This is a genomic window from Saccharothrix sp. CB00851 (genome assembly GCF_001905065.1).
Lineage (GTDB): Bacteria > Actinomycetota > Actinomycetes > Mycobacteriales > Pseudonocardiaceae > Actinosynnema.
This window is the reverse complement of sequence record NZ_LWLC01000008.1, coordinates 56346-112301: the sequence shown is the minus strand read 5'-3', so window position 1 is coordinate 112301 and position 55956 is coordinate 56346. Positions and strand designations below refer to the sequence as shown.

At 71.6% G+C, this 55956-nt stretch carries 61 protein-coding genes (2 of these 61 running past the window's edge); 30 read left to right on the top strand and 31 right to left on the bottom strand.

Going from position 1 to position 55956, the window contains the following annotated elements:
• Both A6A25_RS10055 and A6A25_RS10050 read right to left on the bottom strand, forming a co-directional pair.
• Positions 1–1010, bottom strand: partial view of an amidohydrolase gene (locus A6A25_RS10055; protein ID WP_073887948.1) — the 5' portion only. Its footprint begins 187 nt before the window's first position; 1010 of the gene's 1197 nt are visible here — the first part of the coding sequence; the start codon lies at positions 1008–1010; its stop codon lies off the left edge, out of view.
• 19 nt (positions 1011–1029) lie between these two features.
• Complete coding sequence (locus tag A6A25_RS10050) at positions 1030–1902, bottom strand: aldose 1-epimerase family protein (protein ID WP_073887945.1); 873 nt, start codon at positions 1900–1902, stop codon at positions 1030–1032.
• A 68-nt stretch (positions 1903–1970) separates the two neighbouring features.
• Between A6A25_RS10050 and A6A25_RS10045 the strand changes: the two genes are divergently transcribed.
• From A6A25_RS10045 to A6A25_RS10035, 3 genes are read left to right on the top strand one after another with little or no spacing between them, the layout of a single operon-like run.
• The gene (locus A6A25_RS10045) at positions 1971–2567 is read left to right on the top strand and encodes a TetR/AcrR family transcriptional regulator (RefSeq protein ID WP_073887943.1); all 597 of its coding nucleotides are present in this window, start codon (positions 1971–1973) and stop codon (positions 2565–2567) included.
• The gene (locus A6A25_RS10040) at positions 2564–2803 is read left to right on the top strand and encodes a YiaA/YiaB family inner membrane protein (protein ID WP_073887940.1); all 240 of its coding nucleotides are present in this window, start codon (positions 2564–2566) and stop codon (positions 2801–2803) included. Before A6A25_RS10045 ends, A6A25_RS10040 begins: the two co-directional genes overlap by 4 nt.
• A 41-nt stretch (positions 2804–2844) precedes the next feature.
• Positions 2845–5049, top strand: coding sequence for a hypothetical protein (locus A6A25_RS10035; protein ID WP_073887938.1), 2205 nt, complete (start codon positions 2845–2847; stop codon positions 5047–5049).
• 52 nt (positions 5050–5101) lie between these two features.
• Here the strand turns inward: A6A25_RS10035 and A6A25_RS10030 are convergent, their stop codons facing one another.
• Both A6A25_RS10030 and A6A25_RS10025 read right to left on the bottom strand, forming a co-directional pair.
• A complete protein-coding gene (locus A6A25_RS10030) occupies positions 5102–6484 on the bottom strand; it encodes an APC family permease (RefSeq protein WP_073887936.1) in 1383 nt (460 codons plus the stop codon).
• Positions 6485–6555: 71 nt separating this feature from the next.
• Positions 6556–6789 carry a hypothetical protein gene (locus A6A25_RS10025; RefSeq protein WP_073887934.1) on the bottom strand — a complete coding sequence of 78 codons (234 nt, stop codon included), beginning with the start codon at positions 6787–6789 and terminating at the stop codon, positions 6556–6558.
• Between the two features lie 94 nt (positions 6790–6883).
• Between A6A25_RS10025 and A6A25_RS10020 the strand changes: the two genes are divergently transcribed.
• The 3 genes from A6A25_RS10020 (at position 6884) to A6A25_RS10010 (ending at position 9364) form a co-directional block, all read left to right on the top strand.
• Complete coding sequence (locus tag A6A25_RS10020) at positions 6884–7723, top strand: helix-turn-helix domain-containing protein (RefSeq protein WP_073887932.1); 840 nt, start codon at positions 6884–6886, stop codon at positions 7721–7723.
• A 12-nt stretch (positions 7724–7735) separates the two neighbouring features.
• A complete protein-coding gene (locus A6A25_RS10015) occupies positions 7736–7945 on the top strand; it encodes a DUF397 domain-containing protein (protein WP_073887928.1) in 210 nt (69 codons plus the stop codon).
• Between the two features lie 117 nt (positions 7946–8062).
• Positions 8063–9364 carry a cation:proton antiporter gene (locus tag A6A25_RS10010; RefSeq protein WP_241828574.1) on the top strand — a complete coding sequence of 434 codons (1302 nt, stop codon included), beginning with the start codon at positions 8063–8065 and terminating at the stop codon, positions 9362–9364.
• Between the two features lie 12 nt (positions 9365–9376).
• On the opposite strand, the gene A6A25_RS10005 is transcribed toward A6A25_RS10010, so the two are convergent.
• The gene (locus A6A25_RS10005) at positions 9377–10651 is read right to left on the bottom strand and encodes an MFS transporter (RefSeq protein ID WP_073887926.1); all 1275 of its coding nucleotides are present in this window, start codon (positions 10649–10651) and stop codon (positions 9377–9379) included.
• 80 nt (positions 10652–10731) lie between these two features.
• Here A6A25_RS10005 and A6A25_RS10000 point away from each other — a divergent pair, with 80 nt between their 5' ends.
• Genes A6A25_RS10000 through A6A25_RS46250 form a run of 4 tightly spaced genes read left to right on the top strand, consistent with a single transcriptional unit; the run spans position 10732 to position 13217 of the window.
• Complete coding sequence (locus A6A25_RS10000; RefSeq protein WP_073887925.1) at positions 10732–11391, top strand: response regulator transcription factor; 660 nt, start codon at positions 10732–10734, stop codon at positions 11389–11391.
• The gene (locus tag A6A25_RS09995; protein WP_073887924.1) at positions 11384–11890 is read left to right on the top strand and encodes a sensor histidine kinase; all 507 of its coding nucleotides are present in this window, start codon (positions 11384–11386) and stop codon (positions 11888–11890) included. The genes A6A25_RS10000 and A6A25_RS09995 overlap by 8 nt, the downstream gene beginning before the upstream one ends.
• A 56-nt stretch (positions 11891–11946) precedes the next feature.
• Positions 11947–12858 (top strand): DUF2079 domain-containing protein, encoded by a 912-nt coding sequence (locus A6A25_RS46255; protein WP_198932632.1) that lies wholly within the window; start codon positions 11947–11949, stop codon positions 12856–12858.
• Positions 12744–13217 carry a DUF2079 domain-containing protein gene (locus A6A25_RS46250; protein ID WP_274534300.1) on the top strand — a complete coding sequence of 158 codons (474 nt, stop codon included), beginning with the start codon at positions 12744–12746 and terminating at the stop codon, positions 13215–13217. Before A6A25_RS46255 ends, A6A25_RS46250 begins: the two co-directional genes overlap by 115 nt.
• Here A6A25_RS46250 and pdxH read toward each other — a convergent pair.
• Positions 13214–13870, bottom strand: coding sequence for a pyridoxamine 5'-phosphate oxidase (gene pdxH / locus A6A25_RS09985; RefSeq protein ID WP_073887923.1), 657 nt, complete (start codon positions 13868–13870; stop codon positions 13214–13216). The two genes, A6A25_RS46250 and pdxH, sit on opposite strands and share 4 nt — an antisense overlap.
• A 48-nt stretch (positions 13871–13918) precedes the next feature.
• A complete protein-coding gene (locus A6A25_RS09980; protein WP_143193055.1) occupies positions 13919–14707 on the bottom strand; it encodes an urease accessory protein UreD in 789 nt (262 codons plus the stop codon).
• A gap of 149 nt (positions 14708–14856) precedes the next feature.
• Here A6A25_RS09980 and A6A25_RS09975 point away from each other — a divergent pair, with 149 nt between their 5' ends.
• A complete protein-coding gene (locus A6A25_RS09975) occupies positions 14857–15360 on the top strand; it encodes a DUF4232 domain-containing protein (protein ID WP_083668211.1) in 504 nt (167 codons plus the stop codon).
• On the opposite strand, the gene ureG is transcribed toward A6A25_RS09975, so the two are convergent.
• Genes ureG through A6A25_RS09950 form a run of 5 tightly spaced genes read right to left on the bottom strand, consistent with a single transcriptional unit; the run spans position 15330 to position 19003 of the window.
• The gene (gene ureG, locus A6A25_RS09970; protein ID WP_073887920.1) at positions 15330–16013 is read right to left on the bottom strand and encodes an urease accessory protein UreG; all 684 of its coding nucleotides are present in this window, start codon (positions 16011–16013) and stop codon (positions 15330–15332) included. The two genes, A6A25_RS09975 and ureG, sit on opposite strands and share 31 nt — an antisense overlap.
• Positions 16014–16017: 4 nt before the next feature.
• The gene (locus tag A6A25_RS09965) at positions 16018–16668 is read right to left on the bottom strand and encodes an urease accessory protein UreF (protein ID WP_073887919.1); all 651 of its coding nucleotides are present in this window, start codon (positions 16666–16668) and stop codon (positions 16018–16020) included.
• A complete protein-coding gene (locus A6A25_RS09960; RefSeq protein ID WP_073887918.1) occupies positions 16668–18383 on the bottom strand; it encodes an urease subunit alpha in 1716 nt (571 codons plus the stop codon). Before A6A25_RS09960 ends, A6A25_RS09965 begins: the two co-directional genes overlap by 1 nt.
• Positions 18380–18691, bottom strand: coding sequence for an urease subunit beta (locus A6A25_RS09955; protein WP_073887917.1), 312 nt, complete (start codon positions 18689–18691; stop codon positions 18380–18382). The genes A6A25_RS09960 and A6A25_RS09955 overlap by 4 nt, the downstream gene beginning before the upstream one ends.
• A 9-nt stretch (positions 18692–18700) precedes the next feature.
• Complete coding sequence (locus tag A6A25_RS09950) at positions 18701–19003, bottom strand: urease subunit gamma (protein WP_073887916.1); 303 nt, start codon at positions 19001–19003, stop codon at positions 18701–18703.
• Between the two features lie 187 nt (positions 19004–19190).
• On the opposite strand from A6A25_RS09950, the gene A6A25_RS09945 reads away from it, so the two are divergent.
• From A6A25_RS09945 to A6A25_RS09925, 5 genes are all read left to right on the top strand, one after another.
• Entirely contained in the window at positions 19191–20303 is a 1113-nt protein-coding gene (locus A6A25_RS09945; RefSeq protein ID WP_073887915.1) for a citrate synthase 2, read from the top strand.
• Between the two features lie 137 nt (positions 20304–20440).
• On the top strand, positions 20441–21574 hold the full coding sequence (serC, locus tag A6A25_RS09940) for a phosphoserine transaminase (protein WP_073887914.1): 1134 nt from the start codon (positions 20441–20443) through the stop codon (positions 21572–21574).
• Between the two features lie 241 nt (positions 21575–21815).
• The gene (gene sepH, locus A6A25_RS09935) at positions 21816–22727 is read left to right on the top strand and encodes a septation protein SepH (RefSeq protein ID WP_073888028.1); all 912 of its coding nucleotides are present in this window, start codon (positions 21816–21818) and stop codon (positions 22725–22727) included.
• A gap of 235 nt (positions 22728–22962) precedes the next feature.
• Entirely contained in the window at positions 22963–23337 is a 375-nt protein-coding gene (locus A6A25_RS09930; protein WP_073887913.1) for a hypothetical protein, read from the top strand.
• The gene (locus A6A25_RS09925) at positions 23330–23767 is read left to right on the top strand and encodes a hypothetical protein (RefSeq protein WP_073887912.1); all 438 of its coding nucleotides are present in this window, start codon (positions 23330–23332) and stop codon (positions 23765–23767) included. Before A6A25_RS09930 ends, A6A25_RS09925 begins: the two co-directional genes overlap by 8 nt.
• Here the strand turns inward: A6A25_RS09925 and A6A25_RS09920 are convergent.
• Positions 23764–23988, bottom strand: a complete 225-nt coding sequence (locus A6A25_RS09920; RefSeq protein ID WP_073888026.1) for a hypothetical protein — start codon at positions 23986–23988, stop codon at positions 23764–23766. The genes A6A25_RS09925 and A6A25_RS09920 overlap by 4 nt on opposite strands.
• Positions 23989–24091: 103 nt before the next feature.
• Here A6A25_RS09920 and A6A25_RS09915 point away from each other — a divergent pair, with 103 nt between their 5' ends.
• Together A6A25_RS09915 and A6A25_RS09910 are read left to right on the top strand one after the other, a co-directional pair.
• Positions 24092–25855 (top strand): ABC transporter ATP-binding protein, encoded by a 1764-nt coding sequence (locus A6A25_RS09915; RefSeq protein ID WP_073887911.1) that lies wholly within the window; start codon positions 24092–24094, stop codon positions 25853–25855.
• A complete protein-coding gene (locus A6A25_RS09910; RefSeq protein ID WP_073887910.1) occupies positions 25852–27717 on the top strand; it encodes an ABC transporter ATP-binding protein in 1866 nt (621 codons plus the stop codon). The genes A6A25_RS09915 and A6A25_RS09910 overlap by 4 nt, the downstream gene beginning before the upstream one ends.
• A gap of 8 nt (positions 27718–27725) precedes the next feature.
• Here the strand turns inward: A6A25_RS09910 and A6A25_RS09905 are convergent, their stop codons facing one another.
• The gene (locus tag A6A25_RS09905; protein WP_073887909.1) at positions 27726–28364 is read right to left on the bottom strand and encodes a DUF2537 domain-containing protein; all 639 of its coding nucleotides are present in this window, start codon (positions 28362–28364) and stop codon (positions 27726–27728) included.
• A 63-nt stretch (positions 28365–28427) separates the two neighbouring features.
• Positions 28428–29261 carry a TrmH family RNA methyltransferase gene (locus tag A6A25_RS09900; protein WP_073887908.1) on the bottom strand — a complete coding sequence of 278 codons (834 nt, stop codon included), beginning with the start codon at positions 29259–29261 and terminating at the stop codon, positions 28428–28430.
• 148 nt (positions 29262–29409) lie between these two features.
• Between A6A25_RS09900 and A6A25_RS09895 the strand changes: the two genes are divergently transcribed.
• Complete coding sequence (locus A6A25_RS09895; protein WP_073887907.1) at positions 29410–30909, top strand: glutamate-cysteine ligase family protein; 1500 nt, start codon at positions 29410–29412, stop codon at positions 30907–30909.
• A gap of 54 nt (positions 30910–30963) precedes the next feature.
• Here the strand turns inward: A6A25_RS09895 and A6A25_RS09890 are convergent, their stop codons facing one another.
• The 7 genes from A6A25_RS09890 to A6A25_RS09860 all read right to left on the bottom strand — a co-directional run bounded on the left by A6A25_RS09890 (position 30964) and on the right by A6A25_RS09860 (position 38488).
• Complete coding sequence (locus tag A6A25_RS09890) at positions 30964–31383, bottom strand: YciI family protein (RefSeq protein WP_073887906.1); 420 nt, start codon at positions 31381–31383, stop codon at positions 30964–30966.
• Between the two features lie 827 nt (positions 31384–32210).
• On the bottom strand, positions 32211–32621 hold the full coding sequence (locus tag A6A25_RS09885) for a hypothetical protein (RefSeq protein WP_073887904.1): 411 nt from the start codon (positions 32619–32621) through the stop codon (positions 32211–32213).
• Between the two features lie 4 nt (positions 32622–32625).
• Positions 32626–34236: an ABC-F family ATP-binding cassette domain-containing protein gene (locus tag A6A25_RS09880; RefSeq protein ID WP_073887902.1), complete on the bottom strand. Its 1611-nt coding sequence runs from the start codon at positions 34234–34236 to the stop codon at positions 32626–32628.
• A 151-nt stretch (positions 34237–34387) separates the two neighbouring features.
• Positions 34388–35152, bottom strand: coding sequence for an ABC transporter permease (locus A6A25_RS09875; protein WP_073887900.1), 765 nt, complete (start codon positions 35150–35152; stop codon positions 34388–34390).
• 10 nt (positions 35153–35162) lie between these two features.
• Positions 35163–36410 carry an MFS transporter gene (locus A6A25_RS09870; protein WP_380735791.1) on the bottom strand — a complete coding sequence of 416 codons (1248 nt, stop codon included), beginning with the start codon at positions 36408–36410 and terminating at the stop codon, positions 35163–35165.
• 85 nt (positions 36411–36495) lie between these two features.
• On the bottom strand, positions 36496–36960 hold the full coding sequence (locus tag A6A25_RS09865; protein WP_073887896.1) for a MarR family winged helix-turn-helix transcriptional regulator: 465 nt from the start codon (positions 36958–36960) through the stop codon (positions 36496–36498).
• 28 nt (positions 36961–36988) lie between these two features.
• Complete coding sequence (locus A6A25_RS09860; protein ID WP_083668209.1) at positions 36989–38488, bottom strand: NCS2 family permease; 1500 nt, start codon at positions 38486–38488, stop codon at positions 36989–36991.
• 76 nt (positions 38489–38564) lie between these two features.
• Here A6A25_RS09860 and A6A25_RS09855 point away from each other — a divergent pair, with 76 nt between their 5' ends.
• Positions 38565–38834 (top strand): DUF2530 domain-containing protein, encoded by a 270-nt coding sequence (locus A6A25_RS09855; protein ID WP_073887892.1) that lies wholly within the window; start codon positions 38565–38567, stop codon positions 38832–38834.
• A gap of 592 nt (positions 38835–39426) precedes the next feature.
• Here the strand turns inward: A6A25_RS09855 and A6A25_RS09850 are convergent.
• Positions 39427–42255, bottom strand: a complete 2829-nt coding sequence (locus tag A6A25_RS09850; protein WP_073887889.1) for a sacsin N-terminal ATP-binding-like domain-containing protein — start codon at positions 42253–42255, stop codon at positions 39427–39429.
• Positions 42252–43022, bottom strand: a complete 771-nt coding sequence (locus A6A25_RS09845; protein WP_073887887.1) for a DUF3027 domain-containing protein — start codon at positions 43020–43022, stop codon at positions 42252–42254. Before A6A25_RS09845 ends, A6A25_RS09850 begins: the two co-directional genes overlap by 4 nt.
• A gap of 72 nt (positions 43023–43094) precedes the next feature.
• Between A6A25_RS09845 and A6A25_RS09840 the strand changes: the two genes are divergently transcribed.
• The 4 genes from A6A25_RS09840 to A6A25_RS09825 are packed head-to-tail and all read left to right on the top strand — an operon-like array spanning position 43095 to position 46832.
• Complete coding sequence (locus A6A25_RS09840) at positions 43095–43841, top strand: glutaminyl-peptide cyclotransferase (RefSeq protein WP_073888024.1); 747 nt, start codon at positions 43095–43097, stop codon at positions 43839–43841.
• Between the two features lie 15 nt (positions 43842–43856).
• Positions 43857–44759, top strand: coding sequence for a threonine ammonia-lyase (locus A6A25_RS09835; protein ID WP_073887884.1), 903 nt, complete (start codon positions 43857–43859; stop codon positions 44757–44759).
• Positions 44760–44793: 34 nt separating this feature from the next.
• On the top strand, positions 44794–46341 hold the full coding sequence (locus tag A6A25_RS09830) for an MFS transporter (RefSeq protein ID WP_073887882.1): 1548 nt from the start codon (positions 44794–44796) through the stop codon (positions 46339–46341).
• A gap of 11 nt (positions 46342–46352) precedes the next feature.
• Positions 46353–46832 carry a DUF2771 family protein gene (locus tag A6A25_RS09825; protein WP_073887880.1) on the top strand — a complete coding sequence of 160 codons (480 nt, stop codon included), beginning with the start codon at positions 46353–46355 and terminating at the stop codon, positions 46830–46832.
• Between the two features lie 517 nt (positions 46833–47349).
• Here A6A25_RS09825 and A6A25_RS09820 read toward each other — a convergent pair.
• A complete protein-coding gene (locus tag A6A25_RS09820; protein WP_073887878.1) occupies positions 47350–47736 on the bottom strand; it encodes a cold-shock protein in 387 nt (128 codons plus the stop codon).
• A gap of 220 nt (positions 47737–47956) precedes the next feature.
• Here A6A25_RS09820 and A6A25_RS09815 point away from each other — a divergent pair, with 220 nt between their 5' ends.
• Positions 47957–48148, top strand: coding sequence for a hypothetical protein (locus A6A25_RS09815; RefSeq protein WP_073887876.1), 192 nt, complete (start codon positions 47957–47959; stop codon positions 48146–48148).
• Here the strand turns inward: A6A25_RS09815 and A6A25_RS09810 are convergent.
• Complete coding sequence (locus A6A25_RS09810; RefSeq protein ID WP_073887874.1) at positions 48114–48758, bottom strand: HAD family hydrolase; 645 nt, start codon at positions 48756–48758, stop codon at positions 48114–48116. The two genes, A6A25_RS09815 and A6A25_RS09810, sit on opposite strands and share 35 nt — an antisense overlap.
• A 36-nt stretch (positions 48759–48794) precedes the next feature.
• Between A6A25_RS09810 and A6A25_RS09805 the strand changes: the two genes are divergently transcribed.
• Positions 48795–49340, top strand: a complete 546-nt coding sequence (locus A6A25_RS09805; RefSeq protein WP_158073707.1) for a TetR family transcriptional regulator — start codon at positions 48795–48797, stop codon at positions 49338–49340.
• A 332-nt stretch (positions 49341–49672) separates the two neighbouring features.
• Here A6A25_RS09805 and A6A25_RS09800 read toward each other — a convergent pair whose 3' ends face one another.
• Complete coding sequence (locus A6A25_RS09800; protein ID WP_073887870.1) at positions 49673–50647, bottom strand: Gfo/Idh/MocA family protein; 975 nt, start codon at positions 50645–50647, stop codon at positions 49673–49675.
• Positions 50648–50688: 41 nt separating this feature from the next.
• Between A6A25_RS09800 and A6A25_RS09795 the strand changes: the two genes are divergently transcribed.
• A complete protein-coding gene (locus A6A25_RS09795; RefSeq protein WP_073887868.1) occupies positions 50689–51063 on the top strand; it encodes a YccF domain-containing protein in 375 nt (124 codons plus the stop codon).
• Between the two features lie 49 nt (positions 51064–51112).
• Here A6A25_RS09795 and A6A25_RS09790 read toward each other — a convergent pair whose 3' ends face one another.
• A complete protein-coding gene (locus A6A25_RS09790; protein WP_073887865.1) occupies positions 51113–51898 on the bottom strand; it encodes a metallophosphoesterase in 786 nt (261 codons plus the stop codon).
• Between the two features lie 143 nt (positions 51899–52041).
• On the opposite strand from A6A25_RS09790, the gene A6A25_RS09785 reads away from it, so the two are divergent.
• Positions 52042–52347, top strand: coding sequence for a hypothetical protein (locus A6A25_RS09785; protein ID WP_073887863.1), 306 nt, complete (start codon positions 52042–52044; stop codon positions 52345–52347).
• A gap of 114 nt (positions 52348–52461) precedes the next feature.
• Here the strand turns inward: A6A25_RS09785 and A6A25_RS09780 are convergent, their stop codons facing one another.
• From A6A25_RS09780 to A6A25_RS09770, 3 genes are read right to left on the bottom strand one after another with little or no spacing between them, the layout of a single operon-like run.
• A complete protein-coding gene (locus A6A25_RS09780) occupies positions 52462–53199 on the bottom strand; it encodes a maleylpyruvate isomerase family mycothiol-dependent enzyme (protein WP_073887861.1) in 738 nt (245 codons plus the stop codon).
• A 48-nt stretch (positions 53200–53247) separates the two neighbouring features.
• Positions 53248–54054 carry an HAD-IIA family hydrolase gene (locus A6A25_RS09775; protein ID WP_073887859.1) on the bottom strand — a complete coding sequence of 269 codons (807 nt, stop codon included), beginning with the start codon at positions 54052–54054 and terminating at the stop codon, positions 53248–53250.
• Between the two features lie 18 nt (positions 54055–54072).
• The gene (locus A6A25_RS09770) at positions 54073–54537 is read right to left on the bottom strand and encodes a MarR family winged helix-turn-helix transcriptional regulator (RefSeq protein WP_073887857.1); all 465 of its coding nucleotides are present in this window, start codon (positions 54535–54537) and stop codon (positions 54073–54075) included.
• 115 nt (positions 54538–54652) lie between these two features.
• On the opposite strand from A6A25_RS09770, the gene moaA reads away from it, so the two are divergent.
• Entirely contained in the window at positions 54653–55711 is a 1059-nt protein-coding gene (gene moaA, locus A6A25_RS09765) for a GTP 3',8-cyclase MoaA (RefSeq protein ID WP_073887855.1), read from the top strand.
• Position 55712: 1 nt separating this feature from the next.
• Positions 55713–55956, top strand: the 5' portion of a protein-coding gene (locus tag A6A25_RS09760) for a MoaD/ThiS family protein (RefSeq protein ID WP_073887853.1). Its footprint extends 11 nt past the window's final position; the window shows 244 of its 255 coding nt (coding positions 1–244); it begins with the start codon at positions 55713–55715; the stop codon falls past the right edge of the window.

Sequence of the window (55956 nt, the reverse complement as noted above, 5' to 3'; positions counted from 1 at the left end):
CGGGCCGGGTTGACGGTGATCGACTCCAGCCCCACCCGCGGGTCCAGGCCTTCCTTCACGGCCAGCGTCACCTGGTGCACGAGGAAGTGGATGGGGACGACCGGGTGGTCCGTGGTGATCGCGATCCGCACACCCGCACGGGCCAGGATGCCGGGGTTGCGCAGCGAGCGGTTGCGGACCTCGACCTTCGAGCGGGACGTGAACAGCGGGCCGATGATCACCGGGACGTCACGCTCCGCCAGCAGGTCCGCGATCAGGTGGCCCTCGGTCCCGTGGTTGACGATGAGCCGGTAGCCGAACTCCTCCGCCAGCCGCAACGCCGTCGCGATGTCGTCGGCACGGTGGCAGTGCTGGCACCACGGCAGCTCACCCGACAGCACCCGCGCCAGCACCTCGGACGTGGTGTTCCGCTCGAACGCGCCGTCCTCGGCGGAGTCGCGCTTCGCCACGTAGTCCTGCGCCTTGACGAACGCGTCACGGATCACCGCCGCCACGCCCTGCCGCGTGGACGGCAACTTCTTCTGCTCCCCGTACACCCGCTTCGGGTTCTCGCCCAACGCGCTCTTCACGCTCACGGGGTTGCGCACGAGCATCTCGTCGGCCGTCCGGCCCCAGCACTTCACCGCCACGGTCTGCCCGCCGATGACGTTGCCCGACCCGGGCTTGACCACCGCGGTCGTGACGCCGCCGGCCAGGGCGTCGGCGAAGCCCTGGTCGGCGGCGTTGATCGCGTCCAACGCGCGCAGCCGGGCGCCGTTGGGGTCGGTCATCTCGTTGGTGTCCTGCCCGGCCCAGCCCTCGCCCTCCTCGTGCACGCCGAGGTGGCCGTGCGCCTCCACGAACCCGGGCAGCACCCAGCCGCCCGCCGCGTCCACGACCGGCACGCCGTCCGGCACCTCGACGTCGGCGCCGACCGCGACGATCTTCCCGTCCCGGATCAGGACCGTGCCGCCCTCGATCGGCTCTCCGACGACCGGGACGACGTACCCACCCGTGATAGCGACGTTCATAGTTAGCGACGCTAACGGTCTACGTCAGCGGGCGCAAACCCCACCGTCCGGCCCACGACTCGCCCGGCTCCAGCCACAGCAGGTCGACCCCGCTGTTCAACGCGTCCGGCGGGCACGTCATCGGCTCGATCGCCACCGCGCGACCGCGTCCGGGGAAGTTGTCCGGCGTGTAGACCTGCACCCACTTGAAGTCCGGGTCCGCCCACAACTCGACACCGCCGCCCGGCCCCTTCAGCACGTGCCGCACCAGCCCGTCCACCGGCTCGCACCCGCCGAACGCGGTGTCCAGCTTCACGCCTTCCAGCAGCCGCGCCACCCGGAAGTCGTAGTCGCCCGACACGGGCTCGGCCGGCCCGTTCGGGATCATGGTCTGCGGGTCGACCGGCAGCACGGTCGTGGCGGCCAGCGACAGCGACGTCTCGTCGGTCAACGACGCGCCTGCCCGCGGGTACGGGTGCGTGCCCACCCCGAACGGGGTCCGCTTGTCACCCACGTTGGTGACGCCGTGGGACACGGTCAGGCCGTTGTCGTCAAGCGCGTACGTGATGGTGGTGCGCAGCTCGACCGGCCAGCCGAGGCCCGCCACCGGCGTCTCCAGCGAGATCAGCGACCCGGTGTGCTCCACGGTGCCCCAGATCGCGCGGCGCACCAGGCCGTGGATGGCGTTGCCCCGCGCGGGCTCGCCGATCTCCAGCTGCTGCTCCTCGCCGTCGAGCACCCATCTGCCGCCCGCCGTGCGGTTGGGCCACGGCACCAGCACCGCGCCGCTGCCCATGGGCGGTTCGTCGTCGTACGTCTCCACGTACGGCACACCGCCGACCTCGTAGGACTTCAGTCCCGCACCCTCGGGTGCGATGACGGCGCGCGCCGCGCCGTGGGCGATCTCCAGCATGGGTCAGGAGCGTATCCGAGGGGCTCGCCCCTTGACGTAGTTACTAGACCGGTCTCTATAGTAAAACCATGCCAAGACGGACCGACACCCGTGAACGCATGGTGCGCACGGCGGCCGAGCTCTTCCGGGCGCAGGGTTACCACGCGACGGGCTTGAACCAGGTGCTCGCCGAGGGCGGCGCGCCCAAGGGCTCGCTCTACTTCCACTTCCCGGGCGGCAAGGAGCAGTTGGCGGCGGAGGCGGTGACGTTGGCGGGCAACGAACTGTGCGACGCGCTCGCCGCCGTCCTCGACTCCGAGCCCGACTCCTCGAAAGCGCTTGCCCAAGCACTGGAACTCCTCGGCCGCGACCTGCTGGCTTCGGACTTCCGCAGCGGGTGCCCCATCGCCACCGTCGCGCTCGACGCCGCATCGGACAGCGAACCGATCCGCGTCGCCTGCGAGGACGTCTACGCCCGGTGGCAGCGCCTCATCGCCGCCCGAACCGGTGACGACGACCTGGCGACGGTCGTGCTGGCCGCCATCGAGGGCGCCCTCCTGCTCGCCCGCACCCGCCGTTCGCTCGAACCCCTCCACGCCGTCGGCGCCCGCCTGGGCGCTTTCCTGGGAAGGCCGAGGCCAAACCGCATTCGCCCACCACCACCGCTTTCTACGCGCAGGCGGTGATCTCGTTCGCCGTCTCGCTCGTCGCCGTCGGGCTCGGTGTCGCCTACCTGCCGGTCGACGGCTGGGTCCGCGCGTTCCTGGCCCTCGGCCTGCTGTTCACCGTCACGTCGGCGTTCACGCTGGCCAAGTGCATCCGCGACCGGCAGGAGGAGACCTACGTGGTGAGCCGGGTCGACCAGGCCCGGCTGGAGAAGCTGCTCGCCGAGCACGACCCGTACCGGGTGGAAACGGCCTGAGCACTAGGGCGATCTCCCACCACGCGGGAGGAGCACCCGACATGACGGCCGACGCTCTCGACGGCATCGACGACGTCGACTGGGCCTCACTGGGCCACGCGTACGGCTCGGCGGAGGACGTGCCGGGAGTTTTGCGCGACGCGGTCGGGGCGGACGAGGAACTCGCCCGCGACGCGATCGAGCACCTGTACGGCAGCGTCTACCACCAGGGCACGCTGTACTCGGCGACGCCGTGGGCGGTGCCGTTCGTGGCCCGGCTCGCCGCCGATCCCGGCACGCCCCGACGCGCCCACCTGGTCAACCTGCTCGGGGCGATCGCCAAGTCCGAAGACGCCAGGCCCGAGGTGCTCGCGGACGTGCGCACGGCGCTCGCCCGCGAGACCTCGCGGCTGCTGCCGTTGCTGGACGACCCGGACGACGACGTCCGGCACCTCGCCACCCACCTGCTCGGCCACCTCCCGCGGTCGACCGCCGCCGAGGTCGTGCCCGCGCTGCGCGCGCGACAAGAGCGCGAGACGTCACCGCTCGTGCTGGCCGGGCTGCTCGCCGCGGCCGTGCGCCTGTCCCCTGCCGACAGCGCCGAGTGGCCGGCGGGTGAACTGGCGCCGAACCGACCGGCCGCCGCCAGTGCCGGCGCGTTGTGGGCGATCGCCGACGCCGGGCTGCCGTGGCCGGACGCCGCCACCGACGCGGTGATCCGCCTCTGGCTCGACGGCGAGCCGCTGAAGGGCTGGATCTGGTCGCACGACCCGTTCTCCCACATCGTCGCGCGGCTCGACCGCGCGTCCTTCACCCGGATCTGCCGGGCGCTGTTCGAGCGGGGCGGTGCCGACGCCGCGCGCACCGCGATCCGCACGGCGTACCAGCGGTGCGTGCGATCACGTTCCGCGCGCGAGGAATTCGCGCCGCTGCTGGCGGCCGGGATCGACCACCCCGACGTCCAGGTCCGCGTCGCCGCCGCCACCGCCGTGCGGGACGTGACCGCCGCCGCTGCCCTGGCCGCCGACTCCCTCGCCGCTCTCGTCGCCGACCCGAGGGCGGCGGACGACGGCTCGCCCGAGGCCCGGCTGGTCGAGTTGGCGTTCGAAACCCTGATCGGACTGGGCGATCCGCGCTGGCACGCGCCGTTGGCCACCGCGCTCACCGCGGGCCGCGTGACCTCCGACGGGCTCCACCTGCTGATCGACATCGGCGTGCCGTGCGACCCGGCCCTGCTGGCCGCGGTGCGCGACCGGCTGGCCGCGCTGCCTGCCCAGTGGTCGTCGGAGCGCGGCGGGTACGACGGGCTGCAGAGCCGGATGCAGTGGCACAACGAGGTCAACGCCCTGACCCGGCTGCCGCACCACTGGGGCCCGGACGCGGCGGACGCCGTCCCCGAACTCGTCCGCTTCGTCCCGCACGACGAGTGGTGGGCGGTGCGGGCGATCGGCGCCATCGGACCGGCGGCGTCGGCCGCGGTGCCCGCGCTGGCGCAGGTCCAGGACGACCCGACGGCGAAGTGGGAGCGTCGGCTGGACTACGCGCAGGCCCTGAGCGCCGTCACCGGGGACGTCAGCCGGTTGAGCGGCCTCGTCGCCGAGGCCGTCGCCGCCGGCGAAACCGTGGCCGCCGCACGGGTGGCGCTGAACCGCGGACTTCCCCTCGACGGCATCATCCCCGCGCTGCGGGACATCGCCGGCACGCCCACCAGTGACGAACACGCCATCATGGACCGGATCGAGGCCGCCAAGCTGCTGCTGGACGCCGACGCCGCCGGACCCCAGGACGCCGCAGTGCTCAGCGCCGCCGCGGACGCCCTCGACGCGGGCAAGTTCGCGGCCGAGGTGGCCGACCTCACCGGCCGGCTGGGACCGGCCGCCGCCGACCTCGTCCCCGGCCTGCGGGCGGCGCTGCTGCCCGACGACCGTCTCGCCTCCCACCCCGCCGCACTGCCACTGCGCATGCTGACCGGCAACCATCGCACCTTCCACCCCGTCGCGCTGGCACTGCGCCGCCTGACCGGCGACACCGAGCCGCTCGTGGAGGCGGTGCGACTGAAGTTCCCCTACTGGGGTGTCGGGCCGTGGCTCGTGGAGTCGCTGCGGGAACTGGGCGCCGACGCCGCCCCGCTCCTGCCGATGCTCCGCGAACTGGCGCACGGCGACGACGCGATCTCCCTCTTCAGCGGCGTCGAGGGCCAACAGGTCCGGCGGGACGAGGAGCAGCGCGGCCAACTCCTCGCCGTGCTGGCCGAACTCGGGCACTGAACGTCCGAAGAGGACCGTGGTGGGGACGCGAATCCCCACCACGGTCAACAGGTCACTTGGACAACTTCTCCGGGTTGAACGTGACCTTGCCGTGCACCACCCGGTTGATGAGCCAGAGGACCACACCGGCGGCGAGCAGGTACAGCGCGATCTCGTAGTCCGCCGACGCGCGGCCCGACAGCGGGCTCGCCAGGTACGCGCACGTGATGGCACCCAGCACCGGCACCCACGTCGGCGCGCGGAAGTGCTGGTGGTCGACCTTCTCCTTGCGCAGCACCAGGACCGCGATGTTGACGATGGTGAAGACCACCAGCAGCAGCAACGCCGTCGTGCCGCCGAGCTTGGCGATGTCGGCGGTCGACACCAGGATGATCGCGACGCCCGAGGTGAAGACGATCGAGATCCACGGCGTGCGGCGGAACGGGTGGACCGTGCCGAACACCTTCGGGATGATCCGCTCGTTCGCCATGCCGTAGACCAGCCGGCTGGCCATCAGCATGTTGATCAGCGCCGAGTTGATCACCGCGAACAGGCCGATCAGCGAGAAGATCCACAGCGGGAAGCCGGGCGCGCCGACCGTGACGACCCTCAGCAGCGCCGACGACCCGGCCTCGGACAGCTCGTCGGCCGGGATGAGCAGCGACGACGTGATCGCGACCAGCACGTAGATGATCGCCGCGATCACCATGCCCCACAGCATCGCGCGCGGGAAGATGCGGGCCGGTTCACGGCACTCCTCGGCCATGTTCACCGAGTCCTCGAACCCGACCATCGCGAAGAACGCCAACGCGGTGGCGGACGTGATCGCGACGAGCGCGCTCTGGCCCGGCGCCGGATCGACCTGGGTCAGCCGGCCCGGGTCGCCGTCACCCGCGAGCACCGCGTAGATGCCGATCGCGATGATGATGACCAGGCCGGACAGCTCGATGCACGTCAGCACGACGTTCGCCTTGACCGACTCCGAGACGCCCCGGAAGTTGATCAGCGCCAGGCCGACGATGAACAGGATCGCGACCAGCGTCGCGGACACCGTGAACGTGTCGGAGAAGAACTCCTTGATGACGGACTGCAGGTAGGTGCGCCCGAACGCGAGCGCGGCGGACGACGCCGAGGTGATGCCCGAGCTCATCACCGCGAACGCCACCATGAAGGTGAGGAACTGGATCTTGAAGGCACGGTTGGTGTACAGCGCCGCACCGGCCGCCCTGGGGTACTTGCCGACCAGTTCGAGGTAGCTGAACGCGGTCAGGAAGGCCACCACGAACGCGACCAGGAAGGGCAGCCACAGCGCGCCGCCGATCTTGCCCGCGACGTTGCCCGTGAGGGCGTAGATGCCGGTGCCGAGGATGTCACCGACCACGAAGAACAGCAGCAACTTCGGGCCGATGGCCCGTTTCAGTTCCGGTTGCGCCGGTGCGCTCGTCGCTTCCGCCATGCCGACTGAGTGTGCCGGATCACACTGGACCCGGATAGTCGGATCCGCGCACCTTGGGCAAGTCTTGATGTTCAGTCGCGCGCGGCGGCCCGCAGGTCGGCTTCGGCCTGCGCGATGGCCTCGTCCAGCGCTTCCCGGAACGCCGCGATCTGGTCGACCTCCAGCCGGACGCCGTCCACGCCCGAGGGCAGGAACACGTCGATCGCGCCGTCCTGCACTTCCAGGCTCAGCACGTCCTCCTTGTCCGAGTAGCACCGCAACAACCACTCACGCTTCGGCGAAGTCACCTTGATGATCGGCTCCATACCGAAAGATTTGCAGCCTTGCCACAATTCCGGCAATAACTCGTTCGAGTGACTGTCCTTGCAGTGCAATTTGCAAGCACCCTAGCTTGATCGCATGGCACGCCGCGCTGGACCATCCGCCCGTTCCCGCCGACTCGCACACGTCCTCCGAAAACTGCGCACCGCCGCCGGCCTCAGCATGGACGCCGTCGCCGAGTCCGTGGGCATGTCCGGGAGCAAGATCAGCCGCATCGAGTCGTCCGAGATCGGCGTCTACCTCGACGACTTGGAGAAGCTGCTCGACTGCTACAAGGTTGCGCGTAAACAACGCGTCGAACTCCTGGACCTCGCCCGGCACGCCGAGCAACGCGGCTTGTTGCGGATGACCAACCAAAACCTTCCCGAGGACTGGCAGACCTGGGCCGATTTCGAGGTTGAGGCCAGCTCACTGCTCAATTACGAACCCCTGATGATTCCCGGTCTTCTCCAGACCCCGGATTATGCCCGGTCGATCATCAAGGCCACGGGCCACACCCTCACGGATGCCCAAGTGGATGCTCTGGTTGCGAGCCGGATGGCCCGCCAAGGGTTGCTCAGCCGCAACACGCCGCTCAAGCTGAGCGTCATCATTGAGCAGAGCGTCTTGGAGCGCCCGTTCCACGACCAAGCGGCGCAGCGCCGCCAGATCCGGCACCTCATCGACGCGGGGGAACGCCCCAACATCACGGTGAGGGTTGTGCCGACCGACGCAGAACTGCACGGCGGTCTCAACGGGCCGTTCGTGATCCTGGAGTACGACGACGACCCGAGCCTGGTGCTGTTGGAGAACAAGGTCGCGAGCCTGTTCATCGACGAGGACGACCAGATCGAGGTGTTCGAGGCGACTTGGGCCGCGCTCCGGCGTTTGGCCTACACCGAGCAGGAGACGCTGGATTACCTGAAGGGCCTCGCGTGACACGATGGAGACATGACCCTGTGGCGTAAGAGTTCCCGCAGCAACAGCAGTGCGAACTGCGTGGAGGTGCTGTGGCGCAAGAGTTCCCGGAGCGCCAGCAGCGCCAACTGCGTCGAGGTGGCGCGTCTCCGGACCCGGGTGGCGGCGCGGGATTCCAAGAACCCGGCGCCGACGCTCAGCTTCCCCGCCGCCTCGTGGGAGCGGTTCCTGCGGGCCCAGTAGCCCGCCCGCGGCGACCTCGCCGGAGGGGTTGACGCCACCGCTCAGGGGTACCTCACCCGGTACCCCCGCGGCCGGGCGCGTGCCCGGCCGCGGGGCCTACCGAGAGGAGGCCCGCTGGTGGGTTCGACCGCCGTGGCCTACGCCGGCGTCGGTGTCGCGACCCTCTTGGCCGCGGTGCTGCCCCGGGTCGTCGGCCGGGCGCCCATCTCGATGCCGATGATCTTCCTGGGCGCCGGCGCGGTCGCGTTCACCGTCGTGGAGGGACTGCCCGACCCCGATCCGACCGAGCACGGCACGCTCACCCTGCACCTCACCGAGCTGTGCGTGATCATCTCGCTGATGGGCGCGGGACTCGCGCTCAACCGGCCGATCGGGCTGCGCCGCTGGTCGAGCACCTGGCGGCTGCTCGGCCTCACGATGCCCGTGACGATGTTGGCCGTGGGCCTGCTGGGGTGGGGCGCGCTGGGGCTGGGCCTGGCCTCGTCACTGCTGCTCGCGGCGGTCCTGGCGCCCACCGACCCGGTGCTCGCCGGCGAGGTGCAGGTGGCCGAACCCGCGGAGAACCCCGACCGGCCCGGTGAAGGTGAGGACGAGGCCCGGTTCGCGCTGACCTCCGAGGCCGGGCTCAACGACGGGCTGGCGTTCCCGTTCACCTACGCCGCCGTGGCGATCAGCGTCGTCGGCGCGGCGCCGGACGCCTGGCTGCCGCGCTGGCTCCTGGTGGACGTGCTGTGGCGGTTGGCGTGCGGGGTGCTCGTCGGCCTGCTCATCGGGTGGGCGTTGCGCAAGCTGTTCTTCGCCGCGCCGTCGGAGGACTTCCGACTGGCCGAGCACGCCGAGGGCTTCGTCGCGCTCGCCTGCACCTTCCTGGCCTACGGCCTGACCGAACTGGCCGAGGGGTACGGCTTCATCGCGGTCTTCGTGTGCGCCTGCACGATCCGGGCGGGCGAGCGCTCCCACGGCTACCACCGGGTGCTGCACCAGTACGTCGAGCAGGTCGAGCGGATGCTCACCGTGTTGATCATCTTCCTGCTCGGCGGCGCGGCGGTCACCGGCCTGCTGGCGGGCACCGGGTGGCGGGAGGTGCTGGTGGCGCTGGCCGTCCTGCTCGTGGTGCGGCCGGTGGCGGGCCTGGTCGCGCTGGCGCGCGGCAAGACGGGGCCTCGTGAGCGGGCCGTCATCTCGTTCTTCGGGGTGCGGGGCGTCGGCTCCCTCTTCTACGTCGCCTACGCGCTGCAGGCCGGGGACTTCGCCGACCAGGACGCGATCTGGCGGGTGGTCGGCCTGGTCGTGATCGGCTCCATCGTCCTGCACGGCATCACCGCGACCCCGTCCATCAGGTTCCTCGACCGCTTGCGGCTGCGCGCGGCGCGGAAGCGGCACGGTGACCCGGACGAGGCTCCTCGGACCGCGGTCTGACCACCGACGCCCTCAGTCGCGGACGTCCACCGGGCCGACGCCCTCGGGCGTGAAGCGGTAGCGCCGGATCGCCGGGATCGCCAGCACGGCCACGGCGGTCGCCACGACCACCAGCACACCACCCACCGCCGTCGCGTTGCCGGGGCCGATCATCGCGCCCGTGGTGCCGTGGAGCAGGTCCGCCAGCCGAGGGCCGCCGGCGACCACCACGACGAACACGCCCTGCATCCGGCCGCGCATCTCGTCCGTCGCGGCCGACTGGAGGATCGCACTGCGGAACACCATGCTGATCATGTCCGCCGCACCGCCGATGGCCAGGAACACCACGGCGAGCCACAGGGCGTGCGACAGGCCGAAGCCGACCATCGCCACGCCCCACGCCACCACCGCGAGCACGACACCCATGCCGTGCCGGGTCACCCGGGACGTCCAGCCGGACGTGAGGCCGCACAGCATCGCGCCCAACGGGATCGCCGCGAACAGCAGGCCCAGCGCCAACCCGCCGCCGGGCGGGTCGCCGAACGTCTGCTCCGCCATCTCCGGGAACAACGCCCGGGGCATGCCGAACACCATCGCGATGATGTCCAGCAGGAAGCTGGCCAGCAGGATCTTCTGCACGGCCAGGTACCGGAACCCGTCGACCACGTCCCGCAGCCCGGCCCGCCGCGAGGTCCCGTTCAGCGGCGGCAGCGGTGGCAGCTTCCAGACCGCCCAGATGGTCAGCGTCAGCGCGATGGAGTCGACCAGGTACAGCGTCGACAGGCCGATGACCGGCATCAGCGCGCCCGCCAGCATCGGCCCGAACACGCCGCCGAACATCATCACCGTCGAGCCGAGCGCCGTCGCGGCCGGGATCTGGTCGGCGGGCACCAGCCGGGCGATCGACGCGGTGCGGGCGGGCGCGTTGGCGGCGAAGAACACCTGTTGCAGGCCGAGCAGGGCGATCACCAGCCACACCGAGTCGACGTGCAGCGCGGCCTGCGCCCACAGCAGCACGGACGTCACCGCGATACCGGTGTTGGTCACGACCAGCAGCTTGCGCCGGTCCACCACGTCCGCGATGGCGCCGCCGTACAGGCCGAAGACCAGCAATGGCACCAGCGCCACCCCGGCCGCCACACCGACCCAGCCGGACGACCCGGTGAGGTCGTACACCTGCTTCGGCACGGCGACCGCGGTCAACTGGCTGCCGACGGCCGTGACGACGGTCGAGAGCCACAGCCGCCGGAACGCCACGACCTTCAGAGGCCGCGTGTCGATGGCGATCTTCCCCAGCACTCTCCGCACAGTCGTTAGCGTACGGCAACTAACGAAATCTCCACCGAGATGTCGGCCACCACGCGCGGTCCGGACCTAAGGTGCAGGGTGTGCGACTGCTCGTGGTCGAGGACGAAGTCCGGTTGGCCGAATCGCTGAAAGCCGGGCTGGAGGCCGAGGGGTACGCCGTCGACCTCGCGTTCACCGGGCCCGACGGGTTGTGGATGGCCTCCGAGCACACCTACGCGGCGATCGTCCTCGACATCCTGCTGCCCGGCCTGAACGGCTACCGCGTGTGCGCCCGATTACGCGCGGCCGGGAACGCCACGCCCATCCTGATGCTCACGGCCAAGGACGGCGAGCTGGACGAAGCCGAGGCGCTGGACACCGGCGCCGACGACTTCCTCTCCAAGCCGTTCTCCTACGTCGTGTTCCTGGCCCGGTTGCGGGCGCTGATCCGGCGGGGCGGGTCGACGCGGCCGAGCGTGCTGCGGGTCGGGGACGTCGAGCTGGACCTCGGCAGGCGGGAGTGCCGGTCGGGCGGTGTGCCGGTGCCGTTGTCGGTCAAGGAGTTCAGCGTCCTGTCGTTCCTGCTGTCGCGGCCGGGCGAGGTGGTGAGCAAGGCGGAGGTGCTGGACGGGCTGTGGGACTTCGCGTCCACACCGGACCCGAACCTGGTCGAGGTCTACGTCAGCTCGCTGCGCCGCAAGCTCGGCCGTGACGTCATCCGCACGGTCCGCGGCGCCGGGTACGTGGTGGGCCGTGGATAGGGTCCGGATCGCGGTCGCCGCCGCCGTGGTCGCCGGGGCGCTGCTGGCCTCGGGCGCGGCCTGGGTGGTCGGGCAGATGGAGCTGCAGCTCGCGCACAACGCGTTCGCCAACGCCGACCGACGCGCGCACGACGGCGCCGCACGGCTCGCCGGGCTGATCCCGACCTCGGGCGACCGCGCGCACCTCCGGCGGGTGCTGCGCAACCTGCTCGACAACGCCGAGCGGCACGCGTCGTCCCGGGTCGAGGTCACCGTGGCGGTCGAGGGCGGCACGGCGGTGCTGCGCGTGTCCGACGACGGACCGGGCATCCCGGAAGCGGACCGGGAACGCGTCTTCGAGCCGTTCGTGCGGCTGGACGAGGGCCGTGCGCGCGACGAGGGCGGGGCCGGGCTCGGGCTGGCGATCGTGCGCGAGGGCGTGCACGCCCACGGCGGCACGGTCGCGATCGAGGACACCGATCGGGGCACCACCGTCGCCATCCGGCTGCCGCTGGCCTGAAGACCCCTTCAGCCGCCTTCAGGTCCGGTTCAGCGTGCTCGCCCGACGCTGCGGCCGTGCTCGACACCCGAACGCGGACCACCGTCCGACCGGCGCACGCCGTCGCGCTCGGCCTGGCCGTCCTCTACACCTCCTACGCGCTGCTGCGGCACCACGCGTTCCGGACCACCGGGTACGACCTGGGCATCTTCGAGCAGGCGGTGCGCTCCTACGCGGCCGGGCGGTGGCCGACGTCCGACCTGAAAGGTCCCGGCTTCCCGCTGCTGGGTGACCACTTCCACCCGATCCTCGCCGTGCTCGCCCCGCTCTACGCCATCGCGCCGCGCGCGGAGACGCTGCTGGCCGCGCAAGCCGTCCTGGTGGCCGTCTCGGCGATCCCGGTCACGAGGTACGCGGTCGACCGGCTCGGCACCTCGCGCGGCGTCGTCCTCGGCGTCGCCTACGGCCTGTCGTGGGGCTTGTACAACACCATCGCGTTCGACTTCCACGAGGTGGCCTTCGCCGTGCCGCTGCTGGCGTTCTCGCTGGAGGCCCTGGCCCGCGAGCGGTGGAACCGGGCGATCGCCTGGGCGCTGCCGCTCGTCCTGGTGAAGGAGGACCTCGGCCTGACCGTCGCCGCCATCGGCGGGTACCTGGTGTGGCGCGGTGCCCGGCGCGGCTGGGCGGTCGCGGTGTTCGGCGTGACGGCGTTCACCGTGACCGTCACCGTGGTGCTGCCGGCGCTCAACCCGGCCGGGGACTACGCGTACTGGGGACAGCTGACGACCACGAGCGGCCTCGGCTGGCTGCGCCTGCTCACCGTCGCCGCCTGCTCGCGCCGACCGGTTTCCGGGCGCTGCGATCCCCGCTGGTCCTGCTCGCCGCACCCACCCTGGCCTGGCGCTTCGCCTCCGGCAACCCCGCGCACTGGGGCATCGAGCACCACTACAGCGCCGTGCTCATGCCGATCGCCTTCCTCGCGTTCCTGAGCACGGCACCACGCCGGGTCCGGCTCTGCGCGACCGTCTCGGCGGCCATCACGCTGGTCCTGCTCCTCCGCCCGTCACCCCTGCCCACCTGGGACGACGCCCAACGCGCCACCGCCGCCGAGATCCTGGCGACGATCCCCGACCACGCCCACGTGGCCGCCTCGAACCGCCTCGCACCCCACCTGACCCACCGGTGCCGCGTGTCCCTGTTCCCCGCGGACGCCGAGTGGCTCCTCATCGCCCGCCCGTCGGGCTGGCCGGTCGAGCGCGGCGAGGAAGCCCACCTCGTGAGAACGGCCTCCGCCACCCATCGAGTGGTGGCGGAGGCCGATCACGTCATCCTGTTGCGCCGGCGCTAGGGCGCGATGCGCTGCACTTCCCAGCCGTCACGCCCGAGGCGGAAGCGGAGGCGGTCGTGCATGCGGTCGCGGCGACCCTGCCAGAACTCGACCTCGTCCGGGCGGATGCGCCAGCCGCCCCAGTGGGGCGGCACGGGTACCCGGTCGGCCTCGGCGAACTGCCGTTCGACCTTGTTCAGCGCGCTCTCCAAAGTGGAGCGTCCGCTGACCACGCGGGACTGCGGCGACGCCCAAGCGCCCAGCTGCGAGCCGCGCGGGCGGCTCGCCCAGTAGGACGCGGTCTCCTCCGGGCCGACCTTCTCGACCGTGCCGCGCACGTGGGCCTGCCGCTGCATCGCGAACCACGGGAACGTGGCCGACGCGTACCGGGTGGCCATCAGGTCGTGGCTCTTCGTCGACGTGTAGTTGGTGAAGAACACCAGGCCGCGCTCGTCCAGGCCCTTCGCCAGCACGGTCCGCGAGGACGGCCGGCCCTGGGGGTCGGCGGTCGCGAGGACCATCGCGTTCGGCTCCGGCAGGCCCGCGCCCGTCGCCTGGTCCAGCCACAGCTGCAGCTGCTCGTGCCAAGTGGCCGCGAGGTCGCTCTCCGTGAGCGAGCCCTGTTCGTAGGACACGCGCATAGACGGCAACGCGATGTTCGTCGTCTCCGACATCCCGACCTCCCGGAGCGTAATTCGGCCTGGCCAAGGCACTTGTGGCACCTAGCGATCCAGCGACCGTACGGGTTCGGCGCCCGAGGCGAAACCGCCCGCACGGTGATGACCGCCACCCGATCCGTGACTTTCGGTGTGACCATCGCCTCGGAATCGAGTCCGAGATCGAGTCAGAAAGCGGCTGGATCCGGGGTGCCGGGCCCGCGCCTCGTCGAGCGCGCGTTCGACGGTCACCGCGTCGTCGGCCAAGGCGGTGCTCAGGCTTCCGCCGCGGGCCAGCGGGACGAGCGACCACCAGTCCTCTGAAACCGCTCCCGGGAGGTCGTCGTCCCAGCACAACAGCTCGGTGCCGAACACCCGGCGACCCACCAGGCCCGCCGGGCTGGTGTCCACTTCGGGCGTTCCCAGCCGGGATGTCTGTCTTATTACGGGCCCATTCCGGCGAACGTCGAGCGTGGTGGTGAGCGAACCGGACTTCTCATTCGTCCGACCCAGCACGACGATTTCCCGCGCACGCAGCCGAGCGCCTTCCCCCATTCGCGCGCGGAACACCGATTCGTGGCACGCACGCGCGGTGACCACGGTCGGTTCCGGCAGGTAGGCCAACGACGCGCCGTCGGCCAGTTCCACGTCGACCAGGGCACGGCTGCCGCCGGGGTGCCGGCCGGGCAGCGCGAGCGTCGCCGCCACCCCGCGCAGCTCCAGCGACGCCCCCGCCTCCACCGTGACGCGCAACTCCAGGTCGTCACCTCCCAACGGCGCCGTGACCGCGCTGACCAGGTGCACCAGCGCGACCTCCTGGGGCCCCGGGCGGGGCACCAGGCGCAGCGGGGCCATCGACCGCACCTCGCGCACGACGGTTCGCCCGTTCGGGTCGGGCGCCACGACCAAGTGAGCCCGCGCCCTCACCGGCGCAACCCCTGTGACCCCCGACACGTCCTTGGGTCGGGTGGAACTCCCACCCGCGAATCTCGGGGGAGATCGTGATGAGGAGATTTGTCGCAGCCGCCGCGGTCCTCGCGGCGATGTTCGCCGTCGGGGGAGCCGCTCTCGCGGTCCCGGAGGCCGGCACCTGTCGTTCCGCCGACCTGACCATCGGCTTCGGCCGCGAGGGAGGCGCGGCGGGCACGATGTACCGGGAGGTCGTGTTCACCAACCGGGGCCTGCACGCGTGCGTTCTGCGCGGCTTCCCGGGCGTGTCCTATGTGGATGCCAACGGCAACCAGGTCGGCGCCGCCGCCGTGCGCGTCGGCGAACGAGGGCCGTCGCTCACCCTGCCGCACGGCACGGCGGTCCGCTCGGACGTCGGCTTCGCCCAGGTCGACAACTTCGACCCGGACGTGTGCCGCAAGACGCCCGTGTGGGGCATCCGCGTGTTCCCGCCGGACGAGACCGTGCCGCTGTACCTGCCGATGACCGAGCAGCACGGCTGCGCGGGTGACGTCAGCCCGTTCGGCAATCAACTGACCGCCGCGAGCGTGCGGAGCTGAACGCGCACCCACTCGGCCACCGCGGGAGCGTCCGGTGTGTCCACAAGGGACTGACTGATCACCGGCAGCTCACCGCGCATCCGGTGGGCGTCGGCCGTCATGACACCGAGGTCGGCGCCCACCATCGGCGCGAGGTCGGTCTTGTTGATCACCAGCAGGTCCGCGGTGGTCACACCGGGGCCGCCCTTGCGCGGCACCTTGTCGCCGCCCGCCACGTCGACCACGAACACCTGCCGGTCCACCAAACCGCGGCTGAACACCGCGGTGAGGTTGTCACCGCCGCTCTCGATGATCACCAGCTCCAGGCCGGGGATCCGGTGCTCCAGCAGCTCCACCGCGTCCAGGTTGGCGGTGATGTCGTCACGGATCGCGGTGTGCGGGCACGCGCCGGTCTGCACGGCCTCGATCCGCTCGACGTCCAGCACCCCAGCGGCGCGCAGGAAGTCCGCGTCCTCGGTCGTGTAGATGTCGTTGGTCACCACGGCGAGGTTCACGCTGCCGCCCAACGCCCGGCACAGCGCCGCCGTCAACGCGGTCTTGCCGCTGCCGACCGGCCCGCCGATGCCGATCCGCACCGCCCGGTGCTCGTGCGGTCCGTGGTGGTCGTGGGGGTCGTGGCCCGCGTCGGTGGGGTCGAAGTTCACCGGGTGCACGTGGTCAGCTGACAAAGAGACGCACCTCTTCCGAGTGGTGGCGGTCGTGGGCTTCGGCCAGCAGGTCCAGGCCGGGGGCGCTGGGCGCGGGCAGGTCTTCGGGCGGGGTGTCGGCGTGCCCGGCGGCCATCGCGGCGACCGCGTCGATCTCCGGCGCGAGCCGCGCCAGCACCGCGTTCACCCCGAACGGGTCCAGCCCCAGCAACCGGATCGCACCCGTCGCCGGACCCGTCACGGCGTGGTAGGCCACGGTCTGCGCGGCCTCGAACGGCTCACCCACCAGCACGCCGACGATCACCGGGTGGTGCGGCCTCGGCGTGACTCGCAACAGCTCCGCCAGCGCGGGCGACGGCCACGACTTCCGCGCCGCCCGCGCGATACCGCGCCCCTGCACGCGTGACGCGCGGCGCTGGGCGGGCGACGGCGTGCGGGCGTCGAGCTCGGCATCCAGTTCCGCGTACCGCCCGCGGCAGGCCGCCGACGCGAAGATCGCGCCCAACGCGCCCGCCGTGCGCAGCCGACCGACCAGGAAAGACCGCAACGACACCTCGTCGTGCACCAGCCGCCGGGCGACGGCTTCCTCCAGCCCGCCCGAGTGCACGTGGCCGCCGCCCGGGAACCGGGAGTCCGCGATCATCAGCGCCGCGAGGTTCATCAGAACAGGAAGTAGCGCTGGGCCATGGGCAGCTCCGCCACCGGCGCGGGTTCGACCAGCTCGCCGTCGATGCGCACGGCGAAGCTGTCCGGGTCCACCTTCACGTCCGGCAGGGCGTCGTTGAGCACCATGTCCGCCTTGGTCACCCCCCGCGTGTCCCGCACCGGCACCAACGGCCGCGCGAGCCGCAGCACGTCCGCCAGGTCGGCGTCCACGGCCTGCCGCGACACGAAGTGCACGCTGCTGCGCGCCGCCGAGAGCGCGCCGAACATGGGCCGGGCGAAGATCGGCTGCGGGGTCGGGATGGACGCGTTCGCGTCACCCATCGCCGCGTGCGCGATGAACCCGCCCTTGAGCACCACCGACGGCCGCACGCCGAAGAACTTGGGCTCCCACAGCACCAGGTCGGCCAGCTTGCCGACCTCCACCGACCCGACCTCGTGGTCGATGCCGTGCGCGATCGCCGGGTTGATCGTGTACTTGGCCACGTACCGGCGGGCACGCAGGTTGCCTGCCGTGCCACCACTGGCCAGGTCACCGCGCCGCCGCTGCATCACGTGCGCGGTCTGCCACGTCCGGATGATGACCTCGCCGACCCGGCCCATCGCCTGCGAGTCCGAGCTGATCATCGAGATGGCGCCGAGGTCGTGCAGGACGTCCTCGGCCGCGATCGTGGTGGGCCGGATGCGGCTCTCCGCGAACGCCAGGTCCTCGGGCACGGACGGGTTGAGGTGGTGGCACACCATCAGCATGTCCAGGTGCTCTTCCAGCGTGTTCACCGTGTGCGGGCGCGTCGGGTTGGTCGAGGACGGCAGCACGTTCGGCTCGGACACCACCTGGATGATGTCCGGCGCGTGCCCGCCGCCCGCGCCCTCGGAGTGGTAGGCGTTGATCGACCGGCCCGCGATGGCGGCCAGCGTCGACTCCAGGAACCCGGCCTCGTTGAGCGTGTCCGTGTGGATCGCGACCTGCACCCCGGACTCGTCGGCGATCCTCAGGCAGGCGTCGATCGCGGCCGGCGTGGTGCCCCAGTCCTCGTGCAGCTTGAACCCGCCCGCACCACCCGCCAACTGCTCCCGCAGGGCGTCCTCCCGGGTCGTGTTGCCCTTGCCGAGCAGCAGGATGTTCACCGGCAGGTGGTCCAGCGAGGCCAGCATCCGCCCCAGGTTCCACGCGCCGGGCGTCACGGTCGTCGCCTTCGTGCCCTCCGCGGGACCCGTGCCGCCGCCGATCAACGTGGTCAGCCCCGAGGCGACCGCCACGTCCACGATCCCCGGCGTGATGAAGTGGACGTGGCAGTCGATGCCACCGGCCGTGAGTACCTTCCCGTTGCCCGAGAGCACCTCGGTCGACGGCCCGATCACCAGCGCCGGGTCGACGCCGTCCATGGTGTCGGGGTTGCCCGCCTTGCCGATGCCGACGATCCGCCCGTCCCTGACCCCGACGTCGGCCTTCACCACGCCCCAGTGGTCGAGCACGACCGCGCCCGTGATGACCAGGTCCGGCGCGCCCTCCGCGCGGGTGGCCACGCCCTGGCCCATCGACTCGCGGACCACCTTCCCGCCGCCGAAGATCACCTCGTCGCCCGAGCCCTGAGGGCCCATCGACCGGTCCTCGGTCACCTCGATCAGGATGTCGGTGTCGGCGAGCCTGATCCGGTCGCCGACCGTGGGGCCGAGCAGTTCCGCGTAGCGGCGGCGGCTGATCTCGTTCACCGGTCCAGCTCCCCGGCCCACTCCGGCCGCAGCCCGGGCACCCGCCGCAGACCCGCGATCGGCACGAGCGTCACCTCCCGCTCGACGCCCGGCTCGAACCGCACCGCCGTGCCCGCCGGGACGTCCAGCCGCTTGCCCCACGCGGCCTCCCGGTCGAACTCCAGCCCGGGGTTGACCGCGGCGAAGTGGTAGTGCGACCCGACCTGCACCGGGCGGTCCGCCGCGTTGACCACGACGAGCGTGGTGCGCGGCCGGCCGGGGTTCAGCTCGACCGGCTCGTCACCGGTGATGATCTCGCCAGGGACCACAGCTGCTCCTCACACGATCGGGTCATGCACGGTCACGAGCTTGGTGCCGTCCGGGAAGGTCGCCTCGACCTGCACGGACTCGATCATCTCGGGCACGCCGTCGAGCACCTGGTCGCGGCGCAGCACGTGCCGCCCGCTCTGCATCAGCTCGCTGACCGTGCGGCCGTCCCGGGCGCCTTCGAGGACGTGGTCGGTGATGAGCGCGACCGCTTCCGGGTAGTTCAGGACGACGCCCCGGTCGAGCCGCCTGCGCGCGACGTCGGCCGCCACGTGGACCAGCAGCTTGTCCCGCTCGTGCGGTGTCAGGTGCATGGTGGTCGGTCTACCACGGGAAACACGCGCGAGCCGGGAACCGAAACAAGGGCTTAACGATCTACCGGCCTTCTGAATCGGTTCCTTGATCGTGACCGACGACACGCGCACCCCCGATTGCCTGCGGTGGAGAAGGGGAGCAAGGTTTGCCCAACTCTTCACTCCCGCCAGAGAAGGAGCGCACAGCGTGGTGCAGACCGAGGACGACGGTTTCCGGCCGGGCCTGGAGGGCGTGGTCGCCTTCCGCACCGAGATCGCCGAGCCGGATCGCGACGGTGGCGCGCTGCGCTACCGCGGTGTGGACATCGAGGACCTGGCCGGCCACGTGACGTTCGGCAACGTGTGGGCCCTGCTGGTCGACGGCCGCTTCGGACCCGGTCTGCCGCCCGCCGAGCCGTTCCCGATCCCGGTGCACACCGGTGACGTGCGGGTGGACGTGCAGGCGGCGCTGGCCATGGTCGCCCCGATCTGGGGCTACCAGCCGCTGCTGGACATCACCGACGAGCAGGCCCGCGAGCAGCTGGCCCGCGCCTCCGTCATGGCCCTGTCGTACGCGGCGCAGTCCGCGCGGGGCATCGGCCGGCCCGCCGTGCCGCAGCACCGCATCGACGAGTGCACCACCATCACCGAGCGCTTCCTCACCCGCTGGCGCGGCGAGCCCGACCCGGCGCACGTCAAAGCCCTGGACGCCTACTGGGTGTCGGCCGCCGAGCACGGCCTGAACGCCTCCACGTTCACCGCCCGCGTCATCGCCTCCACCGGAGCGGACGTCGCGGCGTCCATGTCCGGCGCGATCGGCGCCATGTCCGGCCCGCTGCACGGCGGCGCGCCCGCCCGCGTGCTGCCGATGATCGAGGAGGTCGAGCGCACCGGCGACGCGAAGGCGTTCGTCAAGGGCATCCTCGACCGCGGCGAGCGACTGATGGGCTTCGGCCACCGCGTGTACCGGGCGGAGGACCCCCGCGCCCGCGTGCTGCGGCGGACGTGCCAGGAACTCGGCGCGACCCGCTACGAGGCCGCCAACGCCCTGGAGCAGGCCGCCCTGGCCGAGCTGCGCGAACGCCGCCCGGACCGCGCGATCGAGACCAACGTCGAGTTCTGGGCCGCGGTGATCCTCGACTTCGCCCAGGTGCCGCCGCACATGATGCCCGCCATGTTCACCTGCGCCCGGACCGCGGGCTGGTCGGCGCACATCCTGGAGCAGAAGCGCACCGGCCGCCTCGTCCGCCCGTCCGCCAAGTACGTCGGCCCCGGCCCGCGCAAGCCGTCCGAGGTCGAGGGCTGGGACGAGATCGCCTGAGAACTGCGCGTTTCCACCCCGCTTGGAGTGACGGGGGACACCCGCCTGTCACCACCCGGCCACGTGGCTGCAACACTTAGGGACCCGGCAACGGCGCCGGTCGTGCCGACCCCCTCCCCGTAACCGGAGGCTTCGCGATGACCCAGACCGCCGACCCGACCACGTTGGTCCTGCCCTCCGACCTGCTGCCGTCCGACGGCCGGTTCGGGTGCGGGCCCTCCAAGGTCCGTCCCGAGGCCCTCGCGGCGCTCGCGGCCGAGGGCGCCGCGCTGATGGGCACCTCCCACCGGCAGAAGCCGGTGAAGTCCCTGGTCGGCTCGGTGCGCGCCGGTCTGCGGGAGCTGTTCTCGCTGCCCGAGGGCTACGAGGTCGTCCTGGGCAACGGCGGCACCACCGCGTTCTGGGACGCCGCCGCGTTCGGCCTGGTGCGCGAGCGCGCCCAGCACTTCACCTACGGCGAGTTCTCCTCGAAGTTCGCCAAGGTCACCAACGACGCGCCGTTCCTGGGCGAGTCGATCGTGGTCAAGGCCGACCCGGGCAGCGCGCCCGAGATCACCTACGCCGAGGGCGCCGACCTCGTCGGCTGGGCGCACAACGAGACCTCGACCGGCGTCGCCGTCCCCGTCTCCCGCCCGGCGGGCAGCGACGGCGCCCTGGTCGCCATCGACGCCACCTCGGGCGCGGGCGGCCTGCCGGTCGACGCCGCCGACTTCGACGTCTACTACTTCGCGCCGCAGAAGTGCTTCGCCTCCGACGGCGGCCTGTGGATCGCCCTGATGTCGCCGGCGGCCCTGGAGCGCGTCGCCGAGATCGGCCAGTCGGGCCGCTGGGTGCCGGAGTTCCTGTCGCTCACCACGGCGCTGGACAACTCCACCAAGGACCAGACCTACAACACGCCGTCCCTGGCCACCCTGTTCCTGCTGAACAACCAGATCGAGTGGATCCTGGGCAACGGCGGCCTCGACTGGGCCGTCCAGCGCACCGCCGACTCGTCCTCGCGCCTGTACAGCTGGGCCGAGTCGACCTCCTACACGACCCCGTACGTGGCCGACCCCGCGCACCGCTCGCAGGTCGTCGGCACCGTCGACTTCGACGACTCGGTCGACGCCTCCGTCGTGGCCAAGGTGCTCCGCGCCAACGGCGTCGTGGACGTCGAGCCCTACCGCAAGCTGGGCCGCAACCAGCTCCGCGTGGCCATGTTCCCGGCCGTCGAGCCGACCGACGTGAGCACGCTGACCAAGGCCGTCGACTGGGTCGTCTCCCAGCTCTGACCTGCCGACAGCACCCGTGGGGCCGTCCCTTGCGAGGGGCGGCCCCACTGCTGTGACCGGCCACTTCGGGATCCCGCACCCGTCTCACCCGGGTAAACCTTGGGGTAACGGACGTGCGCACGGCGCCGACATACGGCAAGATCACACGAAGATATCGGCGAACACGGCGAGTCTCCCCCGTCAAGGCGGCGCGCCGCATTAACGTGAGTACTCGGCGAGGTGAGCCATCCGGGAGGCCATGATGCGAGCGTTGCGAGTCATCGGGCTCGAAGACGACGGCAAGTCCGTCATCCTCGAGGACCCGGATCGCGGCGAGCGCTTCGTGCTCCCCGCCGACGAACGGCTGCGCGCGGCGGCACGCGGCGACCTCACCCGACTCGGCCAGATCGAGATCGAGGTCGAGAGCCAGATGCGGCCGCGCGAGATCCAGGCACGCATCCGCGCAGGTGAGTCCGTCGCCCAGGTGGCCGCCGCGGCGGGCCTGCCCACCCACCGGGTGGAGCGCTACGCCTACCCGGTGCTCCTGGAACGCTCCCGCACCGCCGAACTGGCCCAACGCGCCCACCCGGTCCGCGAGGACGGCCCGGACGTGCAGACGCTCGGCGAGGTCGTCGCGCACTCCTTCGGTCTGCGCGGCCAGGAGTACGCCGACGTCAGCTGGGACTCGTGGCGCGGCGAGGACGGCCGCTGGGTCGTGCAACTGCACTGGACCGCAGGCAGGTCGGACAACCTGGCCCACTGGGCGTTCCACCCGGGCGCCCAGGGCGGCACGGTCACCGCACTGGACGACGGTGCCATGGAACTGATGGACCCGAACCCCAACCGGACCCTGCGCACCGTCCGCCCGGTCACCCAACTGGCCCGCCAAGCCCTCGAACTGGAGAAGCCAACGGAACCGGAAATCCTCGCCCGCGAGGAACCACCGGCTCCGCCCCCACCTCCGGTCCAAGAGCCCCAACCGACTCCCGAGCCGACCCCGGTCGTGGCCGAGGAACCAACACCGACGCCACCACCTGCACCACAACAACCGGCCGCGGGAACCAAGCAACAACCGCCCCGCAAGGACCCACCACCGAAGCGCGGCAAGAAGAACCACCCGATCGTCCCGTCGTGGGAAGACGTCCTCCTGGGCGTCCGCTCCACCCGCGGCTGACACACCCCCCGGTCCGCAATCCCAACCTGCCCACAACGGACCCGGAATCCGCCCTCCGAGGCTCGATTTGACATGGGTTCGGGTGCTTTAGGCTGGTCGAAGCCGGGCAGGCCTGGCGGACGCTTTTCCCGCCAGGCCTGCCCGGCTTTGGCCTGCCTCCAGTACCCGTAAGGGCCCCATGTCAAATCGAGCCGGACCGGGGTTGTCGCAGTCTCGACTCGGGTAACCCCCAGCCATGCTGGGACGACTGGTCGTCGGAGCCGCCCTCGGCGCCGCCCTGGGCGCGGCCTGGTGGGGCCTGCGCGAGTTCATCGCCTCCGGAACCGTCTGCTCGACCGACGACTGGGACTGCCTGGCCATGGGCCTGTTCGCCATGCCGATCAGCCTCATCCTCGGCGTCCTCACCGCCTGGGCCGTCCTCAAAGCCGCCCACCAGGACCGCCCCCTCGGCTACGCCGCCGTCGGCGTCACGTTCACCGCCATCCTCACCCTGCTCACCGTGTGGGTGTCGATCCCGGCCGGTTCGGTCGCCGCGGGCGTGATCGGCTTCGTGCTGGCCGCCCCGGTGACAGCACGGCACCCGGTCAGCCACACTTCTGCCCGTGACTGACACGCCGCACACCTCACGCCTCACCGCGGGGGGCTTCGCGTTCAAGGTGCTCCTGCGCGTCGTGGTGTCGGCTGCCGTCGGTTCCGCGCTGCTCGTCGCCTGGATCTGGGCCTATCGGACCGGCGTGCTCGACCGGGTGGTCAACGAGACCACCCTCGGCGAGTTCATCCTGCTTGTCGTCGTCGGCCTCCCCGTCGCGCTGCTGTTCAGCGCCCTCTTGGCGGGCCCCGTCCTCTGGCTGCTGAAGGTGCGCCCGGTGTGGCCGATCATCCTGATCGGCCCGGTCCTCCTCGGCCTCGCGCACTACTTCAAGCTCCCCGACGACCTCTCCTCACTCGGCGACCGCTGGACCGTCCTCGTCCTCCTCGCGGGCGCCAGCTACGGCCTCGCGGGCCTGCTCACCGCCCCAGCCATCCTCCGAAAGCGTTAACCCCCCGGCACCTCATCGAGCACTTCCTCCCCGATCCCCTCGAACCGGCACCACTCCGCCGCCTCCTCCCGACCGATCGGCCGAGCCCCCTCGGGCCGCCGCCCGCCGACCACGTCCCACCCGTCCGGCGCGAGCACGTACAACCTCCCCCCGCGCACCGCCATCAACCGGCCACGCGGGAACGCCATCGCGACCTCACCACGCAGGTACGTCACATCCACCTTGACCTCCACCTAACTCCAGATCGCAGGGTCAAAGACACGAAAACCGGATGCCGATCGTCGGTCCACCTTCGTACCGTCTGAGTGGACCGGAGGGGGACTCGTGTCGGAAGACCGTACTTCCACAGCCGCGACACTGCGCAGGCTGTGGCCGTACCTCAAGCCCGTTCGCACACCCGTCGTGCTGGCGATGGCCGCCACCATGCTGGCGATGATGTGCGGCCTGGGCATCCCGCTGATCACCCAGCGCATCGTGGACGGCCCGATCGCCGGCCGCGACCTGGGAGCGTTGCCGCTGCTCATCGGCATTGTGGTGGCGCTCGGCGTCGCCGAGGCCGGCCTGTTCTACGCCCGGCGGAAGCTGATCGCCGGACCGGCGTCGGAAGTCGAGGCGCGGATGCGGGTCGAGCTGTACCACCACCTGCAGGACCTGCAGGTGGCCTTCCACGACCGCTACCAGTCGGGGCAGCTGCTGTCCCGCGCCACGACCGACCTGACCCAGGTGCGGCGGTTCGTGGGCTTCGCCATCATCTTCCTGGTCGTCAACAGCCTGATCGTGCTCACCGGGCTGGGCGTGCTGTTCTGGCTGTCACCCACGCTCGGCCTGATCGTGCTGGCCACCACGCTACCGCTGGTCGCACTGTCCTACCTGTTCGAGACGAAGTTCAAGGTCGTCGCCCGCCGCGCGCAGGACCAGTCCGGCGACCTCACGACCGTGGTCGAGGAGTCGGTCCTCGGCATCCGCGTGCTGAAGGCGTTCGGCCGCGGACCGCACCTGACCAAGCGGTTCATCCGCCAGGCCCGCGAGCTGCGCGACACCGAGATCGCCAAGGTGCGCATCTTCGCCGCGCTGTGGGCCGTGCTGATCGTCCTGCCCGAGCTGGGCATCGCCGGTCAGCTTGCGTTCGGCTCGATGGGCATCGCCGACGGCACCGTCACGGTCGGCACGCTCGTCGCCGCCGTCACGGTGAGCGCCTACCTGCGCTGGCCGGTTGACTCGATCGGGTGGTTGTTGGCGGAGACGAACTCCACCGCCTCCGCGCTCGAACGGTACTTCGAGGTGACCGACACCGAGATCACCGTCACCACCCCGCCCGACCCGAAACCGCTGGCCACGCCGGTCCGCGGGCACATCCGCTTCGAGGGCGTCCGCTACCACCACCCGGGTTCGGACAACGAGGTGCTGCGCGGCGTCGACCTGGACATCCGGCCGGGCGAGACCGTCGCGCTCGTCGGCGCCACCGGCTCCGGCAAGACGACCGTCACCGCCCTGGTGCCCCGCCTGGCCGACGTCACCGCCGGCCGCGTCACGCTCGACGGCGTCGACGTCCGCGACCTGGACCTGGCCGAGCTCCGCCGCGTCGTCGGCACCGCGTTCGAGGAGCCGATCCTGTTCTCCGCGAGCGTCACCGAGAACGTGGCTCTCGGCTCGAAGGACATCGGTGAGGAACGCGTCCGCGAGGCGCTCAAGGTCGCGCGTGCCGAGGAGTTCGTCGACGCCCTGCCGTGGGGGCTCGACACCCGCATCGGCGAGCAGGGCCTGTCCCTGTCCGGCGGTCAGCGGCAGCGCCTCGCCCTGGCTCGCGCGGTCGCGGGGCACCCGGCCGTGCTGGTGCTGGACGACCCGCTGTCCGCGCTGGACGTGCACACCGAGGCCGAGGTGGAGGCCGCGTTGCGCCGCGTGCTCAGGGGCGTGACCGCGCTGGTCGTCGCCCACCGCCCGAGCACCGTGCAGCTGGCCGACCGGGTGGCGATGCTGGCCGACGGGCGCATCGCGGCCACCGGCACGCACGCGCAACTGTTGGCGGACAACGAGGACTACCGCAACCTGTTGTCCACTATGGAGGACGAGGAGGTGGCGGCGTGACCGGCACCGCGACCAACCACCAACCCACCACCCCGGCGCCCGACACCGACGAGGAGGCCTGGCGCGGCGTCGCCGCCGAGGACGTCGAGGACGTCGACTACGCCACGGGCGTCAAGCTCCAGGCCCGCTCCCGCCGCCTCCTCGGCGAACTCCTCCGCCCCCACACCCGCGCCGCGATCCTGGCGCTGGTGATCGTGGTCGCGGAGAACGTGGTCAACCTCGCCGGGCCGCTCCTCATCGCCGCGGCCATCGACACCGGCATCCCCGCCGCGCTCGACGGCCGCCCCGAGGCGCTCACCTGGTGCGTCGGCGGTTACGTCACCGCCGCGATCTCCGCCACGCTGCTGCGCTGGTCGTTCGTCCGGCTGACCGGTCGGATCGGCCAGGACGTGCTCCTCGTCCTGCGCGAACGCGTCTTCCGGCACGCCCAGCGGCTGTCCGTCTCGTTCCACGAGAAGTACACCTCGGGCAAGGTCATCTCGCGCCTGACCAGCGACGTCGACTCGCTGCAGGACCTGATCGAGGAGGGCCTGGACGGCTTCTTCACCTCGATGCTGTCGCTGCTGGGCATCTCGGTCGTGCTGCTCTACCTGGACGTCCCGCTCGCGCTCGTCGTGCTGTCCGGCTTCCTGCCGCTGATCCTGCTGACCCGCTGGTTCCGCCGCCGTTCCGGGCGGGCCTACCGGCACACGCGTGGCGCGATCGCGAAGGTCATCGTGCAGTTCGTGGAGACCATGAACGGCATCCGCGCGGTGCAGGCGTTCCGGCGCGAGCGGCGCAACGAGAAGATCATGGGCGAGCTGAACGGCCGGTACCGCGACGCCAACACCGACGCGATGGCCGTGATGGCGGCGTTCACGTCACTCGTCCGGGTGATCGGCAACCTGTCCCTGGCGGTGATCCTCGCCTGGGGCGCGTTCCGGGTGGCGAACGGGCAGCTCGAACTCGGTGTGCTGGCCGCGTTCACGCTGTACGTGCGGCGGTTCTACGACCCGTTCGACCAGCTCGCCATGTTCGCCAACGCCTACGCGTCGGCCACCGCCGCGCTGGAGAAGATCTCCGGCCTTCTCGAAGAGGAACCACAGGTCCGCGAGCCGGAGGAACCGACGCCCCTCGGCGACGTGCAGGGCGCGGTCCGGTTCGACGGGGTCGAGTTCCGCTACTCCGACGCCACGCCCGTCGTGCTGCCGTCGTTCGACCTGACCGTGCCCGCCGGGCAGACCGTGGCGCTGGTCGGCGCGACCGGTGCGGGCAAGTCCACGCTGGCCAAGCTGGTGGCCCGGTTCTACGACCCGTCCGCGGGCTCGGTCCGGCTGGACGGGGTCGACCTGCGGTCGGTGGCCGACACCGACCTGCGGCGCGCGGTCGTCATGGTGACGCAGGAGAACTTCCTGTTCGACGGCACCGTGCTGGACAACATCGCGCTCGGCAGGCCGTCCGCGACCCGCGAGGAGGTCGAGGCGGCGGCCCGGGCGGTCGGCGCGGAGGAGTTCATCCGGGCGCTGCCCGAGGGCTACGACACCGACGTGCGCAAGCGCGGCGGGCGGCTCTCGGCCGGGCAGCGGCAGGTGGTGGCGTTCGCGCGGGCGTTCCTGGCCGATCCGGCGGTGCTGGTGCTGGACGAGGCGACGTCCAGCCTCGACGTGCCGACCGAACGGGCGGTGCAGCGCGCGCTGGAGACCGTGCTGGCGGAGCGGACGGCGTTCATCATCGCCCACCGCCTGTCCACCGTGCTGATCGCCGACCGGGTCCTGGTGCTCGACGGCGGCCGGGTGGTGGAGGACGGCACGCCGGAGGAGCTGATCACCGGCCGCGGCCGGTTCGCCGCGCTGCACACCGCTTGGCGGGACTCCCTGGCTTAAGAGCGCGCCTACACCGGTGCCAGCACGCTGGACAGCAGCAACGACAACCAGGCCGCCAGCACACCCGCCACCACGCCGTAGGCCACCCACCGCCACACCGGCACCTTCCGCGCCAGCCACACCGATGGGGTGATGCCGCCGACCACCAGGACGTTCGCCAGCACGGCGAGCCACTGGCTGGTCTCGCCCAACCCGACCGACAGCGTGTAGACGGTGAACGTCACCACGGCGGCGACGATGAAGCTGACCGTGAGCCCGGTGCCCCAGGGGGTCTCCTCCTGGGGTTCCGGCTGCTCGGCCCCACCTTCGCCGTCCTCTTCCGGCTCAGTGTCCGAGTCCGGGTCGTCGTCGACCGGGGCCTCCACGACCACCAGCTCACCGGTCACCGGGTCCGTGTACTCCACGGGCGTTCCCATATCGGCCGCCAACCTCCCCGCCAACTGACGTCCACGCCTGGTCACGAGCGCGCTCGCCGCGCCGTCGGAGGGCGTCTCGGCCCGCGTCACCGCGTCGGCCACCTTCGCCCACTCGTGCAACGCGTCGGCGAGCCCGGCGCCGAGCGGGAGCGTGTGGGGGTCGACTTCCCGCTCGCCCGCGTCGTCGCGGCCCGCGAGCACGGCCCGGCCGTCCTGGACCCGCAGTTCCACCTACGTCCTCCTCTGGTCGGGCACGGGTCGTGCTCGGGCGTGCCAAGGGAGAACGTAGCGCGTTCAGGCGATCGCGTAGAAGGCGATCGCGGCGGCGGTTGCCACGTTCAGCGAGTCGACACCCTCCGCCATCGGGATCCGGACCGCCAGGTCGGCCGCCGCGATGGCCTCCTCGGTCAGCCCCGGGCCCTCCGATCCGAGCAGCACCGCGGCCTTCCGGCCGCGCAGCCCGGCGTCGGCCAGGTTCTGCGAGTCCGCCCTCGGTGTGAGCGCGGCGACCGTGAAACCGTTGTGCCGCAGGAGGTCGAAGCCTTCGGTCAGGTTCGGCATCGACGCGAACGGCACGCGCAGCACGTGCCCCATGGAGACGCGGACGCTGCGCCGGTACAGCGGGTCGCTGCACCCCGGGCCGAGCAGCACGCCGTCGATGCCCAGCGCCGCCGCGTTGCGGAACAGCGAGCCCAGGTTCTCGTGGTCGCCGACGCCTTCCAGCACCGCCAGCCGCCTTGACGAGGCGACGAGTTCGGCCACGTCCGGCTGGGGTGCCCGGTCGGCGGCGGCCAGCACGCCCCGGTTGAGGTGGAACCCGACCACCTCGGCCATGACCTCGGCGGACGTCACGTACGCGGGTGCCGGCAGGTCACCGAGGGCTTCCACCCGCCGTCGCACGCCGAGCAGCCCGCGCACGGGGTAGGGCGACCGCAGGAGCCGTTCGACGACCACCACGCCCTCGGCGATCACCAGGCCGCGCCCGCCGGGTCGGTCCGGTCGCCGGTCGGCCGTCGACAGGTCCCGGAAGTCGTCCAGCCGGGGGTCGGCCGGGTCGTCGATCTCGATCACGCGAGCAGTGTCGCACTTGCCGGGAGGTGAACACCGCTCGTAGCGCGTATGTCGCATACGCACCCCTCTAACCAGCACCTTCTCGCTGATTGTTACCGCCGTGTGACAGAGAGCACCGATTTGGGCGCTGGCGGGCGAGAACTTGCTGTGTCACGGTTGGCCTCCGCTAAGCCCGCCGGAGCAGCCCTACCGATTGGGAGGCGGCATGGGTACGGATGTGTCCAGTCGGACGTTCACCAGAGAGGACCGCCAGCGCTACCGCGAGCGCATGCAGCGGTGCATGGACGCGCTGGGAACCATGCTGGTGGAGGAGAGCTTTTCCTTCCCGAGGCAGCAGATGGGGCTGGAGATCGAGCTGAACCTGGTCGACGGCGCGGGTCGGCCCGCGATGGCCAACTCCGAGGTGCTGGAGAAGATCGACGACCCGTCGTTCACGTTGGAACTGGGCCAGCACAACCTGGAGGTCAACGTCCCGCCGCGCGAGCTGGCCGGTGACGAGACGCTCGACCTGGAGAAGGAACTGGTTTCCACGCTGGCGTCGGCGGACGTGAAGGCGCACGACGCGGGGACGTCGATCGTGATGATCGGGGTGCTGCCGACGTTGCGGCACGAGCACTTCGACCGGCGGTGGCTGTCCCAGCAGCCGCGGTACACGACGTTGAACGACCAGATCCTCGCGGCGCGCGGCGAGGAGGTCGTGCTGTCGATGGAGGGCGCCCCGATGCCGGGGCGGTCGGGTGAGCGGCTGTCCAGTTACGCCGAGTCCATCATGCCGGAGGCGGCTTGCACGTCCGTGCAGCTGCACTTGCAGGTGGCACCGGACGATTTCGCGGCGCACTGGAACGCGGCGCAGGCGTTGGCCGGTGTGCAGGTGGCGATCGCGGCGAACTCGCCGTTCCTGCTCGGACGGGCGTTGTGGCACGAGACCCGGATACCGCTGTTCCTGCAGGCCACCGACACCCGTTCGCAGGAGCTGAAGAACCAGGGCGTCCGGCCGCGGGTGTGGTTCGGCGAGCGGTGGATCACGTCGATCTTCGACTTGTTCGAGGAGAACGTGCGGTACTTCCCGGCGTTGCTGCCGGAAACCGGTGACGAGGACCCGTTGGACGTGCTCGGGTCGGGCGGCACGCCGTCGTTGACGGAGTTGCGGCTGCACAACGGGACCGTGTGGCGCTGGAACCGCCCGGTGTACGACGTGGTGGACGGCGTGCCGCACCTGCGCGTGGAGAACCGCGTCCTGCCTGCCGGGCCGACCGTGCTCGACACGATGGCGAACGCCGCCTTCTTCTACGGCACCCAACGCGCTCTGACCACTTTGGAGCGTCCTCTGTGGACCCAGATGTCGTTCCACGCGGCGGAGGAGAACCTCTATGCCGGGTCGCGGCACGGGATGGGTTCCCAGCTGTACTGGCCGGGCATCGGCTGGGTGCCGCCGGACGAACTCGTCCTGCGCCGCCTCCTGCCGCTCGCCCACGAAGGCCTGCGGGCGTGCGGTGTGTCCGACGAGGCTCGCGAGCGCTACCTGGGTGTCATCGAGGCGAGGTGCCTGGCCAGGCGCACCGGTTCGCAGTGGCAGCGCGAGACCGTGGCGCTGCTGGAGGACCGGGGCGCCGACCGTGACGCCGCGTTGAGCGCGATGCTGGGCCGTTACGTCGAACTGTCGCACGCCGGCGAACCGGTCCACACGTGGCCGGTGGGCCTGTAACCCCTGCCGCACCCTGCCCGCCGCGCTCCCAGGCGCGGCGGGCCCGGGAGGCCTTCAGAGCTGCCCGGTGGCCTCCCGCCACGCCCGCTCCTTCTGGATCCACTCGTTGTCCTGCGGGAACTCGTCGATCGACGGCACCCGCCGAACCTCCGTCTTGAACCCGGCCCCCGCGATCGGCAACCGCTTGGCCCACTCGACGGCTTCCTCCTTGGAAGCCACGTTCAGGATGTAGAAGCCGTTGAACAGCTCCTTCGTCTCCCCGTACGGCCCGTCGGTGATGACGGGCGGCTCGGCCGAGTAGTCGACCACCACCCCCTCCGCCGCATCGGCGAGCCCTTCGGCGGCCACCAGCACACCGGCCCTGATCAGCTCGTCGTTGAACTTGCCGACCGTCTCCAACATCTCGCTGAAGTCGATCTCCCCCATGCTCGCGTATGCCTCGTCCGTCGCACGCATGATCAGCATGTACTTCATCGCTCGTTCTCCCTCACCGTCTTCCGGGCCCCTCGGCCCCGTTCACCCCAAGGTCGAACGACCGAACCCACCAATCGACACCCCGACCCAAATCCAACCTGTGACCACAGTCACATCCCCGCCACCCCACCGCACACCCACCCCGCCACCGCGCGCTGCCCCGCCCGCAGGCGCACACCATGCGCGATCACCGCACCCCATCTACCTCGCCGCACCACACTCGCCCGACCGCGTCCACCCATCCCACCGCGCCCGCGTGGCCCCACCTCACGGCGCCCGCGTGGCCGCTCACGGCGCCCGCGTGGCCGCACCTCACGCGCCACCCTCGGTCCGACCCCGCCACGCGTGGTCCGGGCGAGCCCACCTGGTCGGCCACACCTCACCCCATGTCCCACCGCTCCCACCGCGCGCGTGGGCGAGCGTCCATGCGGCCCGCGTGGTTCGGTCCCGGCTGCGTGGCGGGTGCGGGGCTGCGTGGGTTCGTATGGCTCGTGGCGGCGGGCTGTCCTTGCCCGCGCCGCCGCGTCCGCCCCGCGCGGTGCTCGCCGCGCCCGCCCGCCCGCCCGAGCCGTGCCGTGCCCGCCGAGTCCGTGCCCGCCGAGTCCGCGCTCGACCTTGCCCGCGTCGACTACGCACTCAGCTCAGCGTCCAGCTCCGTGTCAGCACCCAGCTCCGTGCCCGATGCCCAGTCCGGGGCCGGGGCGCCGCGCCTTCATTCTTCCGGCAACGTTTTCGGCGTTTCCATTGATCCCCGACCGCGACCGATTCGCGCGTTCGGGTGATCTTCACGCCGCCGTCGCCAGCCCTCCGAAAGCCGAAACCTAAGGTCAGCGACGCCGTCCGGCCTTCAGCGGGGCAACGTCGGCGCCGTCGTGGGAGCTGCGGCACTCGTCGGGGGTGACCGCCTCCACCGCCAGCGTCAGCATCCCCTTCACCCCGGTGTAGATGCTCTCGCCCGCCGACGCCAGCGACGTGTGCACCCGGTTCGAGTCGGAGAAGTCCCGCTCGTCCTTCGTGCGCTTCTTCCCGGCTTCCTCGGGCTTGGTCGCACTGCGCAGGTTGACCTCCAGCCACGCGGCGACCTCGGTCGGCGTGGTCAGGACCTCCTCCGGCGTGCGCTCCAACCGCTCCGAACGCGGGGAGGCGTGGTCGAGTGACGTGTGCTCCACATAGGCGTGCCAGTGCGTGTTGCGCAGCGACCACGTCTGCTCGATCGGCCAGTCCTCCTCGGTGCCCATGCGCCTATCTTGCCAGGGTCCGCACGTCCAAGGTGTGGTCAACCCCCACAGCCGACGCCAGCCTCCGGTCGTGGGTCACCAGCAGCAGCGTCCCCTCATAACCGTCCAGCGCCTGTTCCAACTGCTCGATGGCGGCCACGTCGAGGTGGTTGGTCGGCTCGTCCAGCACCAGGCACGTCGTCCCGCGCGCCTGCAGCACCGCCAACCCCGCCCGCGTCCGCTCACCCGGCGACAGCGAACGCGCCGGACGCAGCACGGCGTCCGCACCGACCCGGAACTTCGCCAGCAACGTCCGCGCCTCCACCTCCGCCAACCCGGTCGACCCGGTCACCACCTCCAGCACCGACGACGGCACGGCGAAGTCCGCGCGCACCTGGTCGACCTCACCCACCACCACCGCCGACCCTTGGCTGCGGTCACCGGCCACCAGCGGCAGCCGTCCCAGCAACGCACCGAGCAACGTCGACTTGCCCGACCCGTTGGGCCCGGCGATGCGCCACCGCTCACCCGCGCCGATGGTCAGGTCGATCGGCCCGAGCGTGACGTCACCCCGGCTGACCACCGCACCCCGCAACGTGAACGCGACCTGGCTGCCCCGACCCGCGCTGGGCAACGTCAACCGCAGTTCCCACGGTTCGCGCGGCTCCTCGACCTCCTTCAACCGCTCCAGCTGTCGGTCCACAACGGACGCCTTGGCGCTCAGGTTCTCCGCACCCTGCTTGCGCGCGAACTTGATGTTCTTGTCACTCTCGTCGGACTTCGCGTTGCGCCGCACGCCCTGCCGCGACCACTCCCGCGTCTGCCGCGCCCGTTGCACCAACGCGTCCCGCCGAGCCGCGTAGGCCTCGTACTCCTCCCACGCCCGCTGCCGCACCCGCGCCTGTTCCTGCACGTAGGCGTCCCACCCGCCGCCGAACACGCTCACCCGGTGGCTGAACTCGTCCAGCTCGGCGATCGCGGTCGTGGTGCGGGCCAGGAACTCGCGGTCGTGGCTGACCAGGACCATCCCGGCACGGCTGCGCAGCACGTGGGACTCCAGGACCTCCAGCCCGGCCAGGTCGAGGTCGTTGGTCGGCTCGTCGAGCAGCAGCACGTCGGCCGTCGTCAGCAGCACGGAGGCCAGTCGCAGCCGCGCCGACTGCCCGCCGGACAGCTCGCCCGATCCCCGCTCGTCCAGCAGCGTCGCCGGCAGGCCGAGCCGTTCGCACACCTCGCCGGCGCGTTCGGCGAAGTCGGCCGCGCCGGACGCGGTCCACACGTCGAACGCCCGCGCGTAGGCGTCCTCGGCTCCGGCGGCGCCCTCGCTCAACGCCTTCGTGGCCGCCTCGAACGCACGCTGCGCCGCCGCGACCCCCGTGCGCCGCGCCAAGTGGTCGCGCAACGACTCGCCGGGCCGGATCTCCGTCTCCTGGGTGAGGTGCGCGACCACCCCGCGGGCCGTCACCACACCGGAGTCGGGGGGCAGCTCACCGGCCAGCACGCGCAGCAACGTCGACTTGCCGACCCCGTTCGGCGCGACCAGGCCTACCCGTTCACCCGCGGGGACATCGAGATCCACCTCCGAGAGCACGGTCCGCGGACCGAACGACAGCGTGACGTTCCTGGCTGTCAACACCGCCCGATCGTGACACGCGCGCTTACCGTCGGCACCCGACTTTCCCCCGCGCCGGACACGACGAGGCCCCACCCACCCGGCGGTACGACCGGGAGGCGGGGCCTCGTCTGTTCCCGAACTGACTGCCGCTCCCACCACGAAGCGACGAGACTTAGGTTAGCCTAACTTCTCCCACAGCACCAGCCCTGCGCACCAGACCGCGCGCGACCAATTCCACGACCACCGCGATCGCCACCGCCTCGACCGCCAGCAGCCCCAGCAGCACGACGAGCTGCAACGCGCCCGCCTGCCACACCGGCGCCCCGCCCAGCAGCATCCCGACGAACGCCCCGGGCAACGTGACCAGCCCGACCGTCCGGGTCTGGTCCAGCGCCGGGATCAACGCCTCGGCCGCCGGCCGCCGCACCAGCTCGCGCACCGCCACCGGTTCGGTGAACCCCAGCGCCAGCGCCGCCTCGAACTCACCGTGCCGATCGCGCAACGTGTCCAGCGCCCGCCGCACCGACAACGTCGTGGCCGTCATCGCACCGCCGATCAGGATGCCCCCGACCGGCACCAGCGCGATCCCCCGCAACGGCACCAGACCACTCGCCACCAGCGCAACGAGCGCCGGCACCGTCCCGCCGAGGATCGCGAGCGCCACCCACACCCCACGCCGACCGGTCTTCGTGCGCGCCGCCGACGTCCCCGTCGCCACCCCCGCCATCAACACCAGGAACGCCGCCGTCAACGGCAACGACGCCAGCACCACCGTGATCACCGCCGACACGGCGGCCAGCTGCCCCGTCGCCCGAACAGCCGCCCGCACCACCGGCTTCGGCGACGCCAACCGCGCCCACCACACCACCGCCCCCGCGGCCGCGGTGAAGATCAAGCAGACGACCAGCAGCCGGACCCAGTCCGTCGCGATGACCACGGACCCATTGTCAGACGCGGGCGCGGCGACGCAGGCCGAGGCGGTACGTCGGCAGCTTCAGACCACCCCGTCGCGCCAGCACGATCCCACCGACGACGGCCGCCAGGATCGACACCGCACCGCCGACGACCAGCGGTGCCCGCGCGGTGAAGTGCTCGGCCAGCCAGCCCATCACCGGGCCGCCCACCGGGTTCCCGCCCAGGAACACCAGCATGTACAGCCCCATCACCCGACCGCGCATTGCCGGCGACACGGCCAGCTGCACGGTCGCGTTCGCGGTGGTCGTGAACGTCATCATGGCGATGCCGAGCGGGATCAGCGCCGCGCCCGTCCACCATATTGTAGGCAATACTCCGGCTACGATCTCCAGTACACCGAATGCCAACGCGCCGATGATCAGCAACCGCATCCGCGGCTTGCCGTTCGCACTGCGCTTCGCGGCCAACGTCGCACCCGCCAGCGTGCCGACGGCCAACATTGTAGACAGTAGCCCGTATGCATCAGCGTCACCGCCGAAGGTGTTGCGCGCCAGCACGGCCAGGGTGACGTAGAAGTTCAGTCCAAACGTGCTGATGAAGAACACCATGCACAGCAGGATCACCAGGTCGGCACGCTTGCGCACGTACCGCAGGCCCTCCCGCAGCTGTCCCTTCTCCCGCGGCACGGGCTCACCGCGGTGCAGTTCGGCCGCACGCATCAGCAACAGCCCGCCCAGCACACCGAGGAAGCTGACGGCGTTGATCAGGAACACCCACCCGGTCCCCACGAAGATGATCATCACGCCGGCCACCGCCGGGCCGACCATCCGGGCCAGGTTGAACGTCATGGCGTTCAACGCCACCGCGTTGGTGAGCTGGTCGCGCCCGACCATCTCGACCACGAAGCTCTGCCGCACCGGCGTCTCCACCGCCGACACCGCGCCCAGCACCAAGCACAACAGGTAGACGTGCCACAGCTCGACCACACCGGTCACGTCGAGCAGCCCGAGCGTCAGCGCGCACAGCCCGAGCCCGGTCTCCAGCACGAGCAGCAGCTTGCGCTTGTCCATCCGGTCGGCGAGCACGCCCGCCCACAGCGACAGGAACAACGTCGGCGCGAACTGCAGCGCGGCGGCGATGCCCAGGGCGACCGGCGAGCCGTCGGACAGCTCCAGCACCAGCCAGTCCTGCGCGACGCGCTGCATCCACAGCCCGACCAGCGAGACGACCTGGCCGGACGCGTAGAGGCGGTAGTTGCGGACGCGCAGGGAGCCGAACATGCGCCGGCGCGGCGGTGGTGCGGGTGCGGCTGGGTTGCGTTCGACCTGGTCTGCCCCTGCACCACCCGCGTACGCCGGCACTTCGTTACTGCCCCGCCATCCTGTCGATTATCTCGGCGGCGCGCGACAGCACGCCCCGCTCCTGCGGTGTCAGCTCGGCCAGCCGCTTGTCCAGCCAGGCTTCCCGCGCGGACACCTCTTCGTTGATGTACCTCAGCCCCGCCTCGCTCAGCTCCACGATGGCCTGGCGGCCGTCGGTGGGGTGGGGGCGGCGCGTGGCGAACCCGTACTCCTCCAGGGCGGCGATCACCCTGGTCATGGACGGTGGCTGGACGCCTTCCTTGGCGGCCAGCTCGCCCGGCGTCAGGGGTCCGCACTTGTGCAGCGTCGACAGCGCGGACACCTGGGTAAGCGAGATCGCGGAGTTCACCCGCTGCGCGCGGAGCCTCCGGTTGAGCCGGACGACGGCCAGTCTCAGTCGACTCGCCAGTCCCACTTCAGCCTCGGTCTCCGCCACGTAGTTAGCATACCTCACGATCTCTGCGCCCATCGTGTGAACTTGCCCATCCCGCCGGCGGTCAGCCCGCGAAAGCGGCCTGGATGGGGCCGATCGCGAAGTAGACGACGAACGCGGCGGCCACGATCCACATGAGCGGGTGCACGCTGCGCGCACGCCCGGTGAGCGCCCGCAGCACCACGTAGCTGACGAAACCCGCGCCGATGCCGTTCGCGATCGAGTACGTGAACGGCATGATCACGATGGTGAGGAACGCGGGCAGGCCGACGGAGAAGTCCGCGAAGTCGATCTCCTTGATCTGCATGATCATCAGCGCGCCGACGACGACCAGCGCGGGCGCCGCCGCCTCGATCGGCACCACCGCGTACAGCGGCGTGAGGAACATGGCGGCCAGGAACAGCAGGCCGGTGACGATGTTGGCCAGCCCGGTCCGCGCGCCCTCGGCGATGCCGGACGCCGATTCGATGTAGACGGTGTTGGACGAGGACGACGCCGCACCGCCCGCGACCGCGCCGACGCCGTCCACGAACAGCGCCTTCGACACGCCCGGCAGCTGGCCGTCCTTGCCGATGAGCCCGGCTTCCTTGCCCAGGCCGGTCATCGTGCCGACGGTGTCGAAGAAGTCCGTGAGGACCAGCGTGAACACCAGCAGCGCGGCGGTCAGCGCGGGCACGCGGGTCCACGCGCCGAACGACACGTCACCCAGGAGGGCGAGGTCGGGCAACCCGAACACCTGTTCCGGCAACCCGGGGTAGCCGAGGTTCCACCCGGTCGGGTTGGTGCCCTGCGACGGGCCCGCCTTGACGATCGCCTCGATCACGATGGACAGCACGGTCGCCGCGAGCACGCCGATCAGGATCGCGCCCTTGACCTTGCGCGCGACCAGGATGCCGGTGACCACCAGGCCGACCACGAAGACGAACGTCGGCCAGGACGCGATGGACCCGTTGATGCCGAGCCCGACCGGCACGGTGGTGCCCGCCGCGTCGGGCAGGCGTCGCACGAAACCGGCGTCGACCAGGCCGATGAAGCAGATGAACAGCCCGATGCCGACCGCGATGGCGGCCTTCAGCTCCGCGGGCACCGCGTTGAACACGGCCGTGCGGACACCCGTGACGACGAGCAGGAGGACGACGAGGCCGTTGACCACGACCAGGCCCATCGCTTCGGGCCAGGACATCTGCGGCACGATCGTGACGGCCACGAACGAGTTGATGCCCAGGCCCGTGGCCAGCGCGAACGGGTAGTTGGCGACGAGTCCGAAGAGGATCGTCAGGACACCCGCGACCAGCGCCGTCACCGCCGCGACCTGCGGGATGGTGAGGATGTTGCCGAGCACGTCGACCTTCGCGCCGGGTGCGTCGGCGGCGAAGCTGCCCAGGATCAGCGGGTTCAGCACGACGATGTAGGCCATGGTCACGAACGTGACCAGCCCGCCGCGCACCTCCCGCCCGACCGACGAGCCGCGTTCGGAGATCTTGAAGAACCGGTCCAACCCGGACCGGGCCTGCCCACCCGGTGGCGTCTTCGCGGCGGGTGTCTCGGCGGTGGCCATACTCATCTCCTCGGCGGTCGGTCGGTGTGGCGAGCAGGCAGAGCGTGCCCCACGCGTGTTTCCGCCAGGTAGCCTGCCCGACGTGGCCGAACAGGACGCAACACCCCTCCCACCCCCGCCCCCGCTACCGCCGAAACTGGCCGACCCCGTGCCCGCGATCGCGGTCGGGACGGCCCTGTGGTGGCTGGCGCTGGCGGGCGCGCTGGTGTTCGGTGACGGTTTCGGGGTCGTGGCGTGGACGTGCCTGTCCGGCGGCGTGCTGGGCATCATCGGCTACGGCATCTTCACCTGGCAACGCTCCGCCGCCCGCCGCGGCAGCCGCACCGCCCAACACGGCCAAGGCCTGGAGTGACCCCCACCCAGCCCACCACCCCCTCAGGCCTCGCCTAACCCACACCCCTCGCCCCGGCCCCCTGCTCCGCCGACAGCGACGGCCCTGGCCTGCCCGCACCGCCGGGCCCGGCCGACCTCCGTCCCACCCACACCATCGGCCCCCGGCTGACCCGCAACCCTCGGCCCGCCGACGGCCCGCCGACCGCGACGGCCCTGGCCTGCCCACACTCCAGGGCCCGGCCGACCTCCGTCCCACCAACACCGCCGGCCGCGACTGCGCTCCAGTCCGCCCACGCTGTCGACCCGGGTTGACCACCGGCCCGACCGCGCCCTCGACCCGGGTTGACCACCGACCCGCCTGAGCCCTCGGCCCCGGCTGGTCTCCACCAACCCGCACCGTTCGACCCCGGCTGGCCTTCGTCCACCCCGCCCCGCGCCCTCGCGGCTGGGCTCGCGGCGGCTGGCGTCGCGGACGCCCTCGACAGACGACGCGGCGCACTTGCGGCTGACACTGGGGGCCGGGGCGCCGCACCTCCTTCTTTTCCGGCAACAAATCCGGGGTTTCCATTCATCCCCGAACCTGCATACCCAATAGGGTGATCTTGGCGCGGTCAGCCCAGCAGGACAGCCGGTGTCGGGTCGGCGATCAGTGCGGCGAACGTGTGGCGATCATCCCATCGCCCGGTCGTCCACGCCAGCGCACGAGCCAAGCCCTCGGGTGTGTCGGCGGCGTGCACGACACCGGATTCCACCCACCACGACACCGAGTGCTCCGCACCCTCGGCCGCCACCACAAGATCATCGTGCACGACCAGCGAACCGGCCGGCAGCTCGACGCCGAGCAGGTCGCACGCCAGTCGCACCGCGCCCAGCTCCGACCAGATCACCTCGTCACCCACCCCGACGACCGCCCCGGACACCTCTTCCGACGCCAACGGCAACGCCAGCAGTTCCGCCAGCTCCGCCGCCGCGCCGGACGACGCCAGCACCTGGGCGGGCGGCAGAACGCCCAGCAGCCACGGCAGGTCGAGCACCAGCACGTCGTCGGCAGGTTCGGCGGCACCGGTCAGCACCCGCACCCGGTCCGGTGGCTCGACGCTCACCGAGTCCGCGACCTCCGCCAGCAACGCGTGCACCCGCAGCACCAAGGCGTCGGACAGTTTCCGCTCGGGATCACCCAACCGAGCGATCAAATCCATCACATCGTCGGAATCCACCACGGTCAACGACGTCCGCACCCCGGCCGCAGCGAGCACGTGCGGCGGCAGGCCGACCGACGGCACGACGTCGTACAAACCCGCCAGCCCGTCCGCGTCGGGCAGCCGCCACGACCCGAGCGGCACGCCGTCGATCGTCGCGTAACGGGCCAGCCACCAGCCCGTGTACCCGTCCGGCTCGGTCACCGCGCGCCACGCCACCGGGTCGGCGGCCATCATCGCCAACGCGGCGGGCCACTTGTCCCGCGCGACGAGGTCCAGGTCACGGATGCCCAGCACCCGCGCGGGCGGCACGTCGAACGCGTCCCACCAGTAGCCCTCGTCGGCCAGGTCGTGGTCGGGTTCGGTGGGCGAGTCGTCGTCGACCACGGTGAACCCGTCGATCACGCCGACATCGGTCAACACCGACCGCGGCCACTCCGTCGCCACCGACGCGTCCAGCACCCCGAACGGCGCGTCGGGCTCCAGCACCGACAGCAGCGCCGAGTCCGGCAGCACGAGTTCGTCGGCACGCCGCCACTCGCCGTCCGCCGACGGCAGCGCCAACTCCGCCAGCCACGGCCGCCCACCGGCCCGCGACACCAGCCGCAGCACGGTCCGCACCAGCTCGGGCCCGTCGAGCGCGGGGTCGTCCAGGCTGCGGTGCACGGCCTCGCGCACCGCGTCGGAGTCCAGCAGCTCCGCCGGACCGGCCTCGGTCGCACCCAGCCGCAGCAGCAGCGGGTGCGCGGCCTCGGGGTGCGCGATCCGCAGCCCGGACACCGAGAACAGCTCTGAGTCCGTCCCCACCAGCACCCCGCGCGGGCTGCTCACCAGCCGCCCGTCCACCAGCGGCACGGGCAGGCTGCCCATCTCCTCGCGCGCGGTGGAGTCGACGTCCGCGACCGGTGACAGCGCGTCGTACACCTGGTGCCACCACGACGGGTCGCCGCCGACACCGGCCAGCGCGGCGACCACTTCGGACACGCCCAGCCGCGGCACTTCCAGCGCGGCCAGCGCCTTGGCGTGCGGCGGCAGCGTCAGCTCGTAGTCCAGGAGCCCGGGGATCACGTCCTCCAGCAGCTCGACCAGCTCGAACGACGCCAGGTCCAGCACCTTCGCGGTCGACGGCGCGGCCCACTCGCCGTCCGCGAGCGGCAGCCACGGCGCGTCCCGCAACGCCCGCAGGATCCCGGTCCGCAACCGGTCGTCCACTTCGGACAGCGGGAATCCGGGCAACGGCACCAGCGTCGTCCGCTCGACCGCGGGCAGCTTGGCCACCAGCTCGGGGTACGCCGACGCGGCCTGCTCCAGCACGAACGTCGCCGCCGCACCTGCCAGCACCCGCCGCCGGGACGGTTCCACGGGCAGGGTCGCGATCAGCCGCGCGGGCAGCGACAGCTTCTCGTCGGTCGGCGTGGGCGCGTGCAGCACGTCACCGGACAGCGGCTCGTCCATCGGCCACGCCCAGCACGCCGACCACTGCGGCCGCGACTCGACGCCCGCGACCAGCGACGCGGGCAGCTCGCCACCGACCCGGTGCACCAGCCACCGCTGCTCCCCACCGGGACCGGTCAGCACCACCACGCCGTCGGCCTCGGACCGCTCCCACGCGTCGGCGCCGACCTCGACCCGCCGCAACCCGGGCAACGCCAGCAGCAGGTCGGGCACCTGTGCCGCGAGCTCGGCGAGCAGGCCGTCGGCGGGCACCTTCAGCGGCAGCCGCACCTCGGTGTCGAACCCGTCCGGCAGGTCCGTCTCGTCCGACGGCCACACCAGCCGCAGCACGGGCACGTCACCGCCGCGCGCGGACGCCTGCGACGGCACCGCCTCCCGCGTCCGGGCGGCCGAGAACGCCACCGCACCGGTCCGCGACACCACGCGCGGCTCGTCCGTCACCGCCAGCACGGCGGCGAAACCCACGCCGAACTGGCCGACCGTGTCCGCCGCCTTCGACGACGCGCGCAACGACGCCAGCGCCGCCACACCGGCCGCGTCCAGCGGCGCGCCCGTGTTCGCCGCACGCAGTTCGCCGTCCACAAGGGACAGTCGCAGCACGCCGGGCGCGTCTCCCGCCGCGTCGGACGCGTTCTGCGCCAGCTCCACCAGCAGCCGGTCGCGGTACCCGCCGAGCCGCAGGTCCTCCTCGGCGTTGGCGTCCTCGCGGAACCGGGTGGGCGAGCCGCGCCACGCGGCCAGCACCGACTCGCGCAGCGCCTCGGTGCCGAACGGGTCCGCGCTCACTTCCCGCTCTCGGAGTTGGCCTCGACGTCGAGCACCGCGTCGTCGTAGACGACCTCGGCGACCGGCACCAGGGGGCCACCCTCGACCTCGGTCTCGGAGTGCGCGCCGCACCCGTACTCGACGTGCACGACGTGGCCGTCCGCCGGCGTCATCTCGTTCGCGCACACCCCGAACGCGGCGCCGAGCGAGCCGGTGATCCGGGTGTAGAAGCCGCACGTGCCACAGGTGGCGGGCGCGCTGCGGGCCATCTCGCTGCGCGGGCCGAAGTCGCCGCCGTGCCAGCGCTGGGCGGCGTCGAGGACACCTTCGCGCGACAGCACGCGCACCCGGCCGAGCCCGACCTCCAGGGCCACCTCTTCGACCGCCGGGTCGTCCGAGGCGACGTAGCCGGGCGCCAGGCGCGGGTCGTCCTCGGGGGTGGGCAGCAGGTCGCCGACGCCGAGGTCGCCCGCGCGCACCCGCTCGTGCCACGGCACCCACTCGGGCGCGACCAGCGCGTCGTCGCCGGGCAGCAGCACGACCTCGCTCACCGAGAGCGGCGTGCCGGGGCCGGCGAACGCGACCGTGACGGCCCAGTTCCAGCCGCGGTAGCCCGCGTGCTCGGCCTCGAACAGGTGCGTCGCCGACACCTCGTCCTCGGCGACGGTGCCCACGTGGTCGCCGACGCGTTCCGCGCCCGCCTCCTCTTGTGCGGCGGCTCGGGCGAGCCGGACTGCCGCTGGGTCGGCGAGCGCTGGATCGGGCTGGCGGGTCGGCGTGGCGGTCACAGGTGAATTGTGCCGCACGTGTTCGCCGCGCCGTGCACACGTGCCACCCTTTCGGACGTGCGGTGGCTCCTGATGGCGACGGTCTTCGTCTTGTCGGCGGCGTGCACCACCCCTCCGAGCGGTCCAACGGGTGGGCCGATCCGGGTCGAGGTGCTGGGCACGCTGCCCCACGACACCGACGCGTTCACCCAGGGTCTGGAGCTGTCCGACGGTGTCCTCTACGAGGGCACTGGTCTGGAGGGCCGGTCGTCCCTGCGCCGCCTCGACCCGGAGACCGGCGAGGTCGAGCACCGCGTCGACCTGCCCGAACCCCTGTTCGGCGAGGGCATCACCGTGGTCGGCGACCGGATCTGGCAGCTCACCTGGCAGAACGGCGTGGCCATCGAGCGGGACCGGGACACGCTCGAAGAAGTGAGACGCGTCACGTACGAGGGCGAGGGCTGGGGGCTGTGCCGCGACGGCGGCCGGCTGGTCATGAGCGACGGCAGCGCCGAGCTGACGTTCCGCGACCCGACCTCGTTCGCCGAGCACGGCACCGTCACGGTCCGCCGCGACGGGCAGCCCGTCACCCGTCTGAACGAACTCGAATGCGTGAACGGCCAGGTGTGGGCGAACGTGTGGCAGAGCGACGAGGTGGTGCGCATCGACCCGGCGAACGGCCAGGTCACGGCCACCGTCGACCTCAGCGGCCTGCGTCCCGCCGACGTGCCCGACAGCGCCGTGCTCAACGGCATCGCGGCCGTGCCGGGCACCGACGAGTTCCTGGTCACCGGCAAGAACTGGCCGACGATCTTCCGGGTCCGGTTCACCGACGGGTGACCTACCGTCTCGCCCGTGGACATCGACCTCGACAACATCGCCCGCGCCGCCGAGATCGTCGACCCCGTCTTCCGCGGCACACCGCAGTACGTCGACGAGCAGCTGTGCGCGGCGCTGGGCCGCCGGGTGACGGTGAAGGTCGAGACGGTGAACCCGCTGCGCAGCTTCAAGGGCCGCGGCGCCGACTTCATGGGCCTGACGCTGCCGCCCGGCCGCCCCGTCGTGTGCGCGTCGGCGGGCAACTTCGGCCAGGCCGTGGCCTACGTCGGCCGTCACCGCGGGTTCCCCGTCCAGGTGTTCGTCGCGCGGTCGGCCGTCCCCGACAAGATCCGCCGGATGCGGGCGCTCGGCGCGGCCGTGACCGAGGTGCCGGGTGACTTCACCGCCGCCAAGGACGCGGCCCGCGAGCACGCCCAGCGCCAGGGCGCGATCTTCGTGGAGGACGGCCGTGACGTGGCCGTCACCGAGGGCGCGGGCAGCATCGCCGTCGAACTGCTCCGCGCGGGCACGTTCGACGCGGCCGTGGTCCCCGTCGGCGACGGTGCCCTGATCACCGGCATGGCCCGCTGGCTCAAGGAGCACTCGCCGCACACCCGCGTCATCGGCGTGTGCGCGGAGGGCGCCCCGGCCGTCGCCCGCGCCTGGGCGGGCCGCCCGGTGGCCGACACGCCCACCGACACCATCGCCGACGGTATCGCCGTCCGCGTGCCCGTCCCCGCGGCCGTCCCCAGGCTGAGGGCGCTCGTGGACGACATGCTCCTGGTGCCCGACGACGCCATCCGGGAGGCGATGGCGCTGGCCCGGACCACGCTCGGCCTCGTGCTGGAACCGGCGGGCGCGATCGGCCTGGCCGCGATCGCCGTGGCCGACATCCCGGGCGAGACGATCGCCACCGTGCTCACCGGGGGCAATGTGTGAGACAGCCCGCACTCGGTGAGGCAGGATTGAAGGCGTGACACCCCCTCGGCCGGAAGACCAGTCGCGGCGGTACCCGTGGGAGGACGACGAGTACAAGCCGCGCACCCGGCCGTACCCGACGCCCGGCTCACCACCGCAACCGGACCCTCCGCCGCAGGGCCGACCGACACCGCACCGCGAGTCGGCCCGCTTCAGCCCGCCCCCGGACGACAAGCCGACCGCGCCGACGCTGCCGAAGAAGCTCACCGTCACCCGCGTGGCGTGGTTCCGCACCAGGCAGCTCAGCGGCCAGGCCCTGGCCGCGTTCCGCAAGGCCGCGCACGCCGACGGCGCCAAGCAGTCCGGCCTGTCGTCGCTCACCTACGCGGTGATGCTGAACTACGCCGCCGACGCCGCCATGGCCGTCGCGCTGGCCAACACCCTGTTCTTCTCCGCCGCCGCCGGCGAGAGCCGCGGCAAGGTGGCGCTCTACCTGCTGATCACCGTCGCGCCGTTCGCGCTGGTGGCGCCGGTCATCGGTCCCGCGCTGGACCGCATCCAGCACGGCAGGCGGGTGGCGCTGGCCGCGTCGTGCGTGCTGCGGGTCTTCCTGTCCATCACGATGGCGCTGAACTTCGACAACTGGGGCCTGTACCCGGCCGCGCTGGGCAGCATGGTGCTGTCCAAGTCGTTCACCGTCCTCAAGGCCGCCATCACACCCCGCGTGCTGCCGCGTGAGATCACGCTGTCCAAGACCAACGCCCGCATGACGGTCTTCGGCCTCGCCGCGGGTGGTGTGTTCGGGGCGGTCGCGGCCGGTTTCGCGAACCTGTTCGGCTCACCGGGCGCGCTCTGGTTCACCGCCGCCCTCTGCCTGGCCAACGCCTACTACTGCCTGCGCATCCCGTCGTGGGTCGAGGTCACCGAGGGCGAGGTCCCCGCGTCACTGCGGGCCAAGCCGCAGAAGCCGAAGCGGCAGCCACTGGGCCGCACGGTCGTCGTCGCCCTGTGGGGCAACGGCTCGATCCGCATGCTGACCGGCTTCCTCATGCTGTTCGCCGCCTTCGTCGTCCGCGCCCAGACCGAGGGCGACGCGCTGATGCAGGTGCTCCTGCTGGGCGTCATCGCCGCCGCGGCGGGCATCGGTAGCTTCCTCGGCAACGCCGTGGGCGCCCGCCTGCACTTCGGCTCACCCGACCAAGTGGTCATCGGCTGCCTCACCGCCGCCCTCGCCACCGTGATCATCGCCGCCGTCCTCCCCGGCCTCGTCACCGCCGCGGCCGTCGGCCTGATCGGCGCCACCGCCAGCTCGCTGGCCAAGGTGTCGCTCGACGCGGTCATCCAGGACGACGTCCCCGACGAGTCCCGCGCGTCGGCGTTCGGCCGGTCGGAAACCATCCTGCAGCTCGGCTGGGTCTTCGGCGGCGCGCTCGGCGTGCTGCTGCCCACCGAGTACTGGATCGGCTTCACCGTCCTGGCCGTCCTGCTGGCCGTCGGCCTGGCCCAGACCGTCCAGACCAAGCGCGGCGCGACCCTGATCCCGGGCCTGGGCGGCGACCGCCCACTGCGGCCCGCGCCCGTCGTGCCCAGGGCGGGCACGTAGGCTCGACCGCCGTGCGCCGAGTCCTGATCCCCGCGTCGCTGCTGGTCCTCGCCGGCTGCGCGGCAGCACCCACCGCCCCCGAGGTGACGTTCTACGCCGACGGCAAGACGATCAACGTCAAGCCGTCCCAGTACTGCGACCTGCAGTCGGAGAACTGCGACGTGAACGCGGACGCGGTCGGCGTCCTCCGCGTCCGCCCGGGCAAACCGGTCCAGATCTCCGTCCCGGGCGACCTGGCCGAATCCGCCTGGTCGGTCAAGTTCACCTACCGAAACGCCCAGGGCGAGCAGCAAGAACCACTGCGCAGCAAACTCTTCACCGAACGCGCCCCGAAATACGCCTACACCCTCGTCCTGCCGAATCCCGACGACCAACTCGAAAGCATCGAGGTCCAGCAATACGGCGCCCGCATCGAGGCCGGCACCGCGGGCGCGTTCGACTTCGTCGCCCGAGCCACCTGGGTCCTCTCCATCGACGACCGCTCCCACTAACCCACCACAAGCCCACCGGCCGCACCCACAACGACCCCGCCGCCAGCCCACCGAGGCCACCGGCCCACAATCCGACGCACCCACAACGGCCCCGCCACCAGCCCACCGAGGCCCACGAACCCCCGCACCCACAACGGACCCGCAGCGCCACCGCAAGGCTCGATTTGACATGGGTTCGGGTGCTTTAGGCTGGTCGAAGCCGGCAGGCCTGGCGGGACGCTTTTCCCCGCCGGGCCTGCCGGCTTTGGCCTGCCTGGAGTGCCCGTAAGGGCCCCATGTCAAATCGAGCCGGACCCAACCACCGAGCCGCCTGAACGTTGAACTCACACGCTCCGAACGTTGAACTATCGCCGCCCGAGCGTTGGACTCACGCGCCCTGAGCGTTCGACTCGCGGGTCCTGAGTGTTCGACTCACGGGTCCTGAGCGTTCGACACGCGCGTTCTGGACGTAGGACACGCGCGTTCTGGACGTAGGACACGCGCGTTCTGGACGTAGGACACGCGCGGATTGTCCGGCTTACGGGTCCAGCTCCCGCGCCACCGCGCGAACCACCTCGGCGATCAGCTTGGTGTTCTTCCGATCCGGGTACCGCCCCCGCCGCAACTCGGGCTGCACCTTGATCTCCAGCAGCTTGATCATGTCCTCGATCAGGCCGTGCAGCTCCTCCGCCGGCCGACGACGCGCCTCCGCCACCGACGGCGCCGGGTCGATCAGCCGGACCGACAGCGCCTGCGGCCCGCGCCGCCCCTCGGCCATGCCGAACTCGATCCGCTGACCGGCCTTCAAGCCCTCGACACCCGGAGGCAGCGCGGATTTCCGCACGTAGACGTCTTCGCCACCGTCCTGTGTGACGAAGCCGAAGCCCTTCTCCGAGTCGTACCACTTGACCTTGCCGGTCGGCACCGTTCTCACCAATCCTTTTGCGATCACACGACGAACGCGCCCCGGGGCGTGCCCAAGGCGCGTCCCACCAGACTATCCAGAACACCACCGCCGGGGCACCTCCGATCGCGCGACTCCACCGCTGACCGCCCCGACCGCCCCCACCAACCACCAACCACCAACCACCAACCACCAACCACCGACCACCGACCACCGACCACGCCGCGTCTACGCTTCACCCATGTCGACCCCGAAGCTGATGCCGCCGGCAGTGGCGCTGTTCGCGCTCGGCGTGGCGGCCATCGTCGCGATGTTCATCGCCGGCGAACCCGGCCTGCCCGCCTGGGTGTTCGCCGCGGGCTGGCTGCTCGCGCCCGCGGGTCTCGCGCTGGGCGTGTTCAGCGCGGTGCGCAGCGCCCGACCCCGGCGCTGAGCCGGTCCGCGTTCGCCCGCAGCCACGCCGGGAACTCCGTCAGGTCCCGCAGCACCACGTCCGCGCCCTCCGCCGTCAACTCCTCGGCGTCGCACGGCCCGCTCACCACACCCACCGACACCGCGCCGGCCGCCTTCGCGCCGCGCACGTCACCCACGTGGTCGCCCACGTACACCGCCGCGCCGTGCGCCTTCAACGCCTCGGCCTTCCCGGTCGACCACAGCTCTCCGAAGAGGTGGTCGACCTCCCAGTCGAACGCGGCCAGGTGCAGCGCCGCGTTGGCCCGGTACTTGCCGGTGACCACGATCGTGGTCCCGCCCAGCTCACGCACCGCGGCAAGCGCTTGCGCCGCGCCCGGCAGGGCGACCGTTGCCGGGATGACGACCTCCGGGTACAGCTCGCGGAACCGGGCGATCAGCGCCGGGACGTCCTCCTCCGGCACCCCGAAGTCGCGGTAGATCATGTCCAGCGGCGGGCCGAGGTTGGCCGCGAAGTGCGCGCCGTCCAGCGGGTAGCCGCTCTCCGCCGCGACCGCGTCCATCACCGCCGCCATTCCCGGCCTGGGGTCGATCAACGTCATGTCCAGGTCGAAGCCCACGGTCAACGGCACGGTTCGCACCCTATGCGCTGTGCCAAGCTTTGCGCCGTGACGGAACTCACCCGGGCACTGCTCGTCGCGGCGACGGAGTTGATCGCGGCACACGGCTCACGAGGCCTGCGCATGGCGGAGGTCGCCGTCAAGGCGGGCGTGAGCAGGCAGACCGTCTACAACGAGTTCGGCAACAAGGAACGGCTCGTCCAGGCCGTGGCGCTGCACAAGACGGCCGAGTTCCTCGACGGCGTGCGCGAACGGCTGGTCAGCACCGACGACCCGTTGGAAGGGCTGCGGCGGGGCATCGAGTTCGCGTTCGACCTGGCCGCCGAGGACCCCTTGGCCAAGTCCGTGCTGAACGGCGCGAACGCCGAGGACATGCTGCCGCTGCTGACGACCAAGGGCCGGCCGGTGCTGACCCTGGCGACCTCGGTGTTCGCCCGGCACATCCGCGAGCACTGGCCCGCGCTCCCCGACGTCCGCGTGCACGTGATCGCGGACACGATCGTGCGGGTGGGGTTGAGCCACCTGCTCACCCCGAGCAGCCGACGCTGGGAGTCGGTCGTGCTGGTGACCGAAGCCCTGCTCCGCGACGCCTGAGCGCCCCTACCCCCGCACCACTCCCGCCCGAACCCGCCGTGCCACTACCGGCGCGCCGCCCCCGCCCGAACCCGCCGCACGACCGGCGCCGTCCGGTGAACCCGCCGAGCACCCACCCGCCGCCCGGTCACCACCTTCGCCGCACCCGCCGACCTACGACCGGCCACCGCACGACCCGCCCCACGCCCGGCTCTGCGACCGGCCACCGCACGACCGGCCCCACGCCCGGCTCTGCGACCACCCGCCGCACGACCGCCGACGACCCGCCGCGCGACCACCACAGCCAGCCCCGCCAACCCGACCAGCCCGAACTTCCACACCTTGCCCATGCCCTACCCCACCGTCCCATCGTCGTAGGTCAGGCCGACGCGCTCGGCGGCCCTGGTGAGCGTGCGCAGGATCGCCAGCGACTCGGCGGGCCGCATCGACGGGCTCTCCGTCTCACCCGCCCGCACCCGCTTCACGACCTCGCGCAACTGAGGAACGTACCCGGCGCCTTCCTGCTCGTGCCGGTGTTCCACACCGTTCACCACGATCCGGCTCGGGTTGTAGAGCGCCTCCGGCACGTCCACCAACCCCCGCGTCCCGTACACGACCGCACCGGACTTCAGCGGGCTGACCAGCGAAGACCCCAGCAGCGCGTGCACGCCGTCCGGATAACCGAGCAGCATCCCGATCTCGGCGTCCACACCGCCGACCAGCCGCCCGTGCGCCTGCACCGTCTCCGGCTCGCCCAGCACCAGGTGCGCGAACGACACCGGGTAGATGCCCAGGTCGAACAGCGACCCGCCGCCCAGCGCCTTGTTCCACAGCCGGTGTTGCGGGTCGTGCTCCAGGGTGAACCCGAAGTCCGCCCGCACCGACCGGACCTCGCCGATCGCACCCTCGGCGATCAGCTCGGCCATCCGCACGACCAGCGGGTTGAACCGGGTCCAGATGGCCTCCATGAAGAACAGGCCGCGCTCGCGCGCCAGGTGCACCACGTCCTGCAGCTCGGCCAACGTCAACGTCGCCGGTTTCTCGCACAGCACGTGCTTGCCCGCCTCCAACGCCGCGCGGGTCACCGCGTGGTGCTGGACGTGCGGCGTCGCCACGTAGACGACGTCCACGTCCGGGTCGGCCAGCAGGTCGGCGTAGTCGCCGTACGCGCGCGGGATCCCGTGCTTGGCCGCGAAGGCCTCGGCCTTGGGCAGCGCGCGCGACGACACCGCGAGCACCTCGACGTCGGGCAGCAGGAGCAGGTCACCGGTGACGACGTCGGCGATGCCGCCGGTCGCCACGACACCCCAGCGGAGTTTGTTCGACACGGACGGAGCTTAACGGCAGCTTGATCGGGCAAGATGGTTTCGTGAGGCTCATCCTGAACCTGATCTGGCTGGTCCTGAGCGGCTTCTGGCTAGCCGTCGGGTACGTGGTCGCCGGCGTGGTGTGCTGCGTGCTGATCATCACCATCCCGTGGGGGCTGGCGTCGTTCCGCATCGCGAACTACGCGCTGTGGCCGTTCGGGCGCACGGTCGTGGACCGGCCGGGCGCGGGTGCGCCGTCCCTGCTCGGCAACATCGTGTGGATCGTCGTCGCCGGGATCTGGCTGGCCATCGGCCACGTCGTCACCGGCGTGCTGCTGTGCGTGACGATCATCGGCATTCCGCTGGGGGTGGCGAACTTCAAGCTGGTGCCCGTGTCGTTGATGCCCTTGGGCAAGGAGATCGTGCCTTCGCCTTGAGGCGGGGCGGTGGTTCAGGTGTGGGCGCGGTCGGCCGGTTGGTCAGGGGTCATGGCCGGTCGGTCAGTTGGACGACCAGGCAGGGACCGCCGCTGTACAGACCTGCGTCCACGGCGAGCACCTTGTCGTCGGCGTACCTGAGCGGGCCGTCGATTTCCTCCGGGGGGACGCCCAGTTGGTCGGCGATGACGCTGTGGCCGTGCACGACCTCGTGGCCGCCGAGCACGTCGAGCAGTTCGGCCGCCACCTCCGGGCCGTCCGGGCCGCGGAACGCGTAGCGGGTGGTCATCTTGCGCCAGCACTCCCACCAGTGGTCCAGGTCGTCGCTCTTCAGCACGTCCCACACGGCCTGGTTGACCTCGTCGATCGTGGCGCCCCACTCCAGGTAGGCGAGCGTGTCGGAGTGCATCAGCAGGTGGCCGTCCACCTCGGTGAGCACGCGACGGGTGGTCAGCCACTCGATGTGGGCGTCGGTGAGCCGGTCCTGGTCGCTGCGCAGGCCGCCGTTGAGCAGCCAGCTGCGGGCGAAGCTGCGCGGTGTCGGGGCGCCGGGCACGTTGCGGTCGCCGAACCGGTGCATGCCCAGGAGCAGCACCTCGTGGTTGCCGATGAGCGCGTCGACCTGGCCGCCGCTCTGCTCGGCCAGCCGCATCACGAACTCGATCACCCCGATGCCGTCGGGGCCGCGGTCCACGAAGTCGCCGAGGAACCACAGCTCCGCGTCACCGCCGCACCAGTCACCGTCGGCGTCGACCAGGCCCGCGGCGTGCAGGGCTCGGGTCAGTTCGGCGAGGTGCCCGTGCACGTCGCCAACCACGAAGAGCGGTCGTTCCACATCTGCGACGATAAGCGACTCGGGGGTGTGGTGCGCAAAAGTCGATCAGCGCACGCCCCGCCGGCCACGGCCACACCTTCCCCGCCGGGGTGAGATCCAGCCCGTTCGCCGTGACGAAAGCCGCCCGCGGCCCTCTCACCGCCATGCGTGAACAAGTGGAACGAGTCGCGGGTGAACTGGACGAGGCGATGGTCGCGGTGGCCGCGCAGGCGGGCACGGCGTGGCACCCGTGGCAGCACATCGAGTGGCTGCGCCTGCAGGCGGACCTGCTGGACCGCCTGGGCGCGGCGTTCGGCGGCCCCGGCTCCTGCCGCGCCGAACTGCTGCGCGACCGGGCCGAGCGCATGGCCGACCGGATCAACGACATGCCGCACGCGGGCGGCGGCTTCCCGTCGTTCCTGCTGGACCGCGACGTGCCGGCGCCACGCCCCACCCCACGCCATCACTGACGACCGGCACGCCACCACCGACCACCGGCGCCACCCCCAGTCCGTGACCACCGGCGCCACCGCTACTCCGGGGCCACCGGCGCCACCGCTACTCCGGGGCCATCGGCGCCGCCCTCACTTCAGGCTGGGCCACGCGATCAGTGCCTCCGCCTTCGCGCGGTCGCCGCTCACCGTCACCTCCTCCAACCCCACCCGCCGCCAGAGCAGCAGGTACAGCTCCTCGGCCGTGCCGGTGCCCCTGGCGTCCGCCGCACCCCCGGCGAGCCGCGCCGGCTCCGCCGCCCCATCCGTGCCCACGAACCACGTGGTGCCGGTGTCGGTCGCCGCCAACTCCAGCACCGCGGGCCCGCCCTCCCACGGCTTGCCGTAGAGGAAGCGCCCGAGGAACTCCTCGACCCCGTCCACCGCCAGCTCGGCCGGGATCGACCCGACCGCGCCCACGGCCCGCCACGCGTCCCAGCAGTGCACGACCGCCTCGTGCGCCTGCCGTGACGCCAGCGCCGCCGCCGTGTCGCGCTGCTCGTCGTTCCACCACACCCACACCGGGGCGTCCGGCCCCGCGCCGCGCTGGTACTCCTCGTGCACGGCGACGTACCGGGCGCTGATCTCCCGCCAGCCCTCGACCCGGTCCGGCCCGGTGTCGGCGGCCCGCCGCGCCGCCTCCTCGTCCGGGTACGCGCCCTTCGCCAGCACGACCGCGGTCCACCACGCCTGCACCTCCGCCAGGTGCGCCACCAGGTCGTCCACCGTCCACCCCGGACAGGTGGGCACCGGCGCGCCGAGGTGGCCCGCCACCGCCTCGGTGAAGGACCCGCTGAACTGCTCGACGACCGCCAGGTGGTTGATGCCCATGGCCGGCACGTTAGCGCCGACCACCGACAATTCCGGTGTCGTCGCAGGTCAGCCCTGCTCCGGCAGCTCGTCCGGGAACGGGTTCGCCGAGCTGCCGACCAGGTCCGCGATCGACTTCACCACTCGCGTCGGCCGGTACGGGTACAGCTCGGCCGTCGACTCCGCCGAGATGCCGGTGAGCACCAGGATCGTGCGCAGCCCCGCCTCCAGGCCGGACCGCACGTCGGTGTCCATCCGGTCGCCGATCATCAGCGTGTTCTCGGAGTGCGCGCCGATCGCGCGCAGCGCCGACCGCATCATCAACGGGTTCGGCTTGCCCACGTAATAGGGCGCGCGGCCGGTGGCGCGTTCGATCAGCGCGGCGATCGAGCCGGTGGCGGGCAACGACCCCTCGCGGGACGGGCCGGTGGCGTCCGGGTTGGTCGCGATGAACCGCGCGCCCTCCTCCACCAGCCGGATCGCCTTGGTGATCGCGGTGAAGCTGTAGGTGCGGGTCTCGCCGAGCACCACGTAGTCCGGGTCGCGGTCGGTCAGCACGTACCCGATCTCGTGCAACGCCGTGGTCAGGCCCGCCTCGCCGATCACGAACGCCGACCCGCCCGGCCGCTGCGAGTCGAGGAACTTCGCGGTGGCCAGGGCCGAGGTCCAGATCGCGGCCTCCGGCACCTCCAGGCCCGTGCGGGACAGCCTGGCCCGCAGGTCGCGCTGGGTGTAGATGGAATTGTTCGTGAGCACCATGAACGGGATGTCGTTCGCGGTCAGCTCGGCGACGAACTCGCTCGACCCGGGGATCGGGTGCTCCTCGTGCACGAGCACGCCGTCCATGTCCATCAGGTAGTTCCACTGAGCGGCCATGGCGGACATGCTGCCGGCTCAGGCCTCGATCACGCGCCGCCGGAACGTTTCGATGAGCACCTGGTTGTAGCGTTCCAGCACGTCACGCTCCTCCGGGGTGAACCGCGACAGCACCTCGCGCAACGTCTCCTGCGCGCCCGCGAACAGGTCGCTGAACCTGCCCTCGTCGCCCATCGTCACCTCGACCAGCACCTTCCGCCGGTCGTGCGGGTCGCGCACCCGCCGCACGTACCCGGCACGTTCCAGCCGGTCGATCACGCCGGTCACCGCGCCGGTGGACAGCCCCGACAGCTCGGCGATCCGGCCGGCCGTGATCGGGCCGTCCGCGCGCAGGGCCAGGTCGAGGCACTTCTCGTCGGTGGGCGACAGGCCCATCCGCTCCGCCACGCGCGTGTGGAACATGACGGTGAGCGCGCTCGACTCCCGCGCGTAGACGCTGAACCGCTCCAGCACGTCCGCGGGCACCTCGTGCTCACTGGTCATGACGGCAATTTAGCGTTCCGGCGCACGGGTCAGGCATCCTCGTCCACCGCGCCACGCGCCGCCGTCCCCCATTTCCCGCAGCACCCGAGAGTGTGAGCCGATTACCCTGGCAGGGGTGACAGCTGTCGAGTTGGGGCTACCCGTTGTGCGCGGCAACCCGGACACCTCCGAACGGCCGGTCTCACCGCTGCTGGTGGACCGGTTCGGCCGGGTCGCCACCGACCTGCGCGTGTCGTTGACCGACCGCTGCAACCTCCGCTGCACCTACTGCATGCCCGCCGAGGGCCTGGACTGGCTGCCGAAGCCCGAACTGCTCTCCGACGACGAGCTGGTCCGGCTGATCGGCATCGCGGTGACCATGCTCGGCGTGACCGAGGTCAGGTTCACCGGCGGCGAGCCGCTGCTGCGGCCCAAGCTGGACGAGGTGATCGCGGCGACCGCGGCCCTGGACCCCCGCCCGAAGATCTCGATGACCACGAACGGGTTGACCTTGGCCAAGCGCGCCGAGGGTCTGGTGGCCGCGGGACTCGACCGGGTGAACGTCTCGCTCGACACCCTCGACCCGGAGCGCTTCCTCCGCCTCACCCGGCGCAACCGGCTGGCGGACGTGTTCGCGGGCCTGGCCGCCGCGCGCGAGGCCGGGTTGGCGCCGGTCAAGGTGAACACGGTGCTGATGCGCGGCGTGAACGAGGACGAGGCCGTGCCGCTGCTGCGCCACTGCCTGGCGCACGGCTACCAGCTGCGGTTCATCGAGCAGATGCCGCTGGACCCGCAGCACGGCTGGGACCGCGAGGAGATGGTGACCGCCGAGGAGATCCTGGCGTCACTGCGCACCGAGTTCACCCTGACGCCCGAGCCGGGTGACCGGGGCGGCGCGCCCGCCGAGCGGTGGCTGGTGGACGGCGGCCCGGCCGTGGTGGGCGTGATCGCGTCGGTGACGCGGCCGTTCTGCTCGGCGTGCGACCGGACCAGGCTCACCGCGGACGGCCAGGTGCGGAACTGCCTGTTCAGCCGGTCGGAGACGGACCTGCGGGCGTTGCTGCGCGGTGGCGCGTCGGACGAGGACATCGCCGGCGTGTGGCGCGGCAACGCGTGGGTCAAGGCCGCCGGGCACGGCATCGACTCGGCCGGGTTCAGCCAGCCCGACCGGCCCATGAGCGCGATCGGAGGGTGAAGTGCGGCTGACGGTGCGGTACTTCGCGGGTGCGCGGGCGGCCGTGGGGCTGTCCGACGAGAGCTTCGAGCTGCCCGGCGACGCGGCCACGGTCCAGGCCGCGATCGACGCGGTGCGGCGCCGGCACGGGGCGAAGGTGGCCCGCGTGCTGCCCGCGTGCAGCTTCCTGCTCGACGGCGTGGCCGTTCGCGATCATGACACGGCAGTGTCATCCGGGGCGCAACTCGACGTGTTGCCCCCCTTCG

Bases quoted from the DNA above. Each gene is read 5' to 3' on its own strand.
- A6A25_RS10050 (WP_073887945.1), bottom strand. From the start codon at position 1,902: ATGCTGGAGATCGCCCACGGCGCGGCGCGCGCCGTCATCGCACCCGAG.
- A6A25_RS10045 (WP_073887943.1), top strand. From the start codon at position 1,971: ATGCCAAGACGGACCGACACCCGTGAACGCATGGTGCGCACGGCGGCC.
- A6A25_RS10035 (WP_073887938.1), top strand. From the start codon at position 2,845: ATGACGGCCGACGCTCTCGACGGCATCGACGACGTCGACTGGGCCTCA.
- A6A25_RS10030 (WP_073887936.1), bottom strand. From the start codon at position 6,484: ATGGCGGAAGCGACGAGCGCACCGGCGCAACCGGAACTGAAACGGGCC.
- A6A25_RS10025 (WP_073887934.1), bottom strand. From the start codon at position 6,789: ATGGAGCCGATCATCAAGGTGACTTCGCCGAAGCGTGAGTGGTTGTTG.
- A6A25_RS10020 (WP_073887932.1), top strand. From the start codon at position 6,884: ATGGCACGCCGCGCTGGACCATCCGCCCGTTCCCGCCGACTCGCACAC.
- A6A25_RS10015 (WP_073887928.1), top strand. From the start codon at position 7,736: ATGACCCTGTGGCGTAAGAGTTCCCGCAGCAACAGCAGTGCGAACTGC.
- pdxH (WP_073887923.1), bottom strand. From the start codon at position 13,870: ATGTCGGAGACGACGAACATCGCGTTGCCGTCTATGCGCGTGTCCTAC.
- A6A25_RS09980 (WP_143193055.1), bottom strand. From the start codon at position 14,707: ATGGCCCCGCTGCGCCTGGTGCCCCGCCCGGGGCCCCAGGAGGTCGCG.
- A6A25_RS09975 (WP_083668211.1), top strand. From the start codon at position 14,857: ATGAGGAGATTTGTCGCAGCCGCCGCGGTCCTCGCGGCGATGTTCGCC.
- A6A25_RS09965 (WP_073887919.1), bottom strand. From the start codon at position 16,668: ATGAACCTCGCGGCGCTGATGATCGCGGACTCCCGGTTCCCGGGCGGC.
- A6A25_RS09950 (WP_073887916.1), bottom strand. From the start codon at position 19,003: ATGCACCTGACACCGCACGAGCGGGACAAGCTGCTGGTCCACGTGGCG.
- serC (WP_073887914.1), top strand. From the start codon at position 20,441: ATGACCCAGACCGCCGACCCGACCACGTTGGTCCTGCCCTCCGACCTG.
- sepH (WP_073888028.1), top strand. From the start codon at position 21,816: ATGCGAGCGTTGCGAGTCATCGGGCTCGAAGACGACGGCAAGTCCGTC.
- A6A25_RS09930 (WP_073887913.1), top strand. From the start codon at position 22,963: ATGCTGGGACGACTGGTCGTCGGAGCCGCCCTCGGCGCCGCCCTGGGC.
- A6A25_RS09900 (WP_073887908.1), bottom strand. From the start codon at position 29,261: ATGCGACATACGCGCTACGAGCGGTGTTCACCTCCCGGCAAGTGCGAC.
- A6A25_RS09895 (WP_073887907.1), top strand. From the start codon at position 29,410: ATGGGTACGGATGTGTCCAGTCGGACGTTCACCAGAGAGGACCGCCAG.
- A6A25_RS09890 (WP_073887906.1), bottom strand. From the start codon at position 31,383: ATGAAGTACATGCTGATCATGCGTGCGACGGACGAGGCATACGCGAGC.
- A6A25_RS09885 (WP_073887904.1), bottom strand. From the start codon at position 32,621: ATGGGCACCGAGGAGGACTGGCCGATCGAGCAGACGTGGTCGCTGCGC.
- A6A25_RS09870 (WP_380735791.1), bottom strand. From the start codon at position 36,410: ATGTTCGGCTCCCTGCGCGTCCGCAACTACCGCCTCTACGCGTCCGGC.
- A6A25_RS09865 (WP_073887896.1), bottom strand. From the start codon at position 36,960: ATGGGCGCAGAGATCGTGAGGTATGCTAACTACGTGGCGGAGACCGAG.
- A6A25_RS09860 (WP_083668209.1), bottom strand. From the start codon at position 38,488: ATGAGTATGGCCACCGCCGAGACACCCGCCGCGAAGACGCCACCGGGT.
- A6A25_RS09840 (WP_073888024.1), top strand. From the start codon at position 43,095: ATGGCGACGGTCTTCGTCTTGTCGGCGGCGTGCACCACCCCTCCGAGC.
- A6A25_RS09815 (WP_073887876.1), top strand. From the start codon at position 47,957: ATGTCGACCCCGAAGCTGATGCCGCCGGCAGTGGCGCTGTTCGCGCTC.
- A6A25_RS09785 (WP_073887863.1), top strand. From the start codon at position 52,042: ATGCGTGAACAAGTGGAACGAGTCGCGGGTGAACTGGACGAGGCGATG.
- A6A25_RS09780 (WP_073887861.1), bottom strand. From the start codon at position 53,199: ATGGGCATCAACCACCTGGCGGTCGTCGAGCAGTTCAGCGGGTCCTTC.
- A6A25_RS09775 (WP_073887859.1), bottom strand. From the start codon at position 54,054: ATGGCCGCTCAGTGGAACTACCTGATGGACATGGACGGCGTGCTCGTG.
- A6A25_RS09770 (WP_073887857.1), bottom strand. From the start codon at position 54,537: ATGACCAGTGAGCACGAGGTGCCCGCGGACGTGCTGGAGCGGTTCAGC.